This window comes from Streptomyces sp. NPDC045701 (assembly GCF_056432045.1).
The window spans coordinates 57152-114260 of the sequence record NZ_JBWKJV010000002.1 but is presented as its reverse complement, the minus strand read 5'-3'; the positions used below and the strand labels follow the sequence as shown (position 1 = coordinate 114260).

50 protein-coding genes, 2 tRNA genes and 2 pseudogenes (2 of these 54 cut by a window edge) are annotated in these 57109 nt (G+C 72.8%); 40 read left to right on the top strand and 14 right to left on the bottom strand.

The genetic code is table 11. The features are described 5' to 3' along the window. Positions 1–509, top strand: partial view of a histidine phosphatase family protein gene (locus tag AC07DW_RS02785; protein ID WP_478856044.1) — the 3' portion only. It extends 145 nt beyond the left edge of the window; the window shows 509 of its 654 coding nt (coding positions 146–654); its start codon lies beyond the left edge, outside the window; its stop codon occupies positions 507–509. Between the two features lie 73 nt (positions 510–582). After that, positions 583–655, top strand: a tRNA-Ala gene (locus tag AC07DW_RS02780). A gap of 196 nt (positions 656–851) precedes the next feature. On the opposite strand, the pseudogene AC07DW_RS02775 reads toward AC07DW_RS02780, so the two are convergent. Continuing rightward, positions 852–1460 (bottom strand): annotated as a pseudogene (locus tag AC07DW_RS02775) (helix-turn-helix transcriptional regulator); the annotation flags it as partial. Positions 1461–1465: 5 nt separating this feature from the next. Here AC07DW_RS02775 and AC07DW_RS02770 point away from each other — a divergent pair. Further along, a pseudogene (locus AC07DW_RS02770) lies at positions 1466–1837 on the top strand (MFS transporter); the annotation flags it as partial. 408 nt (positions 1838–2245) lie between these two features. Continuing rightward, positions 2246–2479, top strand: coding sequence for a hypothetical protein (locus AC07DW_RS02765; RefSeq protein ID WP_064069556.1), 234 nt, complete (start codon positions 2246–2248; stop codon positions 2477–2479). Here AC07DW_RS02765 and AC07DW_RS02760 read toward each other — a convergent pair. Beyond that, a complete protein-coding gene (locus AC07DW_RS02760) occupies positions 2458–3666 on the bottom strand; it encodes a glycosyltransferase 87 family protein (protein WP_478855813.1) in 1209 nt (402 codons plus the stop codon). The two genes, AC07DW_RS02765 and AC07DW_RS02760, sit on opposite strands and share 22 nt — an antisense overlap. A gap of 150 nt (positions 3667–3816) precedes the next feature. On the opposite strand from AC07DW_RS02760, the gene AC07DW_RS02755 reads away from it, so the two are divergent. Then, positions 3817–3889, top strand: a tRNA-Ala gene (locus AC07DW_RS02755). 139 nt (positions 3890–4028) lie between these two features. Here the strand turns inward: AC07DW_RS02755 and AC07DW_RS02750 are convergent. After that, the gene (locus AC07DW_RS02750; protein WP_478855812.1) at positions 4029–5612 is read right to left on the bottom strand and encodes an NADH-ubiquinone oxidoreductase-F iron-sulfur binding region domain-containing protein; all 1584 of its coding nucleotides are present in this window, start codon (positions 5610–5612) and stop codon (positions 4029–4031) included. Next, a complete protein-coding gene (locus tag AC07DW_RS02745) occupies positions 5609–6898 on the bottom strand; it encodes a ferric reductase-like transmembrane domain-containing protein (protein WP_478855811.1) in 1290 nt (429 codons plus the stop codon). The genes AC07DW_RS02750 and AC07DW_RS02745 overlap by 4 nt, the downstream gene beginning before the upstream one ends. Positions 6899–7349: 451 nt before the next feature. Between AC07DW_RS02745 and leuS the strand changes: the two genes are divergently transcribed. The 7 genes from leuS (at position 7350) to holA (ending at position 17242) form a co-directional block, all read left to right on the top strand. After that, on the top strand, positions 7350–10220 hold the full coding sequence (leuS, locus tag AC07DW_RS02740; RefSeq protein WP_478855810.1) for a leucine--tRNA ligase: 2871 nt from the start codon (positions 7350–7352) through the stop codon (positions 10218–10220). Positions 10221–10400: 180 nt separating this feature from the next. After that, the gene (locus AC07DW_RS02735) at positions 10401–11189 is read left to right on the top strand and encodes a hypothetical protein (protein ID WP_478855809.1); all 789 of its coding nucleotides are present in this window, start codon (positions 10401–10403) and stop codon (positions 11187–11189) included. A gap of 66 nt (positions 11190–11255) precedes the next feature. Next, positions 11256–12101 (top strand): DegV family protein, encoded by an 846-nt coding sequence (locus AC07DW_RS02730; RefSeq protein WP_478855808.1) that lies wholly within the window; start codon positions 11256–11258, stop codon positions 12099–12101. A gap of 583 nt (positions 12102–12684) precedes the next feature. Beyond that, positions 12685–13449 (top strand): ComEA family DNA-binding protein, encoded by a 765-nt coding sequence (locus tag AC07DW_RS02725; RefSeq protein WP_478855807.1) that lies wholly within the window; start codon positions 12685–12687, stop codon positions 13447–13449. Beyond that, positions 13446–15932, top strand: a complete 2487-nt coding sequence (locus tag AC07DW_RS02720; protein ID WP_478855806.1) for a ComEC/Rec2 family competence protein — start codon at positions 13446–13448, stop codon at positions 15930–15932. Before AC07DW_RS02725 ends, AC07DW_RS02720 begins: the two co-directional genes overlap by 4 nt. Positions 15933–15955: 23 nt before the next feature. Next, complete coding sequence (locus tag AC07DW_RS02715) at positions 15956–16201, top strand: hypothetical protein (protein ID WP_478855805.1); 246 nt, start codon at positions 15956–15958, stop codon at positions 16199–16201. A gap of 54 nt (positions 16202–16255) precedes the next feature. After that, on the top strand, positions 16256–17242 hold the full coding sequence (gene holA / locus AC07DW_RS02710; RefSeq protein ID WP_478855804.1) for a DNA polymerase III subunit delta: 987 nt from the start codon (positions 16256–16258) through the stop codon (positions 17240–17242). 303 nt (positions 17243–17545) lie between these two features. Here the strand turns inward: holA and rpsT are convergent, their stop codons facing one another. Next, positions 17546–17812, bottom strand: a complete 267-nt coding sequence (gene rpsT, locus AC07DW_RS02705; RefSeq protein ID WP_064069563.1) for a 30S ribosomal protein S20 — start codon at positions 17810–17812, stop codon at positions 17546–17548. A gap of 208 nt (positions 17813–18020) precedes the next feature. On the opposite strand from rpsT, the gene lepA reads away from it, so the two are divergent. The 4 genes from lepA (at position 18021) to hemW (ending at position 25546) form a co-directional block, all read left to right on the top strand. After that, positions 18021–19892, top strand: a complete 1872-nt coding sequence (gene lepA / locus AC07DW_RS02700) for a translation elongation factor 4 (protein WP_478855803.1) — start codon at positions 18021–18023, stop codon at positions 19890–19892. A gap of 334 nt (positions 19893–20226) precedes the next feature. After that, positions 20227–22116, top strand: a complete 1890-nt coding sequence (locus AC07DW_RS02695) for an AMP-dependent synthetase/ligase (protein ID WP_478855802.1) — start codon at positions 20227–20229, stop codon at positions 22114–22116. Between the two features lie 151 nt (positions 22117–22267). Then, positions 22268–24286 carry a SpoIIE family protein phosphatase gene (locus tag AC07DW_RS02690; RefSeq protein WP_478855801.1) on the top strand — a complete coding sequence of 673 codons (2019 nt, stop codon included), beginning with the start codon at positions 22268–22270 and terminating at the stop codon, positions 24284–24286. Positions 24287–24313: 27 nt separating this feature from the next. Then, complete coding sequence (hemW, locus tag AC07DW_RS02685) at positions 24314–25546, top strand: radical SAM family heme chaperone HemW (RefSeq protein WP_478855800.1); 1233 nt, start codon at positions 24314–24316, stop codon at positions 25544–25546. A 76-nt stretch (positions 25547–25622) separates the two neighbouring features. On the opposite strand, the gene AC07DW_RS02680 is transcribed toward hemW, so the two are convergent. Together AC07DW_RS02680 and AC07DW_RS02675 are read right to left on the bottom strand one after the other, a co-directional pair. Then, a complete protein-coding gene (locus AC07DW_RS02680; RefSeq protein ID WP_478855799.1) occupies positions 25623–26435 on the bottom strand; it encodes a DUF3097 domain-containing protein in 813 nt (270 codons plus the stop codon). Positions 26436–26445: 10 nt separating this feature from the next. After that, the gene (locus tag AC07DW_RS02675; RefSeq protein ID WP_478855798.1) at positions 26446–27168 is read right to left on the bottom strand and encodes an MBL fold metallo-hydrolase; all 723 of its coding nucleotides are present in this window, start codon (positions 27166–27168) and stop codon (positions 26446–26448) included. 167 nt (positions 27169–27335) lie between these two features. On the opposite strand from AC07DW_RS02675, the gene hrcA reads away from it, so the two are divergent. The 9 genes from hrcA to AC07DW_RS02630 all read left to right on the top strand — a co-directional run bounded on the left by hrcA (position 27336) and on the right by AC07DW_RS02630 (position 36219). Next, the gene (hrcA, locus tag AC07DW_RS02670) at positions 27336–28352 is read left to right on the top strand and encodes a heat-inducible transcriptional repressor HrcA (protein WP_344355706.1); all 1017 of its coding nucleotides are present in this window, start codon (positions 27336–27338) and stop codon (positions 28350–28352) included. Continuing rightward, positions 28353–29492 (top strand): molecular chaperone DnaJ, encoded by a 1140-nt coding sequence (gene dnaJ / locus AC07DW_RS02665; RefSeq protein ID WP_478855797.1) that lies wholly within the window; start codon positions 28353–28355, stop codon positions 29490–29492. Between the two features lie 46 nt (positions 29493–29538). Further along, positions 29539–30615, top strand: coding sequence for a nitronate monooxygenase (locus AC07DW_RS02660; RefSeq protein WP_478855796.1), 1077 nt, complete (start codon positions 29539–29541; stop codon positions 30613–30615). Then, positions 30612–31343 (top strand): 16S rRNA (uracil(1498)-N(3))-methyltransferase, encoded by a 732-nt coding sequence (locus AC07DW_RS02655; RefSeq protein ID WP_478855795.1) that lies wholly within the window; start codon positions 30612–30614, stop codon positions 31341–31343. Before AC07DW_RS02660 ends, AC07DW_RS02655 begins: the two co-directional genes overlap by 4 nt. Positions 31344–31466: 123 nt before the next feature. Continuing rightward, the gene (locus AC07DW_RS02650; protein ID WP_478855794.1) at positions 31467–32786 is read left to right on the top strand and encodes an ATP-binding protein; all 1320 of its coding nucleotides are present in this window, start codon (positions 31467–31469) and stop codon (positions 32784–32786) included. Beyond that, complete coding sequence (locus tag AC07DW_RS02645) at positions 32783–33886, top strand: tetratricopeptide repeat protein (protein ID WP_478855793.1); 1104 nt, start codon at positions 32783–32785, stop codon at positions 33884–33886. The genes AC07DW_RS02650 and AC07DW_RS02645 overlap by 4 nt, the downstream gene beginning before the upstream one ends. Before the next feature lie 40 nt (positions 33887–33926). After that, the gene (locus AC07DW_RS02640; RefSeq protein WP_478855792.1) at positions 33927–34286 is read left to right on the top strand and encodes a histidine triad nucleotide-binding protein; all 360 of its coding nucleotides are present in this window, start codon (positions 33927–33929) and stop codon (positions 34284–34286) included. A 10-nt stretch (positions 34287–34296) separates the two neighbouring features. Further along, positions 34297–35202 carry a ribonuclease Z gene (locus AC07DW_RS02635; protein WP_478855791.1) on the top strand — a complete coding sequence of 302 codons (906 nt, stop codon included), beginning with the start codon at positions 34297–34299 and terminating at the stop codon, positions 35200–35202. Positions 35203–35214: 12 nt separating this feature from the next. Further along, positions 35215–36219, top strand: a complete 1005-nt coding sequence (locus AC07DW_RS02630; protein WP_478855790.1) for an adenosine deaminase — start codon at positions 35215–35217, stop codon at positions 36217–36219. A 31-nt stretch (positions 36220–36250) separates the two neighbouring features. On the opposite strand, the gene AC07DW_RS02625 is transcribed toward AC07DW_RS02630, so the two are convergent. Further along, complete coding sequence (locus AC07DW_RS02625) at positions 36251–37576, bottom strand: MFS transporter (RefSeq protein WP_478855789.1); 1326 nt, start codon at positions 37574–37576, stop codon at positions 36251–36253. 256 nt (positions 37577–37832) lie between these two features. Between AC07DW_RS02625 and AC07DW_RS02620 the strand changes: the two genes are divergently transcribed. The 9 genes from AC07DW_RS02620 (at position 37833) to era (ending at position 44904) form a co-directional block, all read left to right on the top strand. Then, positions 37833–38951 carry a PfkB family carbohydrate kinase gene (locus AC07DW_RS02620; RefSeq protein ID WP_478855788.1) on the top strand — a complete coding sequence of 373 codons (1119 nt, stop codon included), beginning with the start codon at positions 37833–37835 and terminating at the stop codon, positions 38949–38951. Positions 38952–39106: 155 nt separating this feature from the next. Continuing rightward, the gene (locus AC07DW_RS02615) at positions 39107–40120 is read left to right on the top strand and encodes a PhoH family protein (RefSeq protein ID WP_478855787.1); all 1014 of its coding nucleotides are present in this window, start codon (positions 39107–39109) and stop codon (positions 40118–40120) included. A gap of 14 nt (positions 40121–40134) precedes the next feature. Continuing rightward, a complete protein-coding gene (gene ybeY, locus AC07DW_RS02610; RefSeq protein WP_478855786.1) occupies positions 40135–40632 on the top strand; it encodes an rRNA maturation RNase YbeY in 498 nt (165 codons plus the stop codon). Beyond that, positions 40629–41900 (top strand): hemolysin family protein, encoded by a 1272-nt coding sequence (locus AC07DW_RS02605; RefSeq protein WP_478855785.1) that lies wholly within the window; start codon positions 40629–40631, stop codon positions 41898–41900. Before ybeY ends, AC07DW_RS02605 begins: the two co-directional genes overlap by 4 nt. Then, entirely contained in the window at positions 41897–42250 is a 354-nt protein-coding gene (locus AC07DW_RS02600; RefSeq protein WP_478855784.1) for an MmcQ/YjbR family DNA-binding protein, read from the top strand. Before AC07DW_RS02605 ends, AC07DW_RS02600 begins: the two co-directional genes overlap by 4 nt. A gap of 156 nt (positions 42251–42406) precedes the next feature. Then, entirely contained in the window at positions 42407–43123 is a 717-nt protein-coding gene (locus AC07DW_RS02595; protein ID WP_478855783.1) for a hypothetical protein, read from the top strand. A gap of 27 nt (positions 43124–43150) precedes the next feature. Next, complete coding sequence (locus tag AC07DW_RS02590) at positions 43151–43504, top strand: cytidine deaminase (RefSeq protein ID WP_478855782.1); 354 nt, start codon at positions 43151–43153, stop codon at positions 43502–43504. Next, a complete protein-coding gene (locus AC07DW_RS02585) occupies positions 43504–43887 on the top strand; it encodes a hypothetical protein (protein ID WP_478855781.1) in 384 nt (127 codons plus the stop codon). Before AC07DW_RS02590 ends, AC07DW_RS02585 begins: the two co-directional genes overlap by 1 nt. A 66-nt stretch (positions 43888–43953) precedes the next feature. Next, positions 43954–44904, top strand: coding sequence for a GTPase Era (era, locus tag AC07DW_RS02580; RefSeq protein ID WP_478855780.1), 951 nt, complete (start codon positions 43954–43956; stop codon positions 44902–44904). Positions 44905–44926: 22 nt separating this feature from the next. Here the strand turns inward: era and AC07DW_RS02575 are convergent, their stop codons facing one another. Further along, entirely contained in the window at positions 44927–45193 is a 267-nt protein-coding gene (locus AC07DW_RS02575; RefSeq protein ID WP_478855779.1) for a protealysin inhibitor emfourin, read from the bottom strand. Between the two features lie 9 nt (positions 45194–45202). Further along, entirely contained in the window at positions 45203–46267 is a 1065-nt protein-coding gene (locus AC07DW_RS02570) for a M4 family metallopeptidase (RefSeq protein WP_478855778.1), read from the bottom strand. Between the two features lie 295 nt (positions 46268–46562). Here AC07DW_RS02570 and leuA point away from each other — a divergent pair, with 295 nt between their 5' ends. From leuA to AC07DW_RS02550, 4 genes are all read left to right on the top strand, one after another. Continuing rightward, positions 46563–48320 (top strand): 2-isopropylmalate synthase, encoded by a 1758-nt coding sequence (gene leuA, locus AC07DW_RS02565; RefSeq protein ID WP_478855777.1) that lies wholly within the window; start codon positions 46563–46565, stop codon positions 48318–48320. A gap of 170 nt (positions 48321–48490) precedes the next feature. Then, complete coding sequence (locus AC07DW_RS02560) at positions 48491–49186, top strand: TerB family tellurite resistance protein (RefSeq protein WP_478855776.1); 696 nt, start codon at positions 48491–48493, stop codon at positions 49184–49186. A gap of 59 nt (positions 49187–49245) precedes the next feature. Beyond that, positions 49246–50235, top strand: a complete 990-nt coding sequence (locus AC07DW_RS02555) for an ornithine cyclodeaminase family protein (RefSeq protein ID WP_478855775.1) — start codon at positions 49246–49248, stop codon at positions 50233–50235. Positions 50236–50457: 222 nt separating this feature from the next. Then, complete coding sequence (locus AC07DW_RS02550) at positions 50458–51294, top strand: nitroreductase/quinone reductase family protein (RefSeq protein WP_478855774.1); 837 nt, start codon at positions 50458–50460, stop codon at positions 51292–51294. Positions 51295–51344: 50 nt separating this feature from the next. On the opposite strand, the gene AC07DW_RS02545 is transcribed toward AC07DW_RS02550, so the two are convergent. Continuing rightward, positions 51345–52709 carry an FAD-dependent oxidoreductase gene (locus AC07DW_RS02545; protein WP_478855773.1) on the bottom strand — a complete coding sequence of 455 codons (1365 nt, stop codon included), beginning with the start codon at positions 52707–52709 and terminating at the stop codon, positions 51345–51347. Between the two features lie 161 nt (positions 52710–52870). Here AC07DW_RS02545 and AC07DW_RS02540 point away from each other — a divergent pair, with 161 nt between their 5' ends. Further along, positions 52871–53623, top strand: coding sequence for a hypothetical protein (locus AC07DW_RS02540; RefSeq protein WP_478855772.1), 753 nt, complete (start codon positions 52871–52873; stop codon positions 53621–53623). Between the two features lie 297 nt (positions 53624–53920). Beyond that, positions 53921–55522 carry a TROVE domain-containing protein gene (locus AC07DW_RS02535; protein ID WP_478855771.1) on the top strand — a complete coding sequence of 534 codons (1602 nt, stop codon included), beginning with the start codon at positions 53921–53923 and terminating at the stop codon, positions 55520–55522. A 42-nt stretch (positions 55523–55564) separates the two neighbouring features. Here AC07DW_RS02535 and AC07DW_RS02530 read toward each other — a convergent pair whose 3' ends face one another. The 3 genes in view from AC07DW_RS02530 to AC07DW_RS02520 are tightly spaced (at most 9 nt apart) and all read right to left on the bottom strand, a layout consistent with a single transcriptional unit that may run on beyond the window. Then, positions 55565–56173, bottom strand: coding sequence for a DUF7691 family protein (locus AC07DW_RS02530; RefSeq protein ID WP_478855770.1), 609 nt, complete (start codon positions 56171–56173; stop codon positions 55565–55567). A gap of 9 nt (positions 56174–56182) precedes the next feature. Continuing rightward, a complete protein-coding gene (locus AC07DW_RS02525) occupies positions 56183–56461 on the bottom strand; it encodes a DUF397 domain-containing protein (protein ID WP_478855769.1) in 279 nt (92 codons plus the stop codon). Then, positions 56443–57109, bottom strand: the 3' portion of a protein-coding gene (locus AC07DW_RS02520) for a helix-turn-helix domain-containing protein (protein WP_478855768.1). Its footprint extends 173 nt past the window's final position; the window shows 667 of its 840 coding nt (coding positions 174–840); its start codon lies beyond the right edge, outside the window; its stop codon occupies positions 56443–56445. The genes AC07DW_RS02525 and AC07DW_RS02520 overlap by 19 nt, the downstream gene beginning before the upstream one ends.

The following is a 57109-nucleotide window of genomic DNA, read 5'->3' as shown; positions in this document are numbered from 1 at the left end:
GGCTCCTCGCGGCGCTCGAACCGGACGCGATCATCGCGTCCGACCTCAGGCGCGCGGCGGCCACGGCCGCCGAGCTGGCCGCGATCACCGGTCTCCAGGTCGGCCACGACTCCGCGCTGCGCGAGACGTACGCGGGCGAGTGGCAGGGGCTCACGCACGAGGAGATCCTGGCGCGGTACGGCGAGCAGTACGCCGCGTGGAAGCGCGGCGAGCCGGTGCGGCGCGGTGGCGGCGAGCTGGAGACGGAGGTGGCCGACCGGGCCGCCCCCGTGGTGCTGGAGCACGCCGAGAAGCTCCCTGACGACGGCACGCTCGTCGTGGTGAGCCACGGCGGCACCATCCGCACCACCATCGGCCGGCTCCTCGGCCTGGAGTCGTACCACTGGGAGGGCCTGGGCGGGCTCTCGAACTGCTGCTGGTCCGTGCTGGGCGAGGGCGCTCGCGGCTGGCGTCTGCTGGAGCACAACGCCGGGACGCTGCCCGAACCGGTCCTCGGCGACGACGACTGACCCGGATTTCACTTTCCGGCAGGTCACAGGCTAAAGTTCTTCTTGTTCGCAGCGCGGAGCGCGAAGAACACGAGGGGCTATAGCTCAGTTGGTAGAGCGCCTGCATGGCATGCAGGAGGTCAGGAGTTCAATTCTCCTTAGCTCCACAGTCACCGGATCCCGTCCCCCCCAGGGGCGGGATTCGTGCTTTCCCGGGCCCCGCGCCGGCCCGGGAGCCACCCAGGGTCTCCCGTGGGCGTCGCCGCCCGCCGGCGGCCAGGCCGGGTCCGTCGCCCCGGCGCGCAGCGCCTCGACCGCCAGTCGGCTCTCCTCGTCGTTCGCGGTGTACGCCACGATCCGGCAGTCCGGCATGCCGTTGATCGACAGCGACACCGACGTCATCCGTATCTCGCCCACCGCGCAGTGCCGGGAGGTCTTCACCCGGGGCCCCGGCGGCAGCACGTCCCCCCTCTCCCACAGCTCGGCGAAGTAGGCGCTGGCCGCGGGGAGCCGGGCGATGAACGACTCCCACGCGGGCTCGCCCACGTGCCGTCCGTACGCCCCGCGCAGCTGCGCCACCATCAACGGCGGCTCACTCCGCCTGTCCACCAGCGGGCACACCGCGTCCGGCACGGTGAACAGCGTCCACAGCACATTGCGCATCCCGGACTCGTCGAGCGCGGGGCGGGCGAACAGGAGCCGGTACGCCCGGTTGGTGGCGAGGACGTCGTACCGCGTGTCGTAGACCACCGCCGGGCGCGGGTCGAGGGCGTCGATGATGCCCTGGATCTCCGGGCTGACCCGCTCGACGTCCGCCGACCGGTCCGGCACGTACGGCACCCCGGCCAGCGGGTAGAGGTGCTCCCGCTCCGGCCGGTCGAGGCGCAGGGTGCGCGCCACCGCGTCCAGGACCTGGGCCGAGGCGTTGATCGGGCGGCCCTGCTCCAGCCAGGTGTACCAGGTGACCCCCACCCCCGATTGTCGCCGCACCCACCATCCGTACCGAACTGGCCGCCTCTGGCGCGTCGTTGCAGCTGATCATCGCCGGGTACACCGTCTCGTACGCGATCTTGCTGATCACCGGCGCCCGCCTCGGGGACCTCCTGGGGCACCGCCGGGCGTACCTCGGCGGCCCCGCGCTGTTCACCGCCTCCTCCCTGGCCTGCGGGCCGGCGGCGGGCGCCGGGCCGCTGATCGCCTTCCGGCTGGCTCAGGGAGCCGGGGCGGCGCTGATGATCCCGCAGGTCCTCAGCCTCATCCAGCGGCACTTCACCGGCGAGGGCAGGGCGCGGGCGCTCGGCGCCCACTCCGCGGTGCTGGCCACCGGAGCGGCGGCCGGCCAGGTCGTGTTAGCTGGGACAGCTGATCGGCGTGGCAACCTTCGGCACACTCTTCCTCAGCCGTCCGAACGTGCCGGGCCCGCACGCTTCGGCCGATGCGCTGTGGGTATGCGCCCTGGCGATGGCCGCCGCCTCGCTCCTGGGGGCGTCCGCCGGGCTGGTGCGCCGACCCCGCTGACCATCGTGCCGGGCCATGGCAGAATCGGACGGCCGGAGGGGGACGACGGTCCGGACGGGAGGGAGTTCGCGATGGCGGCCAGCGGTTTCGAGGAGGCTTCCGACCCGCTCGTCACGGCGGGGTCGCGCTCCGGACTCAGCTGTCCCGCGTGCGGTTCGGCCCACGTCGCCCAAGTGCTCGGTGACAATGGCGGGGTGTCCTATGTGTGCACGTCCTGCGGCCACAGCTGGAGCTGATTGATGGGTGCGCACAGGCGGAAATGCGACTGGTGCGGCAGCGGTACGCCGATCGTCCGGGACATGGACCCGGTCAATCCCACGTACCAGTACTGGTGCGAGGAGTGCGCGCGGGCGCTGATCATAAAAGGCGACCCCATCGAGACCTACCGGGAACTCGAAGGGGAGCCGATCTACGGGCGCCTGCTCGACGAGCACTGCACCCTCAAGCGGTTCTACTCCTTCGCCACCGCCTGACCCGTCCCCCACCGCCCGGCCCCGAACGCCGCCAGGATGCCCAGCCCGACCAGCGTGTAGAGGGCCGACAGCAGCATCTGCCAGCCGTTCTGGTGGAGTTCGAGACGGACCGGCGCCGGGGCGTGCGGCACCCACCACAGGGCGAACGACGCGAACACCAGAGCCGTGGCCACGGTCCAGGCCGGCCGCGCCCGGGTCGCCAGCAGGATCAGCATCGGCACGCACCACACCCAGTGGTGCGACCACGAGATCGGGCTCACCAGCAGCGCGGTCGTCGCGCACGCCACCACGGCCACCGGCCGGTCGTCCCGCAGCGCCGCCAGGACCGCGACCGTGATTCCCGCCACACCCACCGCGACGGCCGCGAGCAGCCACCACACCCCCGGGTCGGTGGTGTGCATCAGGCGGGCCAGCACGCCGTTCAGCGACTGGTTCGCCGTCTCCTCCTTGCGTCCGACCCGGCTGGTCTCGAAGATCATCTCGGTCCAGAAGCGGCGCGAGTCGTACGGCAGGACGACCGCCGACGCCACGGTCACACCGAGAAACACCCCGGTGGCCGTGGCCGCCTGCCGCAGCCAGGGATTCCAGCCGTACGCACGCGCGCGTGCCACCCCCACCACGAGCAGCAGCACGACGAACAGCCCCGGCGTCAGCTTCACCGCCGTGGCCAGCCCGATGCCCACCCCGGCCCACCGGTTGTTCTCCCGCCGTGTCAGATCCCACAGCACCGCCACCGCCACGAGCAGGTTGATCTGCCCGTACCGCAGCGTCGTCCACACCGGCTCGCACCAGACCAGGACGGCGGCCGCCCACAGCGCCGCGCCCGGCCGGTCCCGGCCCACCAGGCGCAGCGACAGGTGCACCAGCGCCAGCAGCAGGAGCAGGTTCCCCGCCGTGGCCAGGGTGCGCATCTCGGGGACGCCGAGCAGGGTCAGCGGCGTGAACAGCAGCGCGGCGAACGGCGGGTACGTCGTCGGCAGGTTCGCCGACGTGGCGCGCATCGCGTACAGGTCGCCCCCGGCCAGGACGGTCTCGCCCTCCGCACGGTAGACGGACAGGTCGAGCATGGTGACGTTCGCGGCGCGCTGCGCCATCCAGAAGGCGGCGAAGGACAGCAGACAGGCCGTTGCGGCGGCGGCGAGGGGCAGCTCCCGGAGGCGCGCCCGGGGGGTCAAGGTCACGGTCACAAGGGGCGACGCTACCGGCCGGAGCCCTACCGGCCGTAAACGAATTTGGTGAACCCCCGGGGGGACCGTGTAATGTTCTCTGTGTCGCCGCGAGGGAAGCCCGCGAGGGAAACCCGCCAGGAGGAAACTCCGGAGGGCGGCGCACTGCGAGGGGCTATAGCTCAGTTGGTAGAGCGCCTGCATGGCATGCAGGAGGTCAGGAGTTCAATTCTCCTTAGCTCCACAGAACGTGGAAGGCGGGTCATCCGATCGGATGGCCCGCCTTTCTCGTACCCGCGACCGGTGTCCAGCCCGCCGTCACGCCTTCACGTGTTCCCGCCCTTCACGGGAGCCCCGGCGGCCGAAGCCGCCGGGGAGCCCGGTCAACCTCGGCCGCTGCCAAGGGCCTTCCGGTCGGCGCTCGGCAACGCCGGACGCGAGGGACGCTCCTGGGCGCCCCGCTCGAGCCGGAGCGCGAGCTCGGGACAGCGCCGTACCGCCAGCTGGGCGCGGTCCCGCAGGTGGGTCGGCACGGACGCGTCCGCGAGCACCGGGTAGCCGTCGCGGCCCATGCGGATCAGCTCGGGGACGATGTCCGCGCACAGCCCGTGGCCCTTGCACAGCGTCCAGTCCACCGCCAGCTTCTCGCCGCTCGGGATGGACTCCACGACCTCCTGATAACCCGGCTCGGGCAGCGGCAGCACGCCGAGCGTCGGACGCCCGCAGCCGCCGTGCAGGACGTGCGCGGCCAGGTCGTCGGTGAAGGCGGACAGCGTCGAGCCGAAGAACCGGGCCGACCCGTCGGGGTGCTTGCACACACCCCGCCCCTTCACCGCCTGGGTGACCTCGCGCAGCGCCTCCAGGGCGGCCGGCCCGCCGCCGTTGAGCACGTCCGACAGGCCGCCCGCCGCGGCGGGCAGCCCCAGGCGGCAGGGGCCGCACTGGCCGGCGGTCTCGGCCGCCAGCCAGTTCGCCACGCGCTGCGCCTCGCCCAGCGGGCAGGTGTCGGGACCGATCGGCAGGATCGCTCCGGCTCCCAGGGCGCCCCCCACGGCCGCCATGGACTGCTTCGAGATGACGCAGTTGTCGACCGCCATGGAGTCGATCCAGTTGCCGTGATAGCCACCGGTCAGCACACCCTGCGGGACCGGCGGGGCGCCCGCGAGCTGGAGGACGTACCGCATGGGGACGCCCGTCGGGACCTCCACCACCATGGGCCGGGCCACCTGCCCGGAGATGGTGAGCATCACCGTGCCGGGTTCGCTGTCCAGGCCGTGCTGGGCGTAGCGGCCGGCACCGACCCTGGCCGCGACGGCGAGCTGCGCGAACGTCTCCGCGTTCGACAGCAGCGTCGGCGCGTTGCCCACCCCCGACTCGGCGGCGCGCTCACGGTGGCCCGGCGGGATGGCGGGGCCGCCGTTGACGGCGCGGATCACGGAGGACGCCTCACCGGAGACCATGCGCTCCGGAGTGCGGACGACCCGTGCGCGCAGCCGCTGCCCGCGCCGGTCGGACAGGCCCCGTTCGGCGAGGGCGGCGCGGATGGAGATCTCCGTGGAGTTCCGGGTCACCGCGACGACCAGGGTGCGGGCGCCGAGGGCCTCCGCGGCCAGCAGGGCGCCGTCGAGGATGAGGTGCGGGGCACGATTGAGCAGGACCGTGTCCTTGCGGCACGCGGGCTCGCCCTCGCTGCCGTTGACCACGACGACGGGGCGCACCCCGCGCCGGATGGTCGCCTTGGCGACCGCGCGCAGCTTCTTGCCGAACGGGAAGCCGGCGCCGCCGCGGCCGGTCAGGGATATCTCCTCGGCGAGCTGCGCCAGCCGCTCGCCGCCCATGGGTTCGAGGGGGCCGTGCACCTTCAGGTGCATCTGGAGGTCGAGCCGCTCGACGAGGTCGAAGCCCTGGGTGAGCTGGGGGAGGCCGACGACGCGGACTTCGGGGACGTCGGGGAGCGGGGCGTTCACGGGCGGTCTCCTGCTGGTGCGGTCCAGGGCTCGCCGGCCGGCGGCTGCTGGAAGGGGCCCGGTGCGGGCTGGGTGGCGCCGTACGAGGGCGGGGTGGTGGCGTCGGCGGTGCCGTACGACGACGGGGCCGGCTCGTGGCCGTAGGAGGGCGGGGTGGGTCCGTGGCTGTACGCGGGCGGGGCGGGGGACGGCGTGGGTGGCGGCGGGGAGGGGGTCGGCCAGTAGCCGGGCCGGGTCGCCGGTTCGTCGGGGACGACCGGCAGCTCCTCCGTCATGGGGACGCGCTCGGCGTACGGGATCTCCTGGGTGGGGCTGCCCGCGCCGGCGCTGTTCAGGGACACGGCCCGGTAGGCCGCCGCGATGCCCGCCCCGATGGTCCCGGGGGACGGCGGGGGGAAGCCGGGTTCGTACACCGGCGCCGGGGGCGGTGTCAGGGTTCGGGGCTGTTCGCGGAGGCGGCCGAGCGGAAGGTCCGGGGACTCGGCCGGCGCCGGGGGACGGCCGGCCGGCTCCCGGCGCAGCTCCTCGAACGGGCGGGGCGCCTCGTAGGGCGCGGGCGGGATGTCCGCAGTGCCGGGCAGCGGCGACACCGAGGGGTCGCGCCGCCTGCCGCGACCGCGGCCCGGCTTCTCCGTCCCCGGCCCGAGCAGGCCCAGGACGCGGTCCGCGAGGCGCTGCCGCACGGGGTCGGGCAGCAGCCGCAGCGACACGGCGCCGGCGACCCCGATGAGGGCGAGGCAGTACATGGTGGTCACCCAAGTGGCCGCGGGGCGACCCGCGTAGAGCCCGTGGACGAGCGCGCAGCACCACGCCGGGTAGGCCAGCATGTGCAGTGGCCGCCAGCGGGCCGCGATGCCGCCCCGGCCGGCCAGGGCGCTGCGCGCGGCGCCGGTGGACGCGGCGACCACCATCAGCAGGCCGGCCAGCGACCCGAAGCCGATCAGACCGGACGTGCCGGTCACGCCCAGCCCGAACGGGATGAGGGCCCCGATGAGCTCCACGTGCCCCAGGGACACCTTCACGGTGGCGTGGAGGAGGAGGAAGCCGAGGGAGGCCACCGCGGTGGCGCGGTGCACGGCCTGGGCGAGGAGCCGGTTGCGGGTGGAGAGGAGGAGCCGGTCCTGCGCGAACAGCCCCCATGCCACGGAGGCGGTCAGGGACACGAGGGAGAGGACGCCCGTCGCGAAGTCCAGGGCGGCCCGGAAGCTGTCGCTCCCGGCGATGGCGAGCACCGGTATGAGCACCAGTGCGGCCGCGGTGAGCCCGCCCTGTACCGGCTTGCTCATACCGGCCTGGAAGGCGGGTGATGAGCGGATCTTGCGATGAGGGTTCATGGGGGGCGACTCCAGTGGTGCGGAAAAGAGGTCCCGTGGCCGCATGCTAAGTCGAGGCATACCAAGCGGTACGAGCTTTGAGCGTTTAAGGTTCGGAACGGCCGGCAACTGACTTTGGGGTTGCCCTGGATAAGGGCGATACGCGGAGTAATGCTGAGGCCCGCAGCGCTCTCCGGTGCCCTGACCGGCCCGTGGGCCTCGATGCGGCCCGGAGGGGCCCTGCGGTACCCTGACGCCATGCGTGCCGTACGCCTTCTGCTTAGCGAGCCGCGCTGATCAGTCCCGGCGGATCCACCATCCGGCCGGAATCGGCGCGGCGTCCCCTCCTGTGCGAGGGGTTTTTTCATTTCGCCGCGTCACGGAGCGGCAGCGGGCAGAGACGATCGATGGAGCTTTAAGGATCATGAGCGAGATGAATTCGGCTGCTGTCGAGGCAGCAGCCCCGCATCGTTACACGGCGGCCATGGCCGCCGACATCGAGGCACGCTGGCAGGACTTCTGGGACGCCGAGGGCACCTACGAGGCGCCCAACCCGAGCGGCGACCTGGCAGGCGACCCGGACGTGGTCGCGCGGCCCAAGAAGTTCATCATGGACATGTTCCCCTATCCCTCGGGCGCCGGCCTCCACGTCGGCCACCCCCTGGGCTACATCGCCACCGACGTCTTCGCCCGTCACCAGCGCATGACCGGGCACAACGTCCTGCACACGCTGGGCTTCGACGCCTTCGGCCTGCCCGCCGAGCAGTACGCCGTCCAGACCGGCACGCACCCGCGCGTGTCGACCGAGGCGAACATCGAGAACATGAAGGTCCAGCTGCGCCGGCTGGGCCTGGGTCACGACAAGCGCCGGTCGTTCGCCACGATCGACCCGGACTACTACAAGTGGACCCAGTGGATCTTCCTCCAGATCTTCGACTCCTGGTACGACGACGAGGCGCGGAAGGCCCGCCCCATCGCCGACCTGGTCGCGCAGTTCGAAAGCGGTGAGCGCCCGGTACCCGGCACCACGCGCGCGTGGAGCGAGCTGTCCGCCACCGAGCGCGCGGACGTCCTGAGTGAGTACCGCCTGGCGTACGCCTCGGACGCACCGGTCAACTGGTGCCCCGGCCTGGGCACCGTCCTGGCCAACGAGGAGGTCACCGCCGACGGCCGCTCCGAGCGCGGCAACTTCCCCGTCTTCAAGGCGAAGCTGCGCCAGTGGAACATGCGCATCACCGCCTACGCGGACCGGCTGCTGGACGACCTGGACGCGCTGGACTGGCCCGAGGCCATCAAGCTGCAGCAGCGCAACTGGATCGGCCGCTCCGAGGGCGCCCGCGTCGACTTCGCCGTCGGTGACGACGCCATCACCGTCTTCACCACCCGCCAGGACACCCTGTTCGGGGCCACCTACATGGTGCTGGCGCCCGAGCACGAGCTGGTCGAGAAGATCGTCCCGGCGGCGTGGCCCGAGGGCACGCACGACGTCTGGACGGGCGGGCACGCCACCCCGGCCGAGGCCGTCGACGCGTACCGCAAGCAGGCCGCGTCCAAGTCCGACGTCGAGCGCCAGGCCGAGGCCAAGGACAAGACCGGTGTCTTCACCGGCGCCTACGCGGTCAACCCGGTCAGCGGCGACCGCGTGCCGGTCTTCATCGCGGACTACGTCCTGATGGGCTACGGCACCGGCGCCATCATGGCCGTCCCCGCGCACGACAGCCGGGACTTCGCCTTCGCGCGCGCCTTCGAACTGCCGATGCGCTGCGTCGTCGAGCCCTCGGACGACCGGGGCACGGACCCCTCGGCGTGGGACGAGGCGTTCGACTCCTACGACGCGAGGATCGTCAACTCGTCGAACGACGAGATCTCGCTGGACGGCCTGGGCGTCGTCGAGGCCAAGGCGCGGATCACCGACTGGCTGGCCGCCCGGGGCATCGGCGAGGGTACCGTCAACTTCCGGCTGCGTGACTGGCTGTTCAGCCGGCAGCGCTACTGGGGCGAGCCCTTCCCGATCGTCTACGACGAGGACGGCATCGCCCACGCGCTGCCCGAGTCGATGCTGCCGCTGGAGCTGCCCGAGGTCGAGGACTACTCGCCCCGCACCTTCGACCCGGACGACGCCGACACCCAGCCCGAGACGCCGCTGTCGCGCAACGAGGACTGGGTCAACGTCACCCTGGACCTGGGCGACGGCCCCAAGAAGTACCGCCGCGAGACCAACACCATGCCCAACTGGGCCGGTTCCTGCTGGTACGAGCTGCGCTACCTGGACCCGCACAACGACACCGCGCTGGTCGGCCCCGCCGTCGAGCGGTACTGGATGGGCCCGCGCGAGGGTCAGCCGCACGGCGGTGTCGACCTGTACGTCGGCGGCGCCGAGCACGCCGTCCTGCACCTGCTGTACGCGCGCTTCTGGTCCAAGGTCCTGTACGACCTGGGGCACGTCTCCTCGGCGGAGCCGTTCCACAAGCTGTACAACCAGGGCATGATCCAGGCCTTCGTCTACCGGGACGCGCGGGGCATCGCCGTACCGGCCGCCGAGGTCGAGGAGCGGGACGGAGCCTTCTGGTACCAGGGCGAGAAGGTCAGCCGCGTCCTGGGCAAGATGGGCAAGTCCCTGAAGAACGCCGTGACCCCGGACGAGATCTGCGCCGAGTACGGCGCGGACACCCTGCGCCTGTACGAGATGGCCATGGGCCCGCTGGACGTCTCCCGGCCCTGGGACACGCGCGCGGTGGTGGGCCAGTACCGGCTGCTGCAGCGGCTGTGGCGCAACATCGTCGACGAGTCGACCGGTGAGGCCACCGTGGTGGACACCGAGCCCGACGAGGACACGCTGCGCGCCCTGCACAAGGCGATCGACGGTGTGTCCCAGGACATGGCGGCGATGCGGTTCAACACGGCGATCGCCAAGGTCACCGAGCTGAACAACTACCTGACCAAGACCGGCGCCCCGGTGTCGAGGTCGGTCGCCGAGCGGCTGGTGCTGCTGGTCGCGCCCCTGGCCCCGCACATCGCCGAGGAGCTGTGGCGCAAGCTGGGACACACCGAGTCCGTCGTCCACCAGGACTTCCCGGTCGCCGACCCGGCGTACGTCGTCGACGAGACCGTGACCTGCGTCGTGCAGATCAAGGGCAAGGTCAAGGCGCGCCTGGAGGTCTCCCCGTCCATCACGGACGCGGACCTGGAGGCGCTGGCCCTGACCGACGCCGGTGTGGTCGCGGCGCTGGGCGGGGCGGGCATCCGCAAGGTCATCGTGCGGGCGCCGAAGCTGGTGAACATCGTTCCGGCGTGATCCGCACGGCGTGACGCGGGGGACGCACGGCGCCCGGGTGTGACGCACGGCGCCTAGGTGTTTTCCCCTACGGGCAGGTTGGGGGTTCCGATGGAACCCTCGGCCTGCCCGCTCCGTTTACCGTGGAGGAACGACGGCCGCCGCGTCCGGTGCGGTACCCGGCGACACCAAGGGGACTTCATGGCAGAAGCGATCGCGATCCTGGCGCTGCTCTTCGTCGCCTTCGTCGCTCTGGGGGTGTACGTGACCGTGAAGGCGGTCCAGGCCGCCAAGCGCGGGGTGGACCGCACCATCACCCAGGCGAGGCGAACCGTCGAGGACACCACGCTGCGCGCCAAGAGCTACGGAACCGGCGGCGTGAAGGCACAGCTGGCGCACCTGCGGCTGTCGCTGCGGACCTCCATGCGGGCCACCCAGGACGCGCTGGAGGCGGGCGCGGCGGAGGACGCCTCGCTCCAGGAGTCCCTGGAACTGTTCCGCCGGCTCAGTGCCCACGGGCACGAACTGGACGCCGACCTCAAGCGCCTGGAGCGGGACCCCGACCGGGCCGGGGTCGCCGCCCAGCTCGACGAGCTGCGCGAGCGCACGGAGCGGATCACCCACTCGGCGGAGTCGCTGCGGTGGGCGGCCCGCGACCGGGCCCGGAAGTTCGCGGACGACGACCTGGCGTCGCTGAGCGCGCAGATCGACGTGGAGGCCGGAGCACTGCGTCACTGGGCCGGGCGCGAGCAGGACGACCTCGCCTGGATGGACGAGGCACCGGCGGGCCGGGCCCCGGAGCCGGCCGGGTCGTCCGCAGACCGGACAGGCCACGCGGGAACGAACCCGGAGGCGCGTTCCGCGGAAGACGCGGACCCGGGCCACGGCGCGTCCGGCACGGACGCGCCCAGGTCGATCACGGCGAAGGACCCCCGGCAACAGCCGCACTACTCCTGGCAGAAGTCGGCGCGTCCCGAGACCACGAACTGATCGGATCCGATCAGGGGCCGGGGGCGGGCTGCCGTACGGCGCCCCAGCCGGGGTACCCTCCCGGTCATGTCCCGCCATGTCGCGATCGTCACCGATTCAACGGCCTACCTGCCGCCGCAGACGATGGAGCGGCACGGTATCACCGCGGTGCCGCTGACCGTCGTCCTCGGCGACCAGGCCCTTGAGGAGGGCACCGAGATCTCGGCCCGCTCGCTCGCCCTCGCGCTCCAGAAGCGGCGCTCCGTGACCACGTCGCGGCCCAGCCCCGAGGTCTTCGCCGAGACCTACCGGACGGCGGCCGAGAACGGCGCCACCGCGATCGTCTCGCTGCACCTGTCGGCCGAGTTCTCCGGTACGTACGACGCCGCCCTGCTGGCCGCCAAGGAGGCAGCGGTGCCGGTGCGGGTCGTCGACACCGGCATGGTCGCCATGGCGCTGGGCTTCTGCGCGCTGACCGCCGCCGAGGCGGCGGAAGCCGGAGGCACACCGGACGAAGTGGTCGCCGCCGCGGAGAAGCGGGCCGCCGGGACCGCCGCGTACTTCTACGTCGACACGCTCGAGTACCTGCGCCGGGGAGGCCGCATCGGCGCCGCCCAGGCGCTGCTGGGCTCCGCGCTCGCGGTGAAGCCGCTGCTGGAGCTGGACGGCGGGCGGATCGAGCTGCGCGAGAAGGTGCGCACCGCGTCGAAGGCGATCGCCCGGCTGGAGGAGATCGCCGCCGAGCGGGCGGGCGCGAGCCCGGTGGACATCGCGGTGCACCACCTCGCGGCACCCGACCGGGCCGGCGCCCTCGCCGACCGGCTGCGCGCCCGCGTCCCCGGCCTGGCCGAGCTCCACGTCAGCGAGGTCGGCGCGGTCATCGGCGCGCACACCGGGCCGGGGCTGCTGGGGGTCGTCGTCTCCTCGCGGTGACCGACCGGTTCACACGGACGGGTGGGTGGGTTTTCCACAACTGCCGGGTTGTCCACGGATTTTGCCGCGTTCCGACGGGCCGGGGCGAAGGTGTCTACCGTGCTGAGGCATGGAATCGCCAACACACTCCGTGACATCAACCTCGCTTCGAGTACGGTCCGTGAGTGGTCCCGGCCGGGTGCCCGGCTCGGACGGCCGCTCGCGAAGCCGCCGGTCTCCCGCCCGGCACCGGCTGCGCGGACGCACCGGGGCGCGGGCCGCAGCGGTGGCACGCCGCCGCGCGGACGCGCTCTTCGCAGGGGCGGGCGCGTCCGCGACACATCCGCCACCCCCGGCTGGCGTCTCCGCCGCGCCACCCCCGGCCGCCGTCTCCGCCCCGGCGCGGTCGGCCGCCGTCTCCGCCCCGGCGCGGTCGGCCGCCGGCGGCGACTCGTCCGTGCCGGGCCGGGTCGGTGCCTGGCCTGTGCCGCGTGCGGCCGGCGGGACCGCACCCGTGTCGCCGGCGGCTGTCGGCGTTTCTCCGGTGACGCCGTCCCCCGGGCCGGCCGGGGCGGGGGCGGCGGGGCTCGTGGGGCGGAGGCGCGTGGCGACCCGCGGCCGGGCCGGGACCGGGACGCCGGGACCGTCCGGAGAGGCCGCTGCTCCGGCCCCGGAGCGGGATCCGGCGGGGGAGCGGATGCCGGGGCGGTGGCAGCGGTGGCGGCAGGCGCTGCGGGAGCGGGTGCCGCTGTGGGTGCAGGCGCGGTGCGGGATGGAAGCCCGTACGGTCGCCGCGCTCGCCGTGGTCCTGGTCGTGGCCGCCGTGGTCGCCGGCCGTTACTTCTGGGTGGGCCGCCCGGAGCCCGTCCGGGCTCCCGAACTGGTCACGGGGGCCGCGCCGTCGGCGCCGGGGAATGCGACCCGCCGGCCACCGGCAGGGGCGCCGCCCGTCGTCGTCGACGTGAGCGGCAAGGTGCGGCGGCCGGGCGTACTGCGACTGCCCGCCGGATCGCGGGTCGCCGACGCCCTGCGCGCGGCGGGCGGGGTCAGGCCGGGTACCGACCTCACGGGGCTGAACCGGGCACGTGTGCTCACGGACGGCGAGCACGTCGTGGTGGGCGCAGCCGCGCCACCGGCGGGGCAGGGGCCCGGGGCGGCCGGGCCCGGGGGCGGCGCGGGACCGGTGAGCCTCAACAGCGCCACCGTGGAGCAGCTCGACACGCTGCCGGGCGTCGGCCCCGTGCTGGCCCAGCACATCGTCGACTACCGCACCAGCCATGGGGGATTCCGGTCGGTCGACGAGCTCCGCGAGGTCAACGGGATCGGCGAGCGCCGGTTCGCGGACCTCCAGCCCCTCGTACAGCCGTGACCCGCCAGGCGGTTCACGCCGCGTCGGGTACGCCACTGGGTGTCGCCGACCCGCGTCAGGAAGCCCCGGTCGACGTGCGGCTCGTGGCACCCGCCCTGGCGGCGTGGGGAGCGGCCGCCCTCGCGCTGGGCGCGCCCGGTGGGTGGACGGCGGTGGGCGTGGCGGTCTGCGCCGTGGCCGGTGTGCTGCTGCTCGGGCGCGCCAAGGGCCACTGGAGGGGCAACGGTACGGCCTGTGCCGCCGTGTTGCTCTGCGCCGCGGCGGGTGCGGCGTCCGCGGGACTGCACGGCGCCGACCTCGGGCGGGGACCGTTGCCCGGCCTGGCGGAGCGGCACGCACGGGTCACCGTCGAGGCGACGGTCACATCGGATCCCCGCCTCGGCCGCGTGCAGGTCCGGGGCCCGAGGGCCCCTCGCGCCTCCGTCCTGCTGGACGCCGAGGTGACGCGAGTGAGGGCCATCGACGGCGCGGTCACCAAGGTCCGCACGCCCGTCCTGGTGATCGTCCCGGCCGGCGGCGGGGACTGGCGGCGGCTGCTGCCCTCGACCCGGCTGAGGCTGGCGGGGCGGGTCGCGCCGCCGCACCGGGCGGGCGAGCCGTTCGCCGCCGTCCTGCGGGCGGACCCGGGCCCGCCCAGGATCACCGGGCCGCCCACCGCGCTCCAGCGCGCGGCGGGGAAACTGCGCGCCGGGCTGCGCGCCGCCACCGACGGATTGCCGCCGGACGCGCGGGCCCTGCTGCCGGGGCTGGTCGTCGGGGACACCTCACGTATCCCGTCCGACCTGCACGACGCGTTCCGGGCGACCGACCTCACGCACCTTCTGGCCGTCTCCGGAAGCAACCTCACGATCGTCCTGTTGCTGCTCATCGGCCCGCCCGGCAGCGCGCTCAGAGCGGAACGCGGCGGCCTCGCACCCCGGTTGGGGATCCCGCTCCGGGGCACCGCGATGCTCGGCGGGGCGCTGACCCTCGCCTTCGTCCTGGTCTGCCGGCCCGACCCGAGCGTGCTGCGCGCCGCCGCCTGCGGCCTGATCACCCTGCTGGCCATCGGCACCGGGCGCCGCAGATCACTGATCCCCGCGCTCGCCGCCGCCGTGCTGCTGCTGGTGCTGTACGACCCGTGGCTGGCGCGGAGCTACGGCTTCCTGCTGTCGGTGCTGGCCACCGGGGCGCTCCTCACCGTCGCCCCGGGCTGGAGCGCCTCGCTGCGCAGGCGCCGGGTGCCGCCGCGGATCGCGGAGGCGCTGGCGGCGACGGCCGCGGCCCAGGCGGTGTGCGCCCCGGTGGTGGCCGTGTTCGCCGCGCGGATCAGCCTGGTGGCGATCCCGTGCAACCTGGTGGCCGAGCTCGCGGTGGCCCCGGCGACCGTGCTCGGGTTCGCCGCGCTGGCCGCGGCGCCGGTCGCGCCGCCGGTGGCCGGGCTGTTCGCCGCCTGCGCGGGGTGGCCGGCCGGGTGGATCGCGACCGTCGCCCGCACGGGCGCCGCGCTGCCCGGGGCGGAGACCCGGTGGCCCGGCGGCTGGCCCGGCGGCCTGCTGCTCGCCGCCGTCACCGGGCTGCTGGTCCTGTGGGCCCGCCGGGCGCGGCACCGGGCGTGGCTGGCGGGAGCGTGCACGGTACTGCTGGTACTCGCCGTGGTGCGGCCGCCGCCGCTCACCAGGCTGGTCACCGGGTGGCCGCCGACCGGCTGGGTGTTCGCCATGTGCGACGTCGGCCAAGGGGACGCGACGGTGCTGGCAGCGGGTGGCGGCGCGGCCGTGGTGGTGGACGCCGGCCCCGATCCGGCCCCGGTGGACCGGTGCCTGCGCTCGCTCGGCGTCAGCCGGGTGCCGCTCGTGGTGCTCACCCACTTCCACGCCGACCACGTCGCGGGCCTCCCCGGCGTCCTGCGGGGCCGGGAGGTCGGGGCGATCCAGACCACGGGCCTCCAGGATCCGCCGGACCAGGCGGCATTCGTGCGGAGGACCGCAGCCGGGGCGGGCGTGCCGGTCGTCCGGGCCGGAGCCGGTGAACGCCGCCGGGTCGGGCCGCTCGACTGGAGGGTGCTGTGGCCGGGCGCCGCCGTCACCGGCCCGGTGCCGGAAGGGCCCAACGACGCCAGCGTCGCGCTCCTCGTCCGCGTCGGCGACGGCACACCCGCGACGACCCTGCTGCTCCTCGGCGACCTGGAGCCGCCGGCCCAGCAGGGCCTGTTGCGGGCCCACCCGGACCTGCCGCCGGTCGACGTCCTGAAGGTCGCCCACCACGGCTCGGCCCACCAGGACGCGGGCCTGTTGGGCAGGGTCCGGCCACGGCTCGCCCTGGTGTCGGCCGGGCGGGACAACCCGTACGGCCATCCGTCACCGCGCACGGTCGGCGCCCTGCGGGCCGGGGGAGCGGTGGTGCTGAGCACCGACAGGCATGGCGCGATCGCCGTGACGGGAAGGGGGAGGGAGCTGCGCGCCACCACGTCGGAGGCACGGGGGCCGGGGCCGGAACCGTAGTGGGGCGCGGGAACAATGGGTGCGTGAGCGATGTGAGACATGTACTGGTGCTGCCCGACCGGGACGCGGCCGAGGAAGCCGCCGAGGAGCTCGGGGAGCGTTGCGGGATCACGGAGGAACCTCAGCTGGTGCGGGACGCCCTGGCCGGCGAGGACGACGCCGAGGACGCCCAGTGGCTGGTGGTGGTCGAGGACCCGGACGGCCGGCTCGTGGCGGCCGAGCTGGACGAGTTCGCGGCCGGGTGGGACGGCTGGCGGGAGGAGCCGTAGGGAGGGGTCCGGGCGGGTCCGCGCTGTCGGTGGGCCGTGCGATGCTGGTTCGCGATGGCCACCAGAAAGAACCAGACCGACGACGTCCTCGCGCCCGTCACCCTCGCCGTGGGGCAGGAGGACCTCCTCCTCGACCGCGCGGTGCAGCAGGTGGTGGCGGCCGCCCGCGCGGCCGACGCCGACACGGACGTCCGTGACCTCACGCCCGACCAGCTCCAGCCCGGCACGCTCGCCGAGCTGACGAGCCCCTCGCTCTTCGCCGAGCGCAAGGTGCTGGTCGTGCGGAACGCGCACGACCTCTCCGCCGACACGATCAAGGACATCAAGGCGTACCTCGGCTCGCCCGTGGAGGACATCAGCGTCGTCCTGCTCCACGCCGGCGGCGCCAAGGGCAAGGGCCTGCTGGACGCGGCGCGGAAGGCGGGGGCGCGGGAGGTCGCGTGCCCGAAGACCACCAAGCCGGCGGAGCGTCTGACGTTCGTGCGCGGTGAGTTCCGGGCGCTCGGGCGGTCCGCGACGCCGGAGGCGTGCCAGGCGCTCGTCGACGCGGTCGGCAGCGATCTGCGGGAGCTCGCGTCCGCGGTGTCGCAGCTCGTCGCGGACGTGGAGGGCACCATCGACGAGGCGGTCGTCGGCCGGTACTACACGGGTCGTGCGGAGGCCTCCAGCTTCAACGTCGCCGACCGGGCGGTGGAGGGGCGGGCGGCCGAGGCGCTGGAGGCGCTGCGCTGGTCGCTGTCGACCGGTGTCGCGCCCGTGCTGATCACCAGCGCGCTGGCGCAGGGCGTGCGGGCGATCGGCAAGCTGTCGTCGGCGCGGGGCGGGCGTCCGGCGGACCTGGCCCGCGAGCTCGGCATGCCGCCGTGGAAGATCGACCGCGTGCGGCAGCAGATGCGCGGCTGGACGCCGGACGGCGTGGCCGTCGCGTTGCGCGCGATCGCCGAGGCGGACGCGGGGGTCAAGGGTGGCGGCGACGACCCCGCGTACGCCCTGGAGAAGGCGGTCGTCACCATCGCCCGCGCGGCCCGCTCCCGCCGCTGACCGGACGCCCCGGGGGTACGGGCTACGGGAGCCGGGCGCGGGTGCCGTTCCCAGGGCCGCGTGCCCCGGCGCCGCCGTTACGGCCGCCCGCCCGTCGGCCGGTCCTGGCCGGTGGGAAGCGGGGGCATGGCGAAGGCCCCGGTGCCGTGTTCTGGGGAAGAACGGGCGACGGGGCCTTCGGGTCATGCGTATGTGAGCTCGTACCCGCGTGGCGAACGCAGGCCGCGTACGAGCTCGGGGTGCCGGTCAGGAGCGGATGAGAGGGCCCGCTGGATCCGTCCCGGCGATCAAATCGAGAGCAGCTCAGCCCTGGAGGGAGGCAACCTTGGTGGCCAGCGCCGACTTCTTGTTGGCGGCGGCGTTCTTGTGGATGACACCCTTCGAGACAGCCTTGTCGAGCGCGCGGGAGGCGGCGCGAGCGGCCACGGTGGCCTTCTCGACGTCACCCGCGGCAGCGGCCTCACGGGCCTTGCGGATCGCGGTCTTGAGCGACGACTTGACGGCCTTGTTGCGCAGGCGCGCCTTCTCGTTGGTCTTGTTCCGCTTGATCTGGGACTTGATGTTCGCCACGAATGAGCCTTTTCAGGTTCGTAAGGATTTCTCTGATGTGTGCCACGTCGCTGAGAGGGCCACGAGACACAGCTGCCCAGGCTACCAGTCGCCCTCCGAGCGGCCCAAACCGAGCGCCCGTCCCGGTCCGTGGGACCATGGAACCTACGTATCGATCCGCCGTCGACCCGAGCAGAGACGCCCGGCGTCTCGAGAATCAGGACCCTGCGTGCCCGCGACCCCCATCCACGTGCCCGAGCCGAGCCGTACCGCCCCGGCGCTGATCCGCAATTTCTGCATCATCGCGCACATCGACCACGGCAAGTCCACCCTTGCCGACCGGATGCTCCAGCTGACCGGTGTGGTCGAGCAGCGGCAGATGCGCGCTCAGTACCTCGACCGCATGGACATCGAGCGCGAGCGCGGCATCACGATCAAGTCCCAGGCGGTGCGTCTGCCGTGGGCCCCCACCGAGGGGCCCGGCCAGGGCAGCACTCACATCCTCAACATGATCGACACCCCTGGTCACGTCGACTTCACCTACGAGGTGTCGCGGTCCCTGGCCGCGTGCGAGGGCACCATCCTGCTCGTCGACGCCGCCCAGGGCATCGAGGCGCAGACCCTCGCCAACCTCTACCTGGCGATGGAGAACGACCTCACCATCGTCCCCGTGCTCAACAAGATCGACCTGCCGGCCGCCCAGCCGGAGAAGTTCGCCGAGGAGCTGGCCAACCTGGTCGGCTGCGACCCCGACGACGTACTGCGGGTGTCCGCCAAGACCGGTATCGGCGTCGAGGCGCTGCTCAACCGGGTGGTCAAGGACGTTCCGGCGCCGGTGGGCGTCGCCGACGCGCCCGCCCGCGCGATGATCTTCGACTCGGTCTACGACTCGTACCGCGGTGTCGTCACCTACGTGCGTGTCATCGACGGGCAGCTCAACAAGCGCGAGCGCATCCGCATGATGTCCACCGGCGCTACCCACGAGCTGCTGGAGATCGGCACCAACTCGCCCGAGATGCTCCCGGCGGACGGGCTCGGCGTGGGCGAGGTCGGGTACCTGATCACCGGTGTGAAGGACGTCCGGCAGTCCAAGGTCGGTGACACCATCACCACCCTGCACAAGGGCGCCACCGAGGCCCTGGGCGGGTACAAGGACCCCAAGCCCATGGTGTTCTCCGGCCTCTACCCGCTGGACGGCTCCGACTACCCCGAGCTGCGCGACGCCCTCGACAAGCTCCAGCTCAACGACGCCGCGCTCGTCTACGAGCCGGAGACCTCCGCCGCGCTCGGCTTCGGCTTCCGCGTGGGCTTCCTGGGCCTGCTGCACCTCGATGTGATCCGCGAGCGGCTGGAACGCGAGTTCGGGCTCGACCTGATCGCCACCGCCCCCAACGTGGTCTACCGCGTCCTCATGGAGGACGGCACCGAGCACACGGTCACCAACCCGAGCGAGTTCCCCGAGGGCAAGATCAGCGAGGTGTACGAGCCGGTCGTACGCGCCACGATCCTCGCCCCCAGCGAGTTCATCGGCTCGATCATGGAGCTGTGCCAGACCCGCCGGGGCACCCTCCTCGGCATGGACTACCTCTCCGAGGACCGGGTGGAGATCCGCTACACCCTTCCCCTCGCCGAGATCGTCTTCGACTTCTTCGACCAGCTGAAGTCCAAGACCCGCGGCTACGCCTCCCTCGACTACGAGCCCACCGGCGAGCAGGCGTCCAGCCTCGTCAAGGTCGACATCCTGCTGCACGGCGACAAGGTCGACGCGTTCTCCGCGATCACGCACAAGGACGCGGCGTACGCGTACGGCGTGCGGCTCGTCGCCAAGCTGCGCGAGCTCATCCCGCGCCAGGCCTTCGAGGTGCCGATCCAGGCGGCCATCGGTTCGCGCGTCATCGCCCGCGAGACCATCCGCGCCATCCGCAAGGACGTCCTCGCCAAGTGCTACGGCGGTGACATCTCCCGTAAGCGGAAGCTGCTGGAGAAGCAGAAGGAGGGCAAGAAGCGGATGAAGATGGTGGGTTCCGTGGAGGTTCCGCAGGAAGCCTTCATCGCGGTGCTCTCCAGCGACGACGCCGCGGGCGGCAAGTCCAAGAAGTAGGGACCGGGCCGCGACGCGCGGCAACCGGAAGCAGTAGTGCCCGCATGGCGCCCGTTCGGTTCACGGACGGGCGCTTTTGCGTACCCGAGGGTGTGCCCAGGCCGTGCCCGCACCGTGATCGTGCCGTGTCCACCACGTGTCCACCACGCGGCCACGACGCGCCCGGCACGTGCCGAGCGGCGCCCCAGTCGTTATGAACCGGGTATGAAGCACCGGGGCGCAGCCCCTTACATGGCGGAGCACGGCGCTCTAACCTGATCCCGCCCGAGGGTTACTCGCCAGTTAAACAACCACCCCGTCGTGCAGCCCAGCCGCAAGCCGCCCGGAGGACGTCGTGAGCGACACCCAGACCCTGATCGAGACCCGCCCGCCCTCCGTGGCGAACCTCTTCCTGGAGCGTGTGGCGAAGACGCCCGACGCGGAGGCCTACCGCTACCCGGTCCCGGCGAGCCCCGGCCAGGGCCCCGACGAATGGAAGTCCCTCAGCTGGGGACAGGCCGCGGAGCGCGTCTACGCCATCGCCGCCGGCCTCATCGACCTGGGCGTACGGCCCGAGGAGCGGGTCGCCCTCGCGTCCGCCACCCGCGTCGAGTGGATCCTCGCCGACCTCGGCGTGATGTGCGCCGGCGCCGCGACCACCACCGTCTACCCCCAGACCAACGCCGAGGAGTCCGGGTACATCCTGGCCGACTCCGACAGCCGCGTCCTGATCGCCGAGGACGCCGCCCAGCTCGCCAAGGCCCGCGAGCGCCGCCCCGACCTGCCCCACCTCGCCCATGTCGTGGTCATCGACCCGGCCGGCGCCGAGGCGGACGCCGGTGACCCCGAGGGCTGGGTCCTCTCCCTCGCCGAGCTGGAGGAGCGCGGCCGCGCGTACCTGGAGAAGAACCCCGACGCCGTCAAGGACCGGGTCTCCGCCATCACCCCCGACCAGCTCGCCACCCTCATCTACACCTCCGGCACCACCGGCCGCCCCAAGGGCGTCCGGCTGCCGCACGACAACTGGTCCTACATGGCCAAGGCCATCGCCGCGACCGGCCTGGTCACCGGGGACGACGTCCAGTACCTCTGGCTGCCCCTCGCGCACGTCTTCGGCAAGGTGCTGACCTCCGGGCAGATCGAGGTCGGGCACGTCACGGCCGTCGACGGCCGCGTGGACAAGATCATCGAGAACCTGCCGGTCGTCCAGCCGACGTACATGGCCGCCGTGCCGCGCATCTTCGAGAAGGTGTACAACGGCGTCGCCGCCAAGGCCCGCGCCGGGGGCGGCGCCAAATACAAGATCTTCAAGTGGGCCGCCGAGGTCGCCCGCGAGTACGCCAAGGCGAGCCAGGACAACTTCCGCCGCACCGGCAACGCGGGTGTCCCCTTCGGCCTGAACGCCAAGCACAAGATCGCCGACGCCCTCGTCTACTCCAAGCTCCGCGACGCCTTCGGCGGCCGGCTGCGCGCCGCCGTCTCCGGGTCGGCGGCCCTCGCCCCCGACATCGGCTACTTCTTCTCCGGCGCCGGCATCCACATCCTGGAGGGCTACGGCCTCACCGAGTCCAGCGCCGCGTCCTTCGTCAACCCGGGCGAGGCCTACCGCACCGGGACCGTCGGCAAGCCGCTGCCCGGCACCGAGGTGCGGATCGCCGACGACGGGGAGATCCTGCTGCGCGGCCCCGGCATCATGGAGGGCTACCACGGGCTGCCGGAGAAGACCGCCGAGGTCCTGGAGTCGGACGGCTGGTTCCACACCGGCGACATCGGCGAGCTGTCGGTCGACGGCTACCTCCGCATCACCGACCGCAAGAAGGACCTGATCAAGACATCCGGCGGCAAGTACATCGCGCCCGCCGAGGTCGAGGGACAGTTCAAGGCCGTCTGCCCCTACGTCTCCAACATCCTCGTCCACGGCGCCGACCGGAACTACTGCACCGCGCTCATCGCCCTCGACGAGGCCGCGATCCTCGGCTGGGCGGAGGAGCACGGCCTGGGCGGCAAGTCCTACGCCGAGGTCGTCGCCACCCCCGAGGCCGACCGGCTCGTCCAGGGCTACGTCGACCGGCTGAACGAGGGCCTCCAGCGCTGGCAGACCATCAAGCGGTTCCGGCTCCTGCCGCGCGACCTCGACATCGAGCACGGCGAACTGACGCCCAGCCTCAAGCTCAAGCGCCCCGTGGTGGAGCGCGAGTACAAGCACCTGATCGACGAGATGTACGCCGGGACCAGGGAGGACTGACCCCCGGAACGTCACGACGGGGCCGCGCCGGGCAGGTGCGGCCCCGTTCGCGCGGGCGAGTTCGATGACTCGGCGCTTATGCACGTGCTCGATCTGTCACCCTGTCGGTGTCCGACCACGAGCCGACCCAGGAGCCGACGAGGAGCCGCACGTGGCGTCCTTTCCGACACAGCGCGCGACGACGGGTGAGTTGGCGCTGCCGCCCCACCACCCGCCGCCGGGCCAGTCCGTCACGCGCACCAGCCTGCCGGGCAACCCCCTCGCGCCGTCCGCCGCCCGCCGCTTCGTCCGCGCCGCGCTCGCCGACTGGACCGGCCTGGCGCTGCCCGCCGCCGCGGCGATCACCGACCGGGTCGCCCACGACGCCGTCCTGGTCGTCGGCGAACTCGTCACCAACGCGGTCGTCCACGCCGGCACCACGGTCGAGCTCCTCTTCCGCCTGGAGGACCCCGTCGACGGCCGGCCCGCCGCCCTCGTCCTGGAGGTGTCCGACCACCACCCCGCGCGGACGGTCCGCCACGACGCCTACCAGGAGGACGAGGACGGCCTCGACGAGTACGGTCGCGGGCTCCGGCTGGTCACCGCCCTCGCCGAGTGCTGGGGCATCACCTACCGCCCCGGCCTCAAGACGGTCTGGGCCCGGCTCCCGCTCGACGGCTGGGACACCTGCCCCGTACCCGGGGCCGAACCGGCCGTCCAGCGCGGGTTGCGCGCCGCGGAGATCCTCGCCCCGGCCCCGCGCCGGGTCGTGCGCGACGACCACGAGTGGGCCGGCCAGGGAGCGCTGTCGTTCCTCGCCGAGGCGTCCGACCTGCTGGCCGGCCAGCTCGACGAGGACCTGGTCGTCGCGCTCGCCGGCCAGCTCCTGGTGCCGCGGCTGGCCGACTGGTGCGCCTTCTGGCTGGAGGGCGACGGCACGGGAGGCGGCGGACCGCGGCTCGCCCGCGTGTGGCACGCCGACGAGTCGGCGCTGGAGACGCTGCGTACGGTGCTGGAGAAGGAACCCCCGCGCATGCCGGAGCCGCCCAGCACCCGCCCGGTGCCGATCCCCTGGCCATCGCCCGGCGCGAACGGCGCCGCGCGAACCGCCGGCGACGCGCACCGGGAGTGCGACCAGGAGCGCGACGCGCACCGGGAGTGCGACGGGAGCGCGGACGGCGGCGGGGCGCGGGCGGCGGCGGACGGGACCGCGCTCGCGTACCGGCTGGTGGTGGGCGGGCACGCGCTCGGCACGCTGATGCTCGGGCGGCGCGGCCGGGGCCGGATCCCCGACCCGGTCACCACCCTCGTCGAGGACTTCGCCCGCCGCGTCGCCCTCGCCGTCGGCGCGGCCCGCCGCTACACCCGGCAGGTCACCATCAGCCGGATCCTCCAGCGCGGGCTGCTGCCCAGCCAGGTGGCGCAGATCCCGGGCGTGGAGAGCCGGGTGGTGTACGAGCCCAGCGACGACGGCCTCGCGGGCGGCGACTTCTACGACGTGTTCCAGGCCGGCCCCGGGGTCCGCCGCTGGTGCTTCATGCTCGGCGACGTCCAGGGCAGCGGCCCCGAGGCCGCCGTCGTCACCGGCCTCGCCCGCCCCTGGCTGCGGCTGCTCGCCCGTGAGGACCACCGGGTGGGCCAGGTCCTCGACCGGCTGAACCGGCTGCTCCTCGACGACGCCACCGAGGCCGCCGAGGCCGCCGCCTCCATGGTCGCCGCGGCCGGTGACCTGCCCGGCGGGCCGCAGCCCCCGGCCCAGCCCCAGGCGCGGTTCCTGTCGCTGCTGTTCGGCGAGCTCGTACCGCTGGCCCCCGAGGAGGGCGGCGGGGCCCGCTGCACCCTGGCCTCCGCCGGCCACCCCCTGCCGCTGCTGCTGCGCCCGGACGGCTCCGTCACGCCCGCCGCGGTGCCCCAGGTGCTGCTCGGCGTCGTCGACGACGTCGGGTACGAGAGCCACACCTTCCACCTCGCGCCCGGCGACACCCTCCTGTGCGTCACGGACGGCGTCACCGAGCGCCGCTCCCGCACGGGCCGGATGTTCGACGACGGGGACGGCCTGGCCGAGGCCCTCGCCGGGTGCGCCGGGCTGCCTGCGCACGAGGTCGCCGAAAGGATCAAGCACGCGGTCCACGCCTTCGGCGAGACGCCGGTGTGCGACGACCTCGCGCTGCTGGTGCTCCAGGCCAGGTAGGCGCGGCGGTGACGGACAATGGGCGGTATGCCTTCCGTACTGCCCGATGGTGAGCCCATGCCCGAGGACGGCGCGCTGCCCGCGTCCGCCCTGCTCGGGGCCGGTGAGCGACCCCTCGGGTTCTATCTGCACGTGCCGTACTGCGCGACCCGCTGCGGCTACTGCGACTTCAACACCTACACCGCCACCGAGCTGCGCGGCTCCGGCGGTGTCCTCGCCTCCCGCGACAACTACGCGGTCACGCTGACCGACGAGGTGCGGCTCGCGCGGAAGGTGCTGGGCGACGACCCGCGCCCCGTGCGGACCGTGTTCGTCGGCGGCGGCACGCCCACGCTGCTCGCCGCCGCCGACCTGGTGCGCATGCTGGGCGCGATCCGGGACGAGTTCGGCCTCGCGGACGACGCCGAGATCACCACCGAGGCGAACCCGGAGTCCGTCGGCCCCGCGTACCTCGCCGAGCTGCGCGAAGGCGGCTTCAACCGGATCTCCTTCGGGATGCAGAGCGCCCGGCAGCACGTCCTGAGGGTGCTCGACCGCACGCACACCCCCGGGCGGCCGGAGGCCTGCGTCGCGGAGGCGCGCGCGGCCGGGTTCGAGCACGTCAACCTGGACCTCATCTACGGCACGCCGGGGGAGAGCGACGACGACTGGCGGGCCTCGCTCGACGCGGCGATCGGCGCGGGTCCGGACCACGTCAGCGCGTACGCCCTGATCGTGGAGGAGGGCACGCAGCTGGCGCGGCGCATCCGGCGCGGCGAGGTGCCGATGACGGACGACGACGTCGACGCCGACCGGTACCTGATCGCGGAGGACGTGCTGTCCGGCGCGGGCTTCTCCTGGTACGAGGTGTCCAACTGGGCCACCTCGGACGCGGGGCGGTGCCTGCACAACGAGCTGTACTGGCGCGGCGCCGACTGGTGGGGCGCGGGACCCGGCGCGCACAGCCACGTCGGGGGCGTGCGCTGGTGGAACGTGAAGCACCCCGGCGCGTACGCCGCCGCTCTGGCCGGGGGGCGGTCGCCCGGCGCGGGGCGCGAGGTGCTGTCGGAGGAGGACCGGCGGGTGGAGCGGGTGCTGCTGGAGCTGCGGCTGCGCGAGGGGTGCGAGCTGTCACTGCTCAGGCCCGCGGGGCTGGCCGCCGCCGGGCGCGCGGTGAGTGACGGGCTCCTGGACCCCGGTCCCTACGCGGAGGGGCGGGCCGTCCTGACGCTGCGGGGCCGGCTGCTGGCCGACGCGGTGGTGCGGGACCTGGTGGACTAGGTCCGACGGGCGCGGCCGGGGCGCCGCGGCGGGGAGCGGCCGGCGCGCCGGTGGCGGCGAGAGGGCGCGGCAGCCGTCACCCGGCCGCCTCGCCGACCGTCACGTGGTCGATCAGCCGCTCCACCGCGCCCAGCAGCTCGGATTCCAGGTCCTTGTAGGAGTGGACCTTCGACAGGATGTGCTGCCAGGCGGCGCCGGTGTTCTCCGGCCACCCCAGGGCGCGGCACACGCCCGTCTTCCAGTCCTGGCCGCGCGGGACGGCCGGCCACGCCCGGATGCCCACCGAGGAGGGCTTCACGGCCTCCCAGATGTCGATGTACGGGTGCCCCACCACCAGGGTGTGCCCGTCCGTGACGGAGGCGGCGATGCGGGACTCCTTGGAGCCGGGGACCAGGTGGTCCACCAGCACCCCCAGGCGGGCGTCCGGGCCGGGCCCGAATTCCCGGACGACGGCCGGGAGGTCGTCGACGCCCTCCAGGTACTCGACCACCACGCCCTCGACGCGCAGGTCGTCACCCCACACCCGCTCCACCAGCTCCGCGTCGTGCCGGCCCTCCACGTAGATGCGCCCCGCGCGGGCCACACGCGCGCGTGCGCCCGGTACGGCGATCGAGCCCGAGGCGGTCCGCGACGGCCGCGCGGGGCCGGCCGCCGGGCGCACCAGCGTCACCGGGCGCCCCTCCAGCAGGAAGCCGCGAGGCGCCAGCGGGAACACCCGGTGCTTGCCGAACCGGTCCTCCAGGGTCACCGTGCCCGCCTCACAGCCGATCACCGCCCCGCAGAACCCGGTGCTCACCTCCTCGACCACCAGGTCCGGTTCGGCGGGTACCTCCGGCACCGGGGCCGAACGCTTCCAGGAGGGCGTCAGGTCAGGGTCGTAAGCGCGCATCCGCCAGACGCTACGACACCCCGAAGCGGCGGGCCAGTTCCGCGCGCTGGGCGCGTACGAAGCCGGCGTCGACGACGGCTCCGTGCCCGGGGACGTACACCGCGTCCTCGCCGCCCAGTTCCAGCAGCCGGTCCAGCGCGGCCGGCCAGCGCGACGGGACGGCGTCCGGCCCGGCCTGGGGGTCGCCCGACTCCTCCACCAGGTCCCCGCACAGGACGACCTTCCGGGAGCCCGGCACCAGGACGGCCAGGTCGTGGCCGCTGTGGCCCGGGCCCACGTTGGTCAGCAGCACCTGCCGCCCGCCCAGCTCCAGCGTCCACTCGCCGCACACCAGGTGGTGCGGGGCGACCAGGACGTCGGTCGCCTCCACGGCGTCCGCCTCGGCCACGCCGTGCCGTACGGCGTCCGCCCGCAGCCCGTCCCGGTCCCCGGCCAGCACGGTGTCGACGCCGACCGCCCCGTACACCTCCGTGCCGGAGAACGCGGCCGTGCCGAGCACGTGATCGAAATGGGGGTGGCTCAGTGCGATGTGCGTCACTCTCCGGTCGCCCATGAGCGCCTGGGCCTGCGCCCGGATCTCGGCCCCCTCACGGAGCGTGGCGCCCGTGTCGTACAAGAGGGCGCCGTCCTCGCCGACCACCAACGCGGTGGTCGCGTCCCACACCGGAAGCCTCCTGCGGCCCACGCCGTCACCGAGACGCTCCCACCCGAAGTCTTCCCAACTGACGTCCATACCGCGACGCTATCGGCATCCACCAGCGTCGTCGCGCGGTAGCGTGGTCGGCCGCCCTTGCTAGGGGCGTACCCCGGCGCCGTACACTTGCCGGGGGAAGGTTGGCACTCGGGCATGGTGAGTGCCAGCGAAGCAGGAGGAACCACGGCAAGCTGGAGGTGCGCGCGGTGCTCAGCGAACGCAGACTCGAGGTCTTGCGCGCCATCGTCCAGGACTACGTGGGCACCGAGGAGCCGGTCGGCTCCAAGGCGCTCACGGAGCGCCACAACCTCGGCGTCTCGCCCGCCACCGTGCGCAACGACATGGCGGTGCTGGAGGACGAGGGCTTCATCGCCCAGCCCCACACCAGCGCCGGCCGCATCCCCACCGACAAGGGCTACCGCCTCTTCGTCGACCGGCTCGCCGGTGTCAAGCCGCTGTCGTCGCCGGAGCGGCGCGCCATCCAGAACTTCCTGGACGGCGCGGTCGACCTCGACGACGTCGTCGGCCGTACGGTGCGGCTGCTCGCGCAGCTGACCCGGCAGGTCGCGGTCGTGCAGTACCCGTCCCTGACCCGGTCCACCGTGCGCCACGTGGAGCTGCTGTCGCTGGCCCCCGCCCGGCTGATGCTCGTCCTGATCACCGACACCGGGCGCGTGGAGCAGCGCATGGTCGACTGCCCCGCGCCGTTCGGCGAGACGTCGGTGGCCGACCTGCGGGCGCGGCTGAACAGCCGCGTGGTGGGGCGGCGCTTCACGGACGTGCCGCAGCTGGTCCAGGACCTCCCCGAGTCCTTCGAGGCGGAGGACCGGGGCACCGTCTCCACGGTGCTGGCCACGCTGCTGGAGACCCTGGTGGAGGAGACCGAGGAGCGGCTGATGATCGGCGGCACCGCCAATCTCACCCGCTTCGGGCACGACTTCCCCCTGACGATCCGGCCGGTGCTGGAGGCGCTGGAGGAGCAGGTGGTGCTCCTCAAGCTGCTCGGCGAGGCCAAGGACTCGGCCATGACCGTACGTATCGGGCACGAGAACGCCCATGAGGGCCTCAACTCCACGTCCGTCGTCGCGGTCGGCTACGGTTCGGGCGACGAGGCAGTCGCCAAACTCGGCGTGGTCGGACCGACCCGCATGGACTACCCCGGAACGATGGGAGCGGTACGCGCAGTGGCACGTTACGTCGGACAGATCCTGGCGGAGTCGTAAGTGGCCACGGACTACTACGCCGTACTCGGCGTACGCCGCGACGCGTCCCAGGACGAGATCAAGAAGGCGTTCCGGAGGCTCGCCCGCGAGCTGCACCCGGACGTCAACCCCGATCCGAAGACGCAGGAGCGGTTCAAGGAGATCAACGCCGCTTACGAGGTGCTGTCGGACCCGCAGAAGAAGCAGGTCTACGACCTCGGCGGTGACCCGCTGTCCGCCTCCGGCGGCGGTGCGGGCGCGGGCGGCTTCGGCGCCGGCGGCTTCGGGAACTTCTCCGACATCATGGACGCCTTCTTCGGGACGGCGTCCCAGCGCGGGCCCCGGTCGCGGACGCGGCGCGGCCAGGACGCGATGATCCGTCTGGAGATCGACCTCAACGAGGCGGCCTTCGGCACGACCAAGGACATCCAGGTCGACACGGCCGTGGTCTGCACGACCTGTTCCGGCGAGGGCGCCGCGCCCGGTACGTCGGCCCAGACGTGCGACATGTGCCGCGGCCGGGGCGAGGTGTCCCAGGTCACCCGGTCCTTCCTGGGCCAGGTCATGACGTCCCGCCCCTGCCCGCAGTGCCAGGGCTTCGGCACCGTGGTGCCCACCCCGTGCCCGGAGTGCGCGGGCGACGGCCGGGTCCGGTCCCGCCGTACGCTCACGGTCAAGATCCCTGCCGGTGTGGACAACGGCACCCGCATCCAGCTCGCCGGCGAGGGCGAGGTCGGCCCGGGCGGCGGCCCGGCGGGCGACCTGTACGTCGAGATCCACGAGCTGCCGCACCCGGTGTTCCAGCGGCGCGGCGACGACCTGCACTGCACGGTGACCATCCCCATGACGGCGGCCTCGCTGGGCACCAAGTGCCCGCTGGAGACGCTGGACGGGCTGGAGGAGGTCGACGTCCGTCCCGGCACGCAGTCGGGCCAGTCGATCCCGCTGCACGGGCGCGGCGTCACGCACCTGCGGGGCGGCGGACGCGGTGACCTCATCGTGCACGTCGAGGTGCAGACCCCCTCGAAGCTGGACCCGGAGCAGGAGAGGCTGCTGCGGGAGCTGGCGAAGCTGCGCGGTGAGGAGCGGCCGACCGGCCAGTTCCAGCCGGGGCAGCAGGGGCTGTTCTCCCGCCTCAAGGACGCGTTCAACGGGCGGTGAGCCCTCGGGGTTCGGTGCGGGTGCGGGGGCGTGACACCATGCGTGCATGTCCTCCGCACTGACCGATCTCTGCCGGTACCCGATCGTGCAGGCGCCCATGGCGGGCGGCGCCTCCTGTCCGCAGCTCGCCGCGGCCGTGTCCGAGGCCGGCGGGCTGGGCTTTCTGGCCGCCGGGTACAAGACCGCCGACGGCATGTACCAGGAGATCAAGCAGGTCCGCGGGCTGACCTCGCGGCCCTTCGGCGTCAATCTGTTCATGCCGCAGCCCGGGCAGGCCGACCAGTCGGCCGTCGACGTCTACCGGCACCAGCTCGCCGGCGAGGCCACCTGGTACGAGACGCCGCTCGGCGACCCCGACGCGGGCCGCGACGACGGGTACGAGGCCAAGCTGGCCATCCTGCTGGACGACCCGGTCCCGATGGTGTCGTTCACCTTCGGGTGCCCAGCCCCCGAGACGGTCGCCGCGTTCGCCCGCGCCGGAACGGTCACCGTCGTGACGGTCACGTCGCCCGAGGAGGCCGAGGCCGCGCGGCGGGCGGGTGCCGACGCCGTGTGCGTCCAGGGAGTCGAGGCGGGCGGCCACCAGGGCACGCACCGCGACGACCCGGAGAGCGGCGGGTGCGGCACGGGCCTGCTGTCACTGATCGCGCTGGTGAAGGAGGCCGTGCCGCTGCCGATCGTCGCCGCGGGCGGCCTGATGCGCGGCAGCCAGATCGCCGCCGTCCTCGCGGCGGGCGCCGAGGCCGCGCAGCTCGGCACCGCGTTCCTGGTGTGCCCCGAGTCGGGCGCGCACGCCCTGCACAAGCAGGCCATGACCAACCCGCTGTTCGTCCGCACCGAGCTGACGCGGGCGTTCTCGGGGCGCCCGGCCCGGGGCCTGGTCAACCGGTTCATGCACGAGCACGGTCCGTACGCCCCGGCCGCGTACCCCGAGGTGCACCATCTGACGAGCGGGCTGCGCAAGGCCGCCGCCAAGGCGGGCGACCCGCAGGGCATGGCGCTGTGGGCGGGGCAGGGCCACCGGATGGCGCGCGAGCTGCCCGCCGGGCGGCTGGTGGAGGTCCTCGCCGCGGAGCTGGACGCCTCGGTGGCGTCCCTGGCGCTGCGGGGCGTGGCGTCATGACCGCCCCCGTCTTCCTGGTCGACCGCGTCTCCGGCGGGACGGTCGTCCTCGACGGGCCCGAGGGGCGGCACGCGGTGTCGGTGCGGCGGCTGCGGGTGGGCGAGGACGTCGTCCTGACGGACGGCGCCGGTTCCGGCGCGTACGGCACGGTCGCGGCCGTCGAGGGCAAGGACCGCCTGGAGGTGACGGTGGCCGAGGTCCGTACGGAGCCCGAGCCCTCGCCCCGCATCACCGTCGTCCAGGCCCTCCCCAAGGGCGACCGGGGCGAGCTGGCGGTGGAGACGATGACCGAGACGGGCGTGGACGCGATCGTGCCGTGGGCGGCGTCCCGCTGCATCACGCAGTGGAAGGGCGACCGCGGCCTGAAGGCGCTCGGCAAGTGGCGGGCCACCGCGCGCGAGGCGGGCAAGCAGTCGCGCAGGCTCCGTTTCCCCGACGTCGCGGACGCGGCGTCGACCAAGCAGGTCGCCCGGCTGCTCGCCGCGGCCGACTTCGCCGCCGTCCTCCACGAGGAGGGCGCCGAGCCGCTGGCCGGCGCCGAACTGCCCGCCACCGGCGACATCGTGCTCGTCGTCGGCCCCGAAGGGGGCGTGGCGCCCGACGAGTTGGCGGCCTTCGCCGAGGCGGGCGCGAAGCCCTACCGGCTCGGCCGCAGCGTGCTGCGCACCTCCACCGCCGGGACGGCCGCCACCGCGCTGCTGCTGGGGCGCACCGGCCGCTGGTCCTGAGAGGCCGCGGCCGGCGACCGGGGCGTCGCGCCGAACAGCGGCGCGGCCACGGTCACGTCGCACCGCCTTTCACAGGAGGGGCCCACCGGCCCGGTTGTCGTACCGGGTCCGTAGGGTGACGGCATGTCCGACGAGTCTCCCCTCATCCGCAGCCTGCGCGCCGCCGTCGCCGCCGCGCCCGACGACGTCCCCCTGCGGCTGCACCTCGCCGAACTCCTCCTCCAGGCGGGGCGCACCGACGAAGCCGTGACCGAGGCGGCCGTCGCCCTCCAGCACGCGCCCGGTGACGCGGACGCCCGCGCGCTGATGGGCCGCGCCATGGGCATGCCGCCCGCGCCCCCCGCCCCGGCGTCCCCCGACGCCCCGCCCGCGTCCCGGCTCCCGTACGCGCCCGCCCCCGAGCACTCCGGGCCCCCGGACCACCCCGGGCACCGCGAGGACTTCGACTGGGCCGCCGCCGAGCAGGAGGTCGGCGGCATCGTGCCGCCCCGGTTCGTGGACGGCACCGAGGCGCCCCTCACCGTCGACGGCCTCGGCGACGACCCGGACGGCGCCGACGCCTGGGACGTCGACGCGCCCGGCGCCGTACGGCTCGCGGACGTCGGCGGGATGCAGGAGGTCAAGGACCGCCTGGAGGCGGCGTTCCTGGCGCCCATGCGCAACCCCGAGCTGCGCAAGCTGTACGGCAAGAGCCTGCGCGGCGGTCTCCTGCTGTACGGGCCGCCCGGCTGCGGCAAGACGTTCATCGCCCGAGCGGTCGCCGGCGAGCTCGGCGCCGGCTTCCTGTCGATCTCGCTGAGCGACATCCTCGACATGTACATCGGCGCCTCCGAGAAGAACGTCCACGACATCTTCGAGACCGCCCGGGCCCAGGCCCCGTGCGTCGTCTTCCTCGACGAGCTGGACGCGCTCGGCGCCAAGCGCAGCCGCAGCCACCACAGCGGGCTGCGCAACGTCGTCAACCAGTTGCTGACCGAACTGGACGGCATCGCCGCCGACAGCAACGACGGCGTGTTCGTCCTGGCCGCCACCAACGTCCCCTGGGACGTGGACATCGCGCTGCGCCGCCCCGGCCGCCTCGACCGCACGCTGCTCGTCCTGCCGCCGGACGCCACCGCACGCGAGGCGATCCTCCGCTACCACCTGCGCGACCGGCCCATCGAGGCCGTGGACCTGGGCAAGCTCGTCAAGGCCACGGAGGACTTCTCCGGCGCCGACCTCGCCCACGTCTGCGAGAGCGCCGCCGAGACCGCGCTGCTCGACTCGGCCCGCACCGGCACCGTGCGGATGATCAACACCCGGGACCTGATGGGCGCGGCCAAGCAGATCCGGCCGTCCACCGACCCCTGGTTCGCCGCCGCGCGCAACGTGGCGACGTTCGCCAACGACGGCGGCATGTACGACGACCTCCTGGCGTACCTGAAGAGGAAGCGCAAACTGTGACCACCCCGCCGTCGCAGACGCTGGACCGGGCCGAGGCGCTGTACGACCTGGAGCGCTACGAACAGGCCGCGGCCCTCACCGCCCAGCACCTCGCCCAGCACCCGGACGACGCCCCGGCGCTCTCCCTGCTCGCCCGCTGCCGCCGCCACCTCGGCGACCGCGCGGAGGCGCTGCGCCTCGCCGACGAGGCGCTGCGCGCCGACCCCGAGCTGCCGTCGGCGTGGTTCCTGCGCGCCGACCTGCTGGCCCACGGCCCGGCCGGCGGCCCGCAGTGGGCGGCGGCGGAGGACTCCGCCCGGCGCGGCCTCGCCCTCGTACCGCACCACTGGAGCGGGTACCACGTGCTCGGCACCATCCTGGTCCGCTCGGAGAACCCGGCGCGGAGCCGCGAGGCGTACGCGCTGGCCCTGCGCTCCGTCGAGCTGGGCCCCGAGGAGGACGCCACCCACTTCCTCCTCGGCCTGGTCGCGTACCGGCTCAACGACTACGCCACCGCCGAGAGGGCCTACGAGAACGCGCTGCGCCTCAACCCGGAGAGCAGCGAGGCGCACAACAACCTGTCCCTGCTGCACCTGCGCCGCCGCTGGTACCGGCGCGGCGCGTGGACCAGGGCGGCCGAGGGGTTCGTCGACTCGGCGGCGCTCGACCTGGAGGACCGCGAGGCCCGCTTCAACCTGGAGACCATGGCCTGGGGCACCGCCGCGGGCGCGCGCTGGGTGGCGCTCGCCGGGTTCATGGCCGCGAGCATCGGCTCGGCCCAGCTGCGGGCCGGTGCCACGGGGACGGGCGCGGTGGTGGCCGAGGTCATCGGGATCGCCGTGTTCCTGGCGCTGTGGGGCGGCTGGGCGCTGTGGATGCTGCGGCGCGTCCCGCCCCGGCTCAGACGCCCCCTGCTGCTGATCTCCCGCACCTGCCCCCCGGTGCTGTGGATGGCCGGCGCCGTGGCCGTGCTGGGTCTGGAGTCGGCGGTCACCCTGGCGCTGCCCACGGTCGGCGCGGGGGTCGTCGCCGTGCTGGGCGGACCGCTGTTCTGGGGCGTGGTCATCACGTACTGGGTCAGCAGGTCCGCCCTCAAGAGACGCGCGCCCGGCCGCCGATAGAGTGCCCCCGTACGCAGACGGTGACGGAAAGGACCAGGACATGGCCGGAGAGGCGCAGAGCGACTGCCTGTTCTGCAAGATCGTGGCGGGGGAGGTCCCGGCCACCATCGTGCGCGAGTCGGAGACGACCGTCGCCTTCCGCGACATCAACCCGCAGGCACCCACGCACGTCCTGGTCATCCCCAAGGCGCACTACCCCGACGCCGCGTCCCTCGCCGAAGGGGCGCCGGAGATCGCCGCGGACGTGCTGCGCGAGGCCGGGCAGGTCGCCGCGGAGGAGAAGGTCGACGGCGTCGGCTACCGCGTCGTCTTCAACACCGGCTCCGGTGCCGGGCAGACCGTCTGGCACGCGCACGCCCACGTGCTCGGCGGTCGCGGCCTGAACTGGCCTCCCGGATAGTCACGGGGCCATGTCCGTACGGGAATTCGTCGTGCTGGGCACCGCGAGCCAGGTGCCCACCCGACACCGCAACCACAACGGCTACCTCCTGCGCTGGGACGGCGAGGGCATCCTCTTCGACCCGGGCGAGGGCACCCAGCGCCAGATGCTGCGCGCCGGGGTCGCCGCGCACGACATCGACCGCATCTGCGTCACCCACTTCCACGGGGACCACTCCCTGGGCCTCGCCGGGGTGATCCAGCGCATCAACCTCGACCAGGTGCCGCACCCGGTCACCGCGCACTACCCGGCGAGCGGGCAGCGCTTCTTCGACCGGCTGCGGTACGCGACGGCCTACCGCGAGACGGTGCAGCTCGCCGAGGCGCCGGTCGCCGCCGACGGCGTGCTCGCCGCGACCCCCGCGTACACCCTGGAGGCCCGACGCCTCTCGCACCCGGTCGAGTCGTTCGGCTACCGGCTGACCGAGCCCGACGGCGTGCGCATGCTTCCCGAGAGGCTCGCGGCGCACGGCATCAAGGGTCCGGACGTGGGCCGTCTCCAGCGCGAGGGCGCGCTGGGCGCGGTGCGGCTGGAGGACGTCAGCGAGGTCCGGCGCGGCCAGCGGTTCGCCTTCGTCATGGACACCCGGCTGTGCGACGGTGTCCATGTGCTCGCCGACGGCTGCGACATGCTGGTCATCGAGTCGACGTTCCTCGACGAGGACGCCGTGCTCGCCGAGGACCACGGCCACCTGACGGCCGGGCAGGCGGCGGCGGTGGCCCGCGAGGCGGGCGTACGCCACCTCGTCCTCACCCACTTCTCACAGCGCTACGGCGACCCCGACGTCTTCGCACAGCAGGCGCGGGCGGCGGGCTTCGACGGCGAGCTGACCGTCGCCCACGACCTCGTCCGTGTCCCCCTCCCCAAACGCCAGTAAGGCTTACGCTCCATGCACCTCCCCGAAGCACTCCCCAAAGCCGAACTCCACCTGCACATCGAGGGCACCCTCGAACCCGAGCTCGCCTTCGCGCTCGCCGCGCGCAACGGGGTCGAGCTGCCGTACGCCGACACCGACGAACTGCGCGAGGCGTACCTCTTCAGCGACCTCCAGTCCTTCCTGGACCTGTACTACGAGCTGATGGCCGTCCTGCACACCGCCGACGACTTCACGGAACTCGCCGACGCCTACCTGGCGCGGGCCGCGCGGCAGGGCGTACGGCACGCCGAGATCTTCTTCGACCCGCAGGCGCACACCGAGCGCGGAGTGCCCCTCGGCACGGTCGTCGAGGGGCTGGCGCGGGCGCTGGACCGCAGCGAGGAGCGGCACGGCGTCTCCACACAGCTGATCATGTGCTTCCTGCGCGACCGGTCGGCCGAGTCGGCCATGGAGACGCTCCGGGCGGCGGAGCCGTACCTGCGCCACATCGTGGGCGTCGGCCTGGACTCCGCCGAGGTGGGGCACCCGCCGTCCAAGTTCGCCGAGGTGTACGCGGCGGCCGAGGCGCTCGGCCTGCGGAAGGTCGCCCACGCGGGCGAGGAGGGCCCGCCGGCGTACATCCGCGAGGCCTTGGACGTCCTGGGCGTCGAGCGGATCGACCACGGGCTGCGCGCCATGGAGGACGGCGAGCTGGTGGAGCGGCTGGTGCGGGAGCGGGTGCCGCTCACCCTGTGCCCGCTGTCGAACGTCCGGCTGCGCGCAGTCGACGTCCTGGAGGACCACCCGCTGGCGTCGATGATGGCGGCGGGGCTGCTGGTGACGGTGAACTCCGACGACCCGGCGTACTTCGGCGGGTACGTCGGCGACACCTTCCACGCCGTGCACGAGGCGCTGGGCATCGGGCAGGAGCAACTGCGGGAGCTGGCCCGCAACTCGTTCCTCGCGTCGTTCCTGGACCACGACGAGGACCGCAGGGCGCGGTACCTCGCCGAGGTCGAGGCGTACGAGTTCGACTAGGCGATCCGGCAGGCCCAGGCCGGGCGCGCGGCTACCGGGGCCCCGAAGGGCCGGCCTGGCGGTAGGCGCGGCGGCGCACCAGGAGGGGCACCACGGAGCGGACGGGGAACTCGGTGACCGGCTGCTCCCGCGCGCCGACCTGCGGGGCGGCGAGCCCGGCCGCCGCGCCCGTGGTGCCCGCGACGACCGCCGCGGGGGCACCGCCGCGGCGCCGGACCGCACCCGGCACCAGCGGGCGGCCCGAGGTGTGCAGCGCCACGGCGGTCAGCGGGACGGCGAGCAGCAGCAGGAGGCCGCCCAGCACCAGGCCCATGCCGGGGTAGCCCGCCCGCTCCGACAGCACGCTGCCGGCGACCGGGCCGCAGGCCACGCCCAGCGAGGACGCCGAGCCGGCGAGGACCGCCCAGCGTCCGCGCGGGTCCAGGGAGGCGGCCAGGCCGATCAGGTACGACAGGACGACCGGGTAGCAGGCGTTCCAGAGGATCTCACCGGCCGCGAACGACGCCAGGCCCTCCGCGGCGGAGCTCACGCCGATGCAGCCGGCGATCACCACCGTGCCGGCGCCGATCGGCACCGCCCGCCCGAGCCGGGCGCCGAGCGCGCCGGCCGCCGTGACGCCCAGCAGCCCGGCGCCGAGCGCCACCGCGAACACCACGCCGACCGTCACCTCGCTCAGACCCGCCTGGGTGAGGCCGATCCGCCCGCTGACGCCCCACAGGGCGTTCTGCGCCATCGACCAGCACATCATCGCGCCCGCCAGCACCAGGCCGGCCCGCGGCCGGGGCAGCGGCGCCCCCACCTCGCGGGCCGCGCCCGTGTCGTGGCCGCTCTCCAGCCGCCGTGTGGCCGGCCACACGGCGGCGGCGACGAGCGCGAGCGCGGCGAACGGCAGCGCGTGGCCCCCGCCCAGGTGCGGGAGCGTCAGGTACAGGGCGCCGGCCGTGGCGGACACCGACAGCAGGCCCAGTGTGGAGGCGCGGTGCGGATCGGGCCGCCCGGCGATGCCGGCCGCGGCGACCGCCGTCGCCGTTCCGGAGCCGAAGCCCCCGGCCACCGCGCCCGCCACGACGAGGGGGACGGCGGAGGTGAGGGCGGCGCACCCGTAGCCCGTGAGGGCCAGCAGCAGTCCCGCGCGGGCCAGCCGGCGCGGGCCGTACCGGTCCACGCGCGACGCGAGCGTGAAGCCGGCGGCGGCGGAACCGAGGAGCAGCCCGGAGCCGACCAGACCGGCCTGGGCCGGGGTCAGGCCGAGTCCGGCGGAGAGACGGCCGACGACGGTCGGCAGCAGGTACGCGGCGAGGTAACCGGCCGTGAAAAGGGCGACGAGCGGCCACGGGGCGCGCGGGCGCGAGGGCATGGGCGTTCCCGAACAGAAAGAGAGGGGAGAGGGGTGGAGCGCCCGGTGTCGTACGGGAACGTGCACGGGAACGCGGGCCAATTTGTATCAAGCGGGCCGACCGCACGAGAAGGCGGAAACATGTGATCCGCGACACAAAGCGTTTGCCGGTCTCGCGCGCGGGTAAAGCAGCCCGTTTCGCTCGCGTCGACGCCCGTCGTTCACGGCGATTATCGGGCACACTGTCCTGATCCGTACCGCGACCGGGGAGCCCGCCGTGACCACATCCCGAGGAGAACAGCAGCAACGGCAACACACGGCCGGCATCGACCCCTTGGACGCGCTGCGCACCCCCGCCGACCCGGAGTGCGACGTCTTCCTCACCGGCACCGTCTTCCTCGACATCATCTTCACCGGGCTCGACAGCGCCCCCGTGCGCGGCACCGAGACCTGGGCGCGCGGGATGGGCTCCAGCCCCGGCGGGGTGGCCAACATGGCCACCGCCCTCGCCCGGCTCGGGTTGCGCACCTCTCTGGCAGCCGCCTTCGGTGACGACCACTACGGCGAGTACTGCTGGGACGCCCTGGAGCAGGGCGAGGGCATCGACCTGTCCCGGTCGCGCACCGTGCCCGGCTGGCACTCCCCGGTCACCGTCTCCATGGCCTACGAGGGGGAACGCACCATGGTGTCGCACGGCCACGAGGCCCCGCCGCCGGAGGGTTCCCTGCCCGCCTCACCGCCACGCGCGCGTGCCGCCGTCGCCTCCCTCGCGCCCGGCCGCCCCGAGGAGTGGGTCGCCGACGCGGCCCGGCGGTCCACCCGGATCTTCGCCGACACCGGCTGGGACGACACCGGGCGCTGGGACCTGGCCGCCCTCCCGGACCTGGACCACTGCGAGGCGTTCCTGCCCAACGCCGAGGAGGCGATGCGCTACACCCGCGCCTCCTGCCCGCGTGCCGCCGCCCGCGCGCTCGCCGACAAGGTGCCGCTCGCCGTCGTCACCCTCGGCTCCGAGGGCGCGTACGCCGTCGACGGCGCGACGGGCGAGACCGCCGAGGTCCCGGCCATCGAGGTCGCCGCCCTCGACCCGACCGGTGCCGGGGACGTCTTCGTCGCCGGGTTCGTCACCGGCACCCTCGCCGGGTGGCCGCTCGCCGACCGGCTCGCCTTCGCCGGGCTGACCGCCGCCCTGTCGGTGCAGGAGTTCGGCGGGTCCCTGTCCGCGCCGGGGTGGGTGGAGGTCGCCGCCTGGTGGAACTACGTCCGGGGCTGCTCCGGCCAGGACCCGGAGGGCCTGCGCCGGTACGCGTTCCTGGAGTCGCTGCTGCCGGCCCCGATCAGGCCGTGGCCGCTGCGGCGGGCCGTGCCCACCATCGGCTTCGGCCGGTCGGCGTAGAGCGGCGCGGACCGGGTACGGACAGCGTTGTCCGCGACCGGCGCGGTGAAAAGCCTTCGGGGTTGTCAGCGCCACGACGTACGCTGGATGTCCAGAGGTTGTCGAGCAGCGAGAACCCTGCAGCGGGAGGTATGTGCAGGCCTGAGTGCCGGCCCATGACGCAGACACCCACAGCCCAGACCCAGCAGGCGCGAGCCCACTTCACCGTCCCTGCCAAACACCCGATGGTGACCGTGCTCGGCTCGGGCGACGCTCTGCTGCGCGTAATCGAAGAGGCGTTCCCGGCCGCCGACATCCATGTCCGGGGCAATGAGGTCAGCGCGGCCGGACCGGCGGGCGAAGTCGCTCTGATCCAGCGCCTGTTCGACGAGATGATGCTGGTGCTCCGCACCGGACAGCCGATGACGGAGGACGCGGTGGAACGCTCGATCGCCATGCTCAGGGCGAGCGAGAACGGCACGGCGGAGCCGGGGCAGGAGAGCCCCGCCGAAGTGCTCACCCAGAACATCCTCTCCAGCCGCGGCCGCACCATCCGTCCCAAGACGCTCAACCAGAAGCGGTACGTCGACGCCATCGACAAGCACACGGTCGTGTTCGGCATCGGCCCCGCCGGCACCGGCAAGACCTACCTGGCGATGGCCAAGGCGGTCCAGGCCCTGCAGTCCAAGCAGGTCACGCGGATCATCCTGACCCGGCCGGCCGTCGAGGCGGGCGAGCGGCTCGGTTTCCTGCCCGGCACGCTCTACGAGAAGATCGATCCCTACCTGCGGCCGCTCTACGACGCGCTGCACGACATGCTCGACCCCGACTCGATCCCGCGCCTGATGGCCGCGGGCACGATCGAGGTCGCGCCGCTGGCCTACATGCGCGGCCGGACGCTCAACGACGCGTTCATCATCCTCGACGAGGCCCAGAACACGAACCCCGAGCAGATGAAGATGTTCCTCACCCGGCTCGGGTTCGACTCCAAGATCGTCATCACCGGTGACATCACCCAGGTCGACCTGCCGGGCGGCACCAAGAGCGGCCTCCGCCAGGTCCGGGAGATCCTGGAGGGGGTCGAGGACGTCCACTTCTCGGCGCTCACGTCGCAGGACGTCGTACGGCACAAGCTCGTCGGCCGTATCGTCGACGCGTACGAGAAGTACGACAACCAAAACGGGAAGTAGAGCGCACGAGCACCATGTCGATCGACGTCAACAACGAGTCCGGTACCGAGGTCGACGAGCAGGCGATCCTCGACGTCGCCCGGTACGCGCTCACGCGGATGCGTATCCACCCCCTCTCCGAGCTCTCGGTGATCGTGGTGGACGCGGAGGCGATGGAGCAGCTGCACATCCAGTGGATGGACCTGCCGGGCCCCACGGACGTCATGTCCTTCCCCATGGACGAGCTGCGTCCGCCGAGCAAGGACGACGAGGAGCCCCCGCAGGGGCTCCTCGGTGACATCGTGCTCTGTCCGGAGGTCGCCGCCAAGCAGGCGGAGGACGCCCCGACGCGGCACTCCATGGACGAGGAGCTCCAGCTCCTCACCGTCCACGGAGTGCTGCACCTGCTCGGGTACGACCACGAGGAGCCGGACGAGAAGGCCGAGATGTTCGGGCTCCAGGCGGCGATCGTCGACGGCTGGCGGGCGGAGAAGGGCCTGACGGGTCCCTCCCCGGCGCCGACCGTCTCATGACCGCGCAGCTGATCCTCGGCGCGGTCGCCCTGGTCGTGGTCGCATGGCTCGCGGCGTGCGCGGAAGCGGGCCTGGCCCGCGTCTCCGGCTTCCGCGCCGCCGAGGCCGTACGCGTCGGGCGACGGGGCGCCGCCAAGCTGGTCCAGGTGGCCTCCGACCTCACCCGCTACCTGAACCTGGCGCTGCTGGTCCGGGTGGCCTGCGAGATGGCGGCCGGCGTGATGGTCACGTACGTCTGCCTGAACGAGTTCGACGAGACGTGGTCGGCCCTGCTGGTCGCGATGGGCGTCATGGTCCTCGTGTCGTACGTCGCCGTCGGCGTGTCGCCCCGCACCATCGGCCGCCAGCACCCGCTGAACACGGCGACCGCCGCAGCGTACGTCCTGCTGCCGCTGGCCCGCGTCATGGGCCCGGTCCCGCAACTGCTGATCCTCATCGGCAACGCGCTCACCCCCGGCAAGGGATTCCGCAAGGGCCCCTTCGCCTCCGAGGCCGAACTGCGCGCCATGGTCGACCTCGCCGAGCAGGAGTCCCTCATCGAGGACGACGAGCGGCGCATGGTCCACTCCGTCTTCGAGCTCGGCGACACGCTCGTGCGCGAGGTGATGGTCCCGCGCACCGACCTGGTCTCCATCGAGCGGTACAAGACCATCCGTCAGGCCCTGACGCTGGCGCTGCGCTCCGGCTTCTCCCGCATCCCGGTGACCGGGGACAACGAGGACGACATCGTCGGCATCGTCTACCTGAAGGACCTCGTCCGGAAGACCCACATCAACCGCGACTCCGAGTCCGACCTGGTCTCCACGGCGATGCGGGCGGCGGCGTTCGTGCCCGACACGAAGAACGCCGGCGACCTGCTGCGGGAGATGCAGCAGGAGCGCAACCACTGCGCCGTCGTCATCGACGAGTACGGCGGCACGGCCGGCATCGTCACCATCGAGGACATCCTGGAGGAGATCGTCGGTGAGATCACCGACGAGTACGACCGGGAACTGCCGCCGGTGGAGGAGCTGGGCGAGGGCCGCTTCCGGGTGACCGCCCGGCTCGACATCGGCGACCTGGGCGAGTTGTTCGGCCTGGACGAGTACGACGACGAGGACGTCGAGACCGTCGGCGGACTGCTCGCCAAGGCCCTCGGCCGGGTCCCCATCGCCGGCGCGTCGGCGGTCGTCGACCTGCCGGACGGCCGGGCCCTGCGCCTGACGGCCGAGTCCCCGGCGGGCCGCCGCAACAAGATCGTCACCGTGGTCGCGGAGCCGGTGGCATGACCCCCGGCCGGCTGCGGGCGTTCTGCCTCGCGTTCAACGGCGCGGTGGAGGACTTCCCGTTCGGCCCGGAGACGTCCGTCTTCAAGGTGGAGGGCAAGATGTTCGCCCTGTCCGCCCTGGACGCCCGGCCGCTCACCGTCAACCTCAAGTGCGACCCCGAGAACGCGCTCCGGTTGCGCGCCGAGCACCCGGCGATCGTGCCCGGCTGGCACATGAACAAGCGCCACTGGAACACGGTCACGGTCTCCGGCCTCCCCGAACGGCTGGTGCGCGAGCTCGTCGAGGACTCCTACGACCTCGTCGTCGCGGGCCTGCCCAAGGCCACCCGCCTCCGCCTGGACCGTCCGTAGTTCCGGGGCGGCGGGGCACGCGCCCGCGAACACGGTGAGGACACTTCCGTGGCCGTCCTGTGATCTCCCTGTGTATATCCTCGGCGCGGCCGATCATGGCGGGGAGGGGGAACCACAGCTCCCCAGACATCCACTTCCAGGGGAGACACAACCCTCATGCGTACTCGCATACGTCGCGGCGTCGCCGTCGCGCTCACCGTTTCCGCGCTCACCTTCACCGCCGCGTGCGGTGGCTCGTCCGACAAGGGCGGCGACGGCGCGGCCAAGGACAAGGGCGCCGACAAGCCGGCCGACAAGCCGGCGGCCGCCGCGCCGCTGACCGCCGCGCAGATGAAGGCGGGTGTCCTCACGGTCGCCGACCTTCCCAAGGGCTGGACCGCCAGCAAGAACCCCGCCGACGACAGCGCCTACAAGGCGGACAAGCCCGAGTGCCAGCCGATCGCGACGCTGTTGCAGAACAAGGTCGCCGGCGCCACCATCGGCGCGAACGAGGACTTCGCCGGTGGCAGCGGCGCGAACCAGCTCTCCCACCAGATCATGAGCTTCCCTGGCACGGGTGCCGCGGACTTCGTGTCGCCCATCGGCCCCGCGCTGGACAAGTGCACCGGCTTCAAGGTGACCATGGAGGGCGTGCCCGCCGAGCTCAAGGTGGAGAAGCTGACCGCCCCCAAGGCCGGCGAGGAGTCCCACGGTGTGCGCGTCAGCATGGACCTCGGCGGTGCGATGGAGTTCGCCCTCCACGTGGTAGTGGCCCGTCAGGGCACGGGCGTGTCCCGGCTGGTGTACATCCCCGGCACGCCCGCCGCCGCCAAGGAGCTCGACGCCCTCGCCAAGCTCGCGGGCGACAAGTTCGTCAAGGCCGCCCAGAGCTGACCCTGATCGCGGGCATATCCTCGGGGCATGACGGAGACCACCGACCTCGGCCCCGAGGACCGCAAGATCATCACGCTGGCGCGCAGCGCCCGTGCCCGCAACGGTGTGCCCGAGGGCGCGGCGGTGCGGGACGAGACCGGGCGCACGTACGTCGCCGGGACCGTCGCCCTGGAGTCGCTGCGCCTCAGCGCGCTCCAGACGGCGGTGGCGATGGCCGTGGCCAGCGGCGCCACGTCCCTGGAGGCCGCGGCCGTCGTCACCGACGCCGACGCCGCCTCGGAGGCGGACCGCGCCGCCGTACGCGACCTGGGCGGCCCCGGCACCCCCGTGCTCGTGGCCGGGCCGGACGGCGAGCTGCGCGCCACGGTCAGCGCCGGCTGATGGCGCGTACGGGGGAGGCCCGGGCGTCGACCCACGCCCGGCTCGTTCTGGGGGTGGGCGCCATCGGCCTCGCCATCAACGTCGCCGACTGGTTCGTCGAGGGCGACCCGCAGCCGTACCACGCGTTCCCGCTGCTGCTGGTGCTGTGGGGGGCGGCCGACCTGATGCAGCGGACCCGGCCGGACGTGGCGCGGGGCGTGCGGGGCGCGGCCGGGGTGCTGGTGGTCGCGATCGGCCTCGCCGTCGGCGTACCGGCGGCCGCCGCACTCGTGCGGGGCGAGCCGGTCGACTGGCTGGACCTGGTCGTGGGGGTCGTCGTCGCCCTCTACGCAGCCTCGGCCGCGGCCGGCTGGGCGGCCCGGCGACGGGCCCCGATGGCCTGACGCGGGACCTCGCGAAGGACATCACGGAGGGGCTGCGGTACGTGGCCGGTGCCCGCATCGGGGAGAATGGCCGACATGAGCGCTCGTAACCCAGAAACCGAAGCCGCCCACCGGGCCGGTTTCGCCTGCTTCGTCGGCCGCCCCAACGCGGGCAAGTCCACCCTCACGAACGCTCTGGTCGGCCAGAAGGTGGCGATCACCTCCAACCGGCCGCAGACGACCCGGCACACCGTGCGCGGCATCGTGCACCGTCCGGAAGCGCAGCTGATCCTGGTCGACACCCCCGGCCTGCACAAGCCGCGCACCCTGCTCGGCGAGCGGCTCAACGACGTCGTGCGCACCACGTGGGCCGAGGTCGACGTGATCGGTTTCTGCCTGCCCGCCAACGAGAAGCTCGGCCCCGGCGACCGGTACATCGCCAAGGAACTGGCGGAGATCAAGAAGACCCCGAAGGTCGCGATCGTCACCAAGACCGACCTGGTGGACTCCAAGACCCTCGCCGAGCAGCTCATCGCGATCGACCAGCTCGGCAGGGAGCTGGGCATGGAGTGGCAGGAGATCATCCCGGTCTCCGCGGTCGGCGACAAGCAGGTCCGGCTCGTGGCCGACCTGCTGATCCCGCTGCTGCCCGAGAGCCCGCCGCTCTACCCGGAGGGCGACCTCACGGACGAGCCGGAGCAGGTCATGGTCGCCGAGCTGATCCGCGAGGCCGCGCTGGAAGGCGTACGGGACGAGCTGCCGCACTCGATCGCCGTGGTCGTCGAGGAGATGATCCCGCGCGAGAACCGCCCGGCGGACAAGCCGCTGCTGGACATCCACGCCAACGTCTACATCGAGCGCCCCAGCCAGAAGGGCATCATCATCGGCCCCAAGGGCCAGCGCCTGAAGGAGGTCGGCACCAAGTCGCGCAAGCACATCGAGGCGCTGCTCGGTACGCCGGTCTTCCTCGACCTGCACGTGAAGGTCGCCAAGGACTGGCAGCGCGACCCCAAGCAGCTGCGCAAGCTGGGCTTCTAGCCCGAGCCCGGCCCGGGAGGGCTCACGCGCCCTCCCGGAGCACCCGGGCGACCAGCTCCCGCTGGTCCTCGGTCAGCCCGGGGTCGGCGCAGTACACGGTCCGCCCGTCCACCGTGATCTCGTAGCCGAACCCGTCCGGCACGCCCGCCGGCCGTTCCCCCCGCCCGTCCTTCAGTGCCGCCTCGGCCAGGGCGTGCCAGTCGCGGGCGTCGAGCAGCCCCGAGGTGTCCACCTCGGCCCGCCGCTCGATGCCCGCGAACCCGCCCGTACGGATGACCCGAATACGCATGGGCCCTGTCTACTCCGTCGGCAGCCCCACCGTCGACCAGGCCTTCACCACCGCGTCGACCTCCGCGCCGCCCGCGCCGAACCGCTCACGGGCCGCGGCCACCGTCAGCCGGGAGAAGTCGGCGAACTCCGCGTCCACCCCCAGCCGGCCACCGGTCAGCACGTCGTACCAGACCCGCCCCGCCCGCTCCCAGGCATTGCCGCCCAGCTCCTTGGCGAACAGGTAGAAGGCGTGGTTCGGGATGCCCGAGTTGATGTGCACGCCCCCGTTGTCGGCGCCGGTGCGCACGTAGTCCTCCATCTTCGCGGGCTGCGGGTCCTTGCCGAGGACGTCGTCGTCGTACGCCGTTCCCGGGGCCTTCATCGAGCGCAGCGCCACGCCTTGGACCCCGGGCGCCAGCAGTCCGGCGCCGATCAGCCAGTCGGCCTGCTCGACGGTCTGGCCGAGGGCCTTCTGCTTGACCAGGGAGCCGAAGACGTCCGACATCGACTCGTTGAGCGCTCCGGGCTGGGCGAAGTACGCCAGGTTCGCGGTGTACTGCGTGACCCCGTGCGCCAGCTCGTGGCCGATGACCTCCACCGCGAGGGTGAAGTCGAGGAAGATCCTGCCGTCGCCGTCGCCGAAGACCATCCGGTCGCCGTTCCAGAAGGCGTTGTTGTACTCCCGGTCGTAGTGGACGGTCGCGTCCAGCGGCAGTCCCGACCCGTTGATCGAGTCGCGTCCGTAGGCGTCGCGGAACAGCTCGTAGGTGGCGCCGAGACCGGCGTACGCGCGGTTGACGGTCGCGTCCCCGGTCGGGCTCCCGCCCTCGGCGCGCACCTTCTTCCCCGGCAGGGCGGTCCTGCGCCCGGCGTCATGGATCGTGCGTCTGGGCCTGCCGGGGTCCGCGTCCGCGTCCGGGGGCACGGGGGCTGCGCCGGCGACCGTGGTCAGCCGGCGGGCGGTGCGGTTAGCGGCGTCGGTGACCAGGGTGCGGCGGGCGGCCGCGGCGACGACGGGGTCCGAGGAGCGGGACAGGCGGTCGAGGAGGTGCGGCGGGACGATCGTGCAGAAGCTGGGAGCGCTGGCAGTCATGCTCCGCAATGTGGCAGCGTGTGACCGTCCTGTCACTCGCCGCGACGACGATTCGTGAAAAAGAGTGACAGGTCACTGTTGGAGGGTTGGAGCGCCGAATCCCGCATACTGAAACGGCACCTCCACTCGCCGTGCCGCTCGGCTAGGCTTCCTCGCATCATGCGTTTCGGGCTGCTTCTTCTTAGCTGCCGCGGCGAGGGCCTGTAGTCGTAGGCCGACCCCCTCCCCGCGGAGTCTGGTGCTGCTTCGACCCAGTCGGCCGTCCCTGTGAAGGACAACCGAGGAGCCCTACGCAATGTCCCAGCCCGTCGGCCGCCCCACGCCGATCACCAACGCGACCCACACCCAGCAGCCGTCCGGGATGCCGATCCACAAGTACGGCCGGTACGAGGCCGTCGACATCCCCGACCGCACCTGGCCGGACAAGCGCATCACCAAGGCGCCGCGCTGGCTGTCCACCGACCTGCGGGACGGCAACCAGGCGCTGATCGACCCGATGAGTCCCGCGCGCAAGCGGGAGATGTTCGACCTGCTGGTCCGCATGGGCTACAAGGAGATCGAAGTCGGCTTCCCGTCGTCCGGTGAGACCGACTTCGCCTTCGTGCGCTCCATCATCGAAGAGGGCGCGATCCCCGAGGACGTGACGATCTCGGTCCTGACGCAGGCGCGTGAGGAGCTGATCGAGCGCACGGTGGAGTCGCTGCGCGGCGCCCACCGCGCCACGGTGCATCTGTACAACGCCACGGCCCCCGTCTTCCGCCGGGTGGTGTTCCGCGGCTCCAAGGAGCAGGTCAGGCAGATCGCGGTGGACGGCACCCGTCTGGTGATGGAGTACGCCGACAAGATCCTGGGTGACGAGACGGTCTTCGGCTACCAGTACAGCCCGGAGATCTTCACCGACACGGAGCTGGATTTCGCGCTGGAGGTCTGCGAGGGCGTGATGGACGTCTGGCAGCCCGAGGAGGGCCGCGAAATCATCCTGAACCTGCCGGCCACGGTGGAGCGGTCGACGCCCTCCACGCACGCGGACCGGTTCGAGTGGATGTCGCGCAACCTGTCCCGCCGCGAGTTCGTCTGCCTGTCGGCCCATCCGCACAACGACCGGGGTACGGCGGTGGCGGCGGCCGAGCTGGCGGTCATGGCGGGTGCCGACCGTATCGAGGGCTGTCTGTTCGGGCAGGGTGAGCGCACCGGCAACGTGGACCTGGTCACGCTGGGCATGAACCTGTTCTCGCAGGGCGTCGACCCGCAGATCGACTTCTCGCAGATCGACGAGATCCGCCGGACGTCCGAGTACTGCAACCAGATGGAGGTCCACCCGCGCCACCCGTACGCGGGCGACCTGGTCTACACCGCCTTCTCCGGCTCCCACCAGGACGCCATCAAGAAGGGCTTCGACGCGATGGAGGCCGTCGCCGCCGAGCAGGGGAAGACGGTCGACGACATCGAGTGGGCCGTGCCGTACCTGCCGATCGACCCCAAGGACGTCGGCCGGTCCTACGAGGCGGTCATCCGCGTCAACTCCCAGTCCGGCAAGGGCGGTATCGCGTACGTCCTGAAGAACGACCACAAGCTGGACCTGCCGCGTCGTATGCAGATCGAGTTCTCGCGGATCATCCAGGCGAAGACCGACGCCGAGGGCGGCGAGGTGACGCCCGCGGCGATCTGGTCGGTCTTCCAGGACGAGTACCTGCCCAACCCGGACAATCCGTGGGGCCGTATCCAGCTGCGTTCCGGTCAGACCACGACCGACAAGGACGGCACGGACACGCTGACCGTCGAGGCGGTCGTCGACGGCGTGGAGACGGCCCTGACCGGTTCCGGCAACGGTCCGATCTCGGCGTTCTTCGCCGCGCTGCAAGCCATCGGCATCGACGTGCGACTGCTGGACTACCAGGAGCACACGATGAGCGAGGGCGCGTCCGCGCAGGCCGCCTCGTACATCGAATGCGCCATCGACGGCAAGGTCCTGTGGGGCATCGGCATCGACGCCAACACCACTCGCGCCTCGCTGAAGGCCGTCATCTCCGCGGTGAACCGCGCCGCACGCTGATCCCGCGGCGATGAACCCCGCCCCGTCCGGAGATCCCCCGGAGGATTTCCGGAGGGCGGGGTTCAGCCATGTCGGTGGCGATCTCACGCCGGAGTGCTGACGCGGCATCACGGATGTGGCTAACATCACGCCAACGCGGCAAGGTGGCCGAGGCGTTTCGGAGGTGCGACGTGCTGCCAGCACGAGGATCACGCGAGCGAAGAGTGCGCATCTGCACCATCTCCACCTCGTGGAACACCGTCGGCGACGGCCAGTTCTTCTGCCCCGGCTGTGGCGGGGACCGCAACTACCGCCGCCGCACCGGCCGTCGGCGCCTGACCCTCCTCGGTGTGCCGCTGCTGCCGCGCGGCCTCGCCGGGCCGGTCGTCGAATGCGCTTCCTGCCACGGCCACTTCGGCACCGACGCACTGGACCACCCCACCACCGCCCGCTTCTCCGCGATGCTCCGCGACGCCGTCCACACCGTCGCCCTCGCCGTCCTCGCCGCCGGCGGCGTCTCCTCGCGCCCGGTGCTCCGTACCGCCGTCTCCGCCGTCCGCGCCGCCGGGTACGAGGACTGCACCGCCGACAGCCTCACCGCGCTCATCGAGGCCCTGGAGGCCGACACCGGCCGCTTCGTCGCCGACACCGGCACCCCGTGCGGCGCGGCCCTCGCGATCGAGCTCCACGAGGCACTGGAGCCGCTCACCCCGCACCTCGCACCCGCCGGCCGGGAGTCGATCCTGCTCCAAGGCGCCCGGATCGCCCTCGCCGACGGCGCGTACACCACCGCCGAGCAGGACGTCCTCATCACCGTGGGTGCCGCCCTGCACCTCCCCGCCGACGAGACGGCCCGCCTGATGGAGACGGCACAGGCACCGTTCTAGGGGGAGCCTCCGGGCGTGTCGCCCCGGCGGCCACCGGGACCGTGACGGACGCTGGGCGGATGCTGGTACTGGGACGCTCACAGGTCGAGGCCCTGCTCGACATGGACGCGCTGATCGACGGGCTCGGCCCCGCGATGGTGGACCTCAGCGAGGGCCGGGCCTCCGTGCCCGACCGGGTCGCCGCCTTGGTGCCCGAAAGGGACGGGTTCCTCGCGGCCATGCCGGGCTTCGTGCCGTCCGCCGGGGTGCTCGTCACCAAACTGGTCACCCACTTCCCGCACAACGCCGGGACGCCGCTGCCCACCCACCAGGCGCTCATCGCCGTGTTCGACCCCGAGACCGGCGCCCCCCGGGCGCTGCTCGACGGGACCGCCATCACCGCCGCACGCACCGCCGCCGCCTCCGCCCTGTCGGCGCGGCTCCTCGCCCGCGACGACGCCACCGTCCTCGCCGTCCTCGGCACCGGCGTCCAGGCCCGGGCGCACGCCCACGCCATGTGCCGGGTACGGTCCGTCCAGCGCATCCGGGTGGCCGGACGCGACACGGTCAGGGCGGGTGTGCTGGCCGAGGAACTGAGGGCCGCCCTGGGCGTCGAGGCGGTCGCGGTGCCCACCTACGCCGAGGCGCTCGACGGCGCCGACCTCGTGGCCGCCGCCACCCACTCCGTCGACCCGGTCGTACGGCGTGCCTGGCTGACGCCCGGCGCGCACATCGCCTCCGTCGGCTTCACGCGTGGCGGGCGGGAGGTCGACGACGCCACGGTGGCCGACGCCCTGGTGTGCGTGGAGTCCCGGCGGGCCGCCCTGGCGCCCTACCCCGCCGGCAGCAGCGACTTGCTGTTCCCCATCCGCGACGGGGTGATCACCGCCGACCACATCCACGCCGAGCTGGGCGAACTGCTCAACGGCAGCCGGCCGGGCCGCCGGTCGCCCGACCAGATCACCCTCTACAAGTCCGTCGGCGTGGCCGTCCAGGACGCGGCGGCCGCCGCACTGGTCATCGCGGCCGCGCGCGAACGGGGGATCGGCGAGGAGATCCGGCTGGGGTGATGGTGAGGGTGATGGTCGTGGCCGGAAATCTCCGTTGCACGGCGTCCCGCGTCATCGGTACGTTGACGCCGTGACTGCCGGGTCGGCCATGGGCCACACACGAGTAGGGCACCCGGCCTCGGCGTGACGCCGGGGCGGGCCAGAGCCCCGCCTTCCTCTGTTTTCTCTCCACGCGCGTGCGCGCGCACAGCAGTCCCCCACCCCGGAGCAGAAAGCAGAGAATTGCCCAACGATTTCAATCAGCCGGTCATCGAGGAATTCCGCGCCAACCACGGCCGTGTGGGCGGATGGTTCGAGGGAGCCCGGCTCGTCCTGCTGACCACCACCGGCGCCCGGTCCGGCAAGCCCCACACCACGCCCGTCGGCTACTACCCCGACGGCGACGGCCGCATCCTCGTCATCGCCTCGGCCGCCGGCGCCCCCAAGCACCCGGCCTGGTACCACAACATGCTGGCCAACCCCCGGGTGACGGTCGAAAGCGGCGTCTTCACGTACCAGGCGGACGCCACCGTCCTGAAGGGCGAGGAACGCGACCGCGCCTTCGCCCGCGCGGTCGAGGCCGACTCCGGGTGGGCCGACTACCAGGCGAAGACCAGCCGCGTCATCCCCGTGGTCGCCCTCACCGAGGTGCCCGGCCCGCCCCACATCAACGCGAAGTCCATGGGCGAGGCCATCAAGGTCGTCCACGACATGTTCCGGCGCGAACTCGGGCTCATCCGCAAGGAGATCGCCGAGTCCGGGACCGCCACCGGCCTCGGCACGCAGCTGCGCGTCAACTGCCTCACCGTCTGCCAGGGACTGCACCACCACCACACCGGGGAGGACACGATGCTCTTCCCGATGCTCGCCGACCGCCACCCCGCACTGGCCCCGGTGGTGGACCGGCTCCGGCAGGAGCACGAGGTGATCGCCGCCCTGCTCGCCGACCTGAAGAAAGTCGTGACCGCCGACACGGCCGACCCCGGCCACGTGCTGCGCGAAGTGGAACGCCTCACGGACGAGCTGGAGGCCCACCTCGTGTACGAGGAGGAGCACCTCGTCCCGCTGCTGGACACGTGACGGCGGCGGGCCGCCCCCGCGGGATCCCGGGGGCGGCCCGCCGCGTCGGCTCACTGCCCGGCGCTCGCCCGCAGCATGCCCTCACGCTCGACGATCTTGACGCGCTCGCGGCCCTCGGCCTCACCCAGCGCCCGCTCGGCGGCGTCCAGGCGGTACCAGCCCTCCCACGTCGTGTACTCCACGCCCTTGTCCCGCAGGAACGCGTCGACCGCGCCCTCCTCGGGGGCGGCCGGCGTCAGCAGCCGGCCCTCGCGGTGGTCCTCCAGCAGGTTGGCGACCGTCTCGTTGGCGTCACCCTTGGTGTGGCCGATGAGCCCGACCGGACCGCGCCGGATCCAGCCCGTGACGTACGTCGACGCCATGTGCGCGCCGCCCTCGATCACCCGGCCGCCCTCGTCCGGCACGGTGCCGCTCGCCAGGTCGAAGGGCAGCTTCGGCAGTTCGTCGGAGAGGTAGCCCACCGCGCGGTACACGGCCTGCACGTCCCAGGTCGTGAACGCGCCCGTGCCCTTCACATTGCCCGTGCCGTCCAGCTCGGTCCGCTCGGTGCGCAGCCCGACGACCCTGCCGTCCTCGCCGACGACCTCGGCGGGCGACTCGAAGAAGTGCAGGAACAGCTTGTGCGGCCGGGTCCCGACGTCGCGGATCGCCCAATTCTCCAGGGTCTTCGCGACCATGTCGACCTGCTTGTTGGAGCGCCGCGACTCGATGGACCCGGCGTCGTAGTCGATGTCCTCGGGGTTGACGATGACCTCGATGTTCGGCGAGTGGTCCAGCTCGCGCAGCTCCATCGGGCTGAACTTCGCCTGCGCCGGGCCACGCCGCCCGAAGACGTGGATCTCCAGCGCCTTGTTCGCCTTCAGGCCCTCGTAGACGTTCGGCGGTATCTCCGTCGGCAGCAGCTCGTCGGCCGTCTTGGCGAGGATGCGCGCCACGTCCAGCGCCACGTTGCCCACGCCCAGCACGGCGACCTTCTCGGCCTCCAGCGGCCAGGTGCGCGGCACGTCCGGGTGGCCGTCGTACCAGGACACGAAGTCGGCGGCGCCGTACGACCCGTCCAGGTCGATCCCCGGGATGTCCAGCGCCCGGTCCGCCGTCGCGCCGGTGGAGAAGATCACCGCGTCGTAGAACGCCCGCAGGTCGTCCAGGGCGATGTCGGTGCCGTAGTCCACGTTGCCGAACAGCCGGACCTGCGGCTTGTCGAGCACCTGGTGCAGCGCCGTGATGATGCCCTTGATGCGCGGGTGGTCGGGGGCCACGCCGTACCGGATCAGGCCGAACGGCGCCGGCATCCGCTCGAAGAGGTCGATCGACACACCCGGGTCGGCGGCGGCCTCGGACTTCAGCAGCGCGTCGGCGGCGTAGATTCCGGCGGGGCCGGCACCGACGATCGCGACCCGCAGGGGGCGGGGCATGACGAATTCCCTTCGAGCGAGGAGTGAGCGGTCACGTGAGTGCTCATACGCACCCTAAGTAAGGCTCGCCTCACCTCGGTACCCGCCCCCCGCCTATGACCTCATAAGCCGGGCTTATGGCATCTCTCGCCTCCATGCCTGAACCGCGCCACGCTGGAAGCATGAACGGATCAGCCGGCTGGGGCGCCAGGCTGATGAACAGCTCGATCACCGGGATGTCCCCGTGGATCGCCTTCACGCTGCTGCTCGGCCCCGGCCGTTACGAACTCGCCGCCTGGCTGGCCCTGGCGGTCGCGGTCCTCCTGGTGCTGGTGCGCCACCGCCCGGTGTTCCTGGAGGTGGCGGGGCTCGTCTTCTTCGCGGTCCTCACCGTCGTCGGCATGGTCGCCCCGCCGGAGACGCTGCGGTGGCTGGAGACGTACGCCAACGAGGTCTCCGCCCTGGCGGTCGTCGCGCTGGCGGTGCTCTCCGTCGCGGCGAGGGTGCCGCTGACCACCCCGTACGCCCGCAGGAAGGTCCCCCGCGCGTTCTGGCACACCCCGGGCTTCCTGCGGGCCAACGTGGTCGTCACCCATGCCTGGTCCCTCGCCTTCCTGGCGGTCGCCCTGGCCGGCGGCGTCGGCGACCTGGTGCTGCACGACCCCGACAACCTGTGGACGGCCTGGCTGATCCCGGTCTCGGCGCTGATCACCGCGATGCGCTTCACCGAGTGGTACCCGGCCGTCCCCAGACCGCCGGTGCGGAGCCTGCTGATGCCGTTCGTCGGCCTGCTCATTCCCATGGGCGTGCTCGTCCTGGTCTACGACGCCGCGCCCCGTTGGTTCGCGGTCGGGCTCATCGTCGTCGGCGTCATCCTGGCGCGGGCCTTGCGGAAGGAGGTCGTCGTGGCCAGGCAGGAAGGGCGTGAGCCCTAGCCGGTTGTGGAAGCCCTTCCATGACCCGTCGACGGTGTCGGCGCGAACGGGCCCGCGTTAATCGTTGGTGTATGGCCCGGCGGCCCTTGTAGGTTGGCATCGCGACCGCGCCTGACGATGCGCTCGGCTGCGGCTACTTCCTTCTGACAACCAAGTGACGCCGCCGCCCCCTTTGATCTCGGCAGGCGCGGGCGTGTTCGCCCCGTCGGTCCTTTCGGCCGGGGCCCTCCAGTCCCTTGAATCCGGGGGGATTCGCTGCCTCGTTACGCCCCACGCGTCTCCAAGATCTGGCCCGAAATGCTCGTGGCCCTTCACGTCTCGGCGGCCGCCCGCTCTCTGCCCCCACCACGGCTCCACCGCGGTCCCGCCGGGCCGGATGTCCGCACCTACGCGGGCGGCCCGGCCTTCGTCCGGAAGCCCCGCGAGGAGCTCTTCCTCCTCGCGGTCGGCAACTTCGTCACCCAGCGGACCTTTTACGAGAGCGGCCAGGAGCGGGACGACCGGTACGCCCGTCTCGTCGGTGAACTCGCCGTCGAGGACCCGGTGTGGACGGCCGGCTTGCTGCGGTGGCTTCGCGGCGAGGGCAACATGCGCACGGCGTCCCTGGTGGGCGCCGCGGCGTACGTACGGGCCCGGCTCCAGGCCGGGGCGACCGGAGGCCCGTCCAACCGGTCAGTGATCGACTCGGTGCTCCAGCGCGCCGACGAGCCCGGCGAGCTGCTCGCCCACTGGATCTCGGTGTACGGGCGGAACGTGCCGCAGCCCGTGAAGCGGGGCATCGCCGACGGCGTACGCAGGCTGTACACGTCCCGGTCGCTGCTCAAGTACGACACCGCGTCCAAGTGGTTCCGCTTCGGGGACGTGCTCAACCTGGTGCACGCCTCGCCCGACCCGGACAAGCCCTGGCAGGGCACGCTCTTCCGGTATGCACTGGACCGCCGCCACCACCCGGAGCAGGCCGTTCCGCCCGCCTCCGACCACCTCCTGACCGCGCACCGGGCGCTGATGCAGTCGCCTGCGGAGGAGCGTCGGGCGGTGGTGACCGGGCCGGGCGGCTCCGAGCGGCTGGCCGCGGCGGGCATGACGTGGGAGGCCCTGGCGGGCTGGCTCCACGGACCGATGGACGCCGCCGTCTGGGAAGCGGTGATCCCCACGATGGGCCCGATGGCCCTCCTGCGGAACCTGCGGAACTTCGACGAGGCGGGGGTCTCGGACGACGTCGCGGCCCGGGTCGCCGCACGGATCTCGGACGCCTCCGAGGTCGCCCGGTCCCGGCAGTTCCCCTTCCGCTACCTGGCCGCCCACCGGCACGCGCCGTCCCAGCGCTGGGCGGCCGCGCTGGAACGGGCACTGGGCCATTCCCTGGCCAACGTCCCGCCCCTGCCCGGGCGGACGCTGATCCTGGTGGACCGGTCCGACTCCATGTTCTGGGACACCGTCTCCGAGCGGTCCACGCTGACCCGGGCGGACGCGGCGGCCGTGTTCGGCGCCGCGCTGGCCATGCGGGCCGAGCAGGCGGATCTGGTGGAGTTCGGCTGGGGCAGCGCAGCGGTGCCGTTCGAGCGCGGCGAGCCGGTGCTCAAGGTGCTGGAACGGTTCCGCAGCCTCGGAGGTACCTACACGGCGAAGGCGGTGCGGAAGCATTACCGACAGCACGACCGGGTCCTGATCGTCACCGACGAGCAGGCCGCCCCCTACGACCCGGGCGGGCCGGCCGAACCGGTCCCGGCCCACATCCCGGTCTACACGTGGAACCTGGCGGGGTACCGACCCGCCCACGGCCCCACGGGCCGCCACCGGCACACCTTCGGCGGCCTCACGGACGCCGCGTTCCGCATGGTCGGCCTCATCGAGGCCGGCCGCGAGGCCGCTTGGCCGTGGACCGCCGGTGAGGCCTGATCCGGCCTGATCCGGTTTGATCAAAAAGACACGGCCCGGGCCTCAGGAAACGAAGCCGACGACGCCGAAGCCGGGGTGTGCCCCCACGCTGCGGAGCCAGCCGATCACCTCCGTGACGGCGTCGACCACCTCGGGCTCCAGCGGCGGCGCGTGCCCGTCCCGCTTGGTCCGCTCGAACTGCTCCAGCGCCTCCAGGCACTGCTCGTGCGTCCACTCCCCGCAGCGCGGCAGGTCGTACGACGGGACACCCTCGGGCAGGCCGCCGTAGCCGAACTCCGCCACCGAGACGGCGGTGATCCGCAGCGCCCGCAGCCCCTCGTCGACGACCTCCAGCCAGTCGCCCCGGAACGGGCAGAAGCTGGAGTTGTCCAGGAAGGACCCCGTCAGCGAGCACAGGCGCTTGTAGGCGTAGCCGTACTGGAAGGCGTACTGCTCGTCCTCGTGGTACGGACCGCCGTGCACCACGGCGCGCAGCGCCTCGTACGCGGTGGGGGCGCCCTGCTCGATCTGGAAGCGGAAGTAACGGTCGTCCGCCGCCAGATCGTCACCGAAGCGGTCACGTATGACGTCGAGCAACTGGTCGTCGCGGGAGCCGACGAGGGCGCGGGCGGCCTTGGGGTCGAGCAGGTACACGCTCAGGGAGGAACTCATGTGATCACGCTAGCCACCGGCACTGACACCCTCGACGAACGCCCGCCACGCGGGGGCGGTGACCACGAGGACGGGTCCGGCGGGGTTCTTGCTGTCCCGGACGGGGACGACGCCGGGAACGTCGTCCAGGACTTCGACGCAGTCGCCGCCCTCGCCGTTGCTGTAGGTGCTCTTGCGCCAGCGGGCGGCGCCGGGGAAGTCGGACGCCACTTCGACGCAGTCGCCGCCCTGGCCGTTGCTATGGGTGCTCTTGCGCCAGCGTGCGGTGCTCAGGTCGTAGTCGCGCATCGTCTCAAGTCCTCAGCCGCCGACTCGATCAGGGCCCGGGACGCCTCCGGCGACAGCGCGGCGACCCTGACCAGATCGTAGGCGCGCTCTGCCCGCTTCACCACCGCCGGATCGTCCAGCAGAGTGCCTGAAAACGCCGTCTCCATATATGCGGTTGGCGGGGCGTCGTCGAACTCCATGAGCTTGAGTGACCCCACCATGGACGCGTGCGCTCCCACCGCGCAGGGGACGACCGTCACCAGCACCGCCCGTTCCCGCGCCAGCGCCGCCACGTGCTCCAGTTGCGCCGCCATGACCGCCGGGCCGCCCACCGGGACCCGCAGCACGTTCTCGTGCAGGGTCACCCAATACTCGGGCCTTGTAGCGTCGCTCAGGATGCGGGCCCTCGCCAGCCGGGCGGTGACCTTCTCGTCCACGTACTCCTCGGAGACGAAGGGATTGGCCGCCACGGTCACCGCCCGGGCGTAGTCGGCGGTCTGGAGCAGGCCGGGCACGACCGTGGGGGCGAACTCGCAGATCCTCGTCGCCAGCGCCTCCAGCTCCGCAACGGCCCGGAAATACTCCGCATACGGCGACTTGTTGATGAGCTGACGGCACATCCGCTCGAAAAAACCATCGGTTTGCAGGACCTCGTCGATCCTCGCCGCC

Coding starts and splice junctions, on each gene's coding strand:
- AC07DW_RS02765 (WP_064069556.1), top strand. CDS start 2,246: ATGGGTGCGCACAGGCGGAAATGCGACTGGTGCGGCAGCGGTACGCCG.
- AC07DW_RS02745 (WP_478855811.1), bottom strand. CDS start 6,898: ATGAGCAAGCCGGTACAGGGCGGGCTCACCGCGGCCGCACTGGTGCTC.
- leuS (WP_478855810.1), top strand. CDS start 7,350: ATGAGCGAGATGAATTCGGCTGCTGTCGAGGCAGCAGCCCCGCATCGT.
- AC07DW_RS02735 (WP_478855809.1), top strand. CDS start 10,401: ATGGCAGAAGCGATCGCGATCCTGGCGCTGCTCTTCGTCGCCTTCGTC.
- AC07DW_RS02730 (WP_478855808.1), top strand. CDS start 11,256: ATGTCCCGCCATGTCGCGATCGTCACCGATTCAACGGCCTACCTGCCG.
- holA (WP_478855804.1), top strand. CDS start 16,256: ATGGCCACCAGAAAGAACCAGACCGACGACGTCCTCGCGCCCGTCACC.
- hemW (WP_478855800.1), top strand. CDS start 24,314: ATGCCTTCCGTACTGCCCGATGGTGAGCCCATGCCCGAGGACGGCGCG.
- AC07DW_RS02680 (WP_478855799.1), bottom strand. CDS start 26,435: ATGCGCGCTTACGACCCTGACCTGACGCCCTCCTGGAAGCGTTCGGCC.
- AC07DW_RS02675 (WP_478855798.1), bottom strand. CDS start 27,168: ATGGACGTCAGTTGGGAAGACTTCGGGTGGGAGCGTCTCGGTGACGGC.
- AC07DW_RS02660 (WP_478855796.1), top strand. CDS start 29,539: ATGTCCTCCGCACTGACCGATCTCTGCCGGTACCCGATCGTGCAGGCG.
- AC07DW_RS02655 (WP_478855795.1), top strand. CDS start 30,612: ATGACCGCCCCCGTCTTCCTGGTCGACCGCGTCTCCGGCGGGACGGTC.
- AC07DW_RS02650 (WP_478855794.1), top strand. CDS start 31,467: ATGTCCGACGAGTCTCCCCTCATCCGCAGCCTGCGCGCCGCCGTCGCC.
- AC07DW_RS02640 (WP_478855792.1), top strand. CDS start 33,927: ATGGCCGGAGAGGCGCAGAGCGACTGCCTGTTCTGCAAGATCGTGGCG.
- AC07DW_RS02635 (WP_478855791.1), top strand. CDS start 34,297: ATGTCCGTACGGGAATTCGTCGTGCTGGGCACCGCGAGCCAGGTGCCC.
- AC07DW_RS02630 (WP_478855790.1), top strand. CDS start 35,215: ATGCACCTCCCCGAAGCACTCCCCAAAGCCGAACTCCACCTGCACATC.
- AC07DW_RS02625 (WP_478855789.1), bottom strand. CDS start 37,576: ATGCCCTCGCGCCCGCGCGCCCCGTGGCCGCTCGTCGCCCTTTTCACG.
- AC07DW_RS02615 (WP_478855787.1), top strand. CDS start 39,107: ATGACGCAGACACCCACAGCCCAGACCCAGCAGGCGCGAGCCCACTTC.
- ybeY (WP_478855786.1), top strand. CDS start 40,135: ATGTCGATCGACGTCAACAACGAGTCCGGTACCGAGGTCGACGAGCAG.
- AC07DW_RS02605 (WP_478855785.1), top strand. CDS start 40,629: ATGACCGCGCAGCTGATCCTCGGCGCGGTCGCCCTGGTCGTGGTCGCA.
- AC07DW_RS02600 (WP_478855784.1), top strand. CDS start 41,897: ATGACCCCCGGCCGGCTGCGGGCGTTCTGCCTCGCGTTCAACGGCGCG.
- AC07DW_RS02595 (WP_478855783.1), top strand. CDS start 42,407: ATGCGTACTCGCATACGTCGCGGCGTCGCCGTCGCGCTCACCGTTTCC.
- AC07DW_RS02590 (WP_478855782.1), top strand. CDS start 43,151: ATGACGGAGACCACCGACCTCGGCCCCGAGGACCGCAAGATCATCACG.
- AC07DW_RS02585 (WP_478855781.1), top strand. CDS start 43,504: ATGGCGCGTACGGGGGAGGCCCGGGCGTCGACCCACGCCCGGCTCGTT.
- era (WP_478855780.1), top strand. CDS start 43,954: ATGGCCGACATGAGCGCTCGTAACCCAGAAACCGAAGCCGCCCACCGG.
- AC07DW_RS02575 (WP_478855779.1), bottom strand. CDS start 45,193: ATGCGTATTCGGGTCATCCGTACGGGCGGGTTCGCGGGCATCGAGCGG.
- AC07DW_RS02570 (WP_478855778.1), bottom strand. CDS start 46,267: ATGACTGCCAGCGCTCCCAGCTTCTGCACGATCGTCCCGCCGCACCTC.
- leuA (WP_478855777.1), top strand. CDS start 46,563: ATGTCCCAGCCCGTCGGCCGCCCCACGCCGATCACCAACGCGACCCAC.
- AC07DW_RS02555 (WP_478855775.1), top strand. CDS start 49,246: ATGCTGGTACTGGGACGCTCACAGGTCGAGGCCCTGCTCGACATGGAC.
- AC07DW_RS02545 (WP_478855773.1), bottom strand. CDS start 52,709: ATGCCCCGCCCCCTGCGGGTCGCGATCGTCGGTGCCGGCCCCGCCGGA.
- AC07DW_RS02540 (WP_478855772.1), top strand. CDS start 52,871: ATGAACGGATCAGCCGGCTGGGGCGCCAGGCTGATGAACAGCTCGATC.
- AC07DW_RS02535 (WP_478855771.1), top strand. CDS start 53,921: ATGCTCGTGGCCCTTCACGTCTCGGCGGCCGCCCGCTCTCTGCCCCCA.
- AC07DW_RS02530 (WP_478855770.1), bottom strand. CDS start 56,173: ATGAGTTCCTCCCTGAGCGTGTACCTGCTCGACCCCAAGGCCGCCCGC.
- AC07DW_RS02525 (WP_478855769.1), bottom strand. CDS start 56,461: ATGCGCGACTACGACCTGAGCACCGCACGCTGGCGCAAGAGCACCCAT.